The organism is Telluria sp. ZB4P34 (assembly GCF_059686055.1).
Genome location: NZ_JCASIF010000004.1, coordinates 227087 through 284757 on the forward strand (window position 1 = coordinate 227087; position 57671 = coordinate 284757).

The 57671-nt window shown below is 66.9% G+C and carries 47 protein-coding genes and 3 tRNA genes (2 of these 50 running past the window's edge); 24 read left to right on the forward strand and 26 right to left on the reverse strand.

The features are described 5' to 3' along the window. From AC56KL_RS10040 to AC56KL_RS10055, 4 genes are all read left to right on the forward strand, one after another. Positions 1-194: the final stretch of a peptidylprolyl isomerase gene (locus AC56KL_RS10040; RefSeq protein ID WP_497180009.1), read on the forward strand. The gene continues 586 nt to the left of window position 1, outside the view; 194 of the gene's 780 nt are visible here — the last part of the coding sequence; its start codon lies off the left edge, out of view; the stop codon is at positions 192-194. Positions 195-275: 81 nt separating this feature from the next. Then, complete coding sequence (locus AC56KL_RS10045) at positions 276-1067, forward strand: peptidylprolyl isomerase (protein ID WP_497180010.1); 792 nt, start codon at positions 276-278, stop codon at positions 1065-1067. A 203-nt stretch (positions 1068-1270) separates the two neighbouring features. Further along, positions 1271-1726: a hypothetical protein gene (locus tag AC56KL_RS10050; protein ID WP_497180011.1), complete on the forward strand. Its 456-nt coding sequence runs from the start codon at positions 1271-1273 to the stop codon at positions 1724-1726. A 146-nt stretch (positions 1727-1872) separates the two neighbouring features. Continuing rightward, positions 1873-2121: a hypothetical protein gene (locus AC56KL_RS10055; RefSeq protein WP_497180012.1), complete on the forward strand. Its 249-nt coding sequence runs from the start codon at positions 1873-1875 to the stop codon at positions 2119-2121. A 60-nt stretch (positions 2122-2181) separates the two neighbouring features. On the opposite strand, the gene purL is transcribed toward AC56KL_RS10055, so the two are convergent. Continuing rightward, positions 2182-6231: a phosphoribosylformylglycinamidine synthase gene (gene purL, locus AC56KL_RS10060; protein WP_497180013.1), complete on the reverse strand. Its 4050-nt coding sequence runs from the start codon at positions 6229-6231 to the stop codon at positions 2182-2184. A gap of 183 nt (positions 6232-6414) precedes the next feature. Here purL and AC56KL_RS10065 point away from each other — a divergent pair, with 183 nt between their 5' ends. After that, positions 6415-8043, forward strand: coding sequence for a tetratricopeptide repeat protein (locus tag AC56KL_RS10065; RefSeq protein ID WP_497180014.1), 1629 nt, complete (start codon positions 6415-6417; stop codon positions 8041-8043). 174 nt (positions 8044-8217) lie between these two features. Here AC56KL_RS10065 and AC56KL_RS10070 read toward each other — a convergent pair whose 3' ends face one another. Beyond that, positions 8218-11817: a hydantoinase B/oxoprolinase family protein gene (locus AC56KL_RS10070; RefSeq protein WP_497180015.1), complete on the reverse strand. Its 3600-nt coding sequence runs from the start codon at positions 11815-11817 to the stop codon at positions 8218-8220. A gap of 84 nt (positions 11818-11901) precedes the next feature. Between AC56KL_RS10070 and AC56KL_RS10075 the strand changes: the two genes are divergently transcribed. After that, positions 11902-13452, forward strand: a complete 1551-nt coding sequence (locus tag AC56KL_RS10075) for an NAD(P)H-hydrate dehydratase (RefSeq protein WP_497180016.1) — start codon at positions 11902-11904, stop codon at positions 13450-13452. 63 nt (positions 13453-13515) lie between these two features. On the opposite strand, the gene AC56KL_RS10080 is transcribed toward AC56KL_RS10075, so the two are convergent. Further along, a complete protein-coding gene (locus AC56KL_RS10080) occupies positions 13516-14241 on the reverse strand; it encodes an ABC transporter ATP-binding protein (protein WP_497180017.1) in 726 nt (241 codons plus the stop codon). Between AC56KL_RS10080 and AC56KL_RS10085 the strand changes: the two genes are divergently transcribed. Together AC56KL_RS10085 and mnmH are read left to right on the forward strand one after the other, a co-directional pair. Continuing rightward, positions 14240-14881 carry an arylesterase gene (locus AC56KL_RS10085; RefSeq protein ID WP_497180018.1) on the forward strand — a complete coding sequence of 214 codons (642 nt, stop codon included), beginning with the start codon at positions 14240-14242 and terminating at the stop codon, positions 14879-14881. The two genes, AC56KL_RS10080 and AC56KL_RS10085, sit on opposite strands and share 2 nt — an antisense overlap. Further along, positions 14878-15933, forward strand: coding sequence for a tRNA 2-selenouridine(34) synthase MnmH (gene mnmH, locus AC56KL_RS10090; RefSeq protein ID WP_497180019.1), 1056 nt, complete (start codon positions 14878-14880; stop codon positions 15931-15933). The genes AC56KL_RS10085 and mnmH overlap by 4 nt, the downstream gene beginning before the upstream one ends. A gap of 119 nt (positions 15934-16052) precedes the next feature. Here mnmH and AC56KL_RS10095 read toward each other — a convergent pair whose 3' ends face one another. The 11 genes from AC56KL_RS10095 to AC56KL_RS10145 all read right to left on the reverse strand — a co-directional run bounded on the left by AC56KL_RS10095 (position 16053) and on the right by AC56KL_RS10145 (position 29883). Next, positions 16053-17975: a SurA N-terminal domain-containing protein gene (locus AC56KL_RS10095; protein WP_497180020.1), complete on the reverse strand. Its 1923-nt coding sequence runs from the start codon at positions 17973-17975 to the stop codon at positions 16053-16055. Positions 17976-18207: 232 nt separating this feature from the next. Beyond that, a tRNA-Asp gene (locus tag AC56KL_RS10100) sits at positions 18208-18284 on the reverse strand. Positions 18285-18303: 19 nt separating this feature from the next. Then, a tRNA-Asp gene (locus AC56KL_RS10105) sits at positions 18304-18380 on the reverse strand. A gap of 67 nt (positions 18381-18447) precedes the next feature. Further along, on the reverse strand, positions 18448-18765 hold the full coding sequence (locus AC56KL_RS10110) for an HU family DNA-binding protein (protein ID WP_497180021.1): 318 nt from the start codon (positions 18763-18765) through the stop codon (positions 18448-18450). Positions 18766-18960: 195 nt separating this feature from the next. Then, on the reverse strand, positions 18961-21369 hold the full coding sequence (gene lon / locus AC56KL_RS10115; RefSeq protein ID WP_497180022.1) for an endopeptidase La: 2409 nt from the start codon (positions 21367-21369) through the stop codon (positions 18961-18963). A 268-nt stretch (positions 21370-21637) separates the two neighbouring features. Next, a complete protein-coding gene (gene clpX / locus AC56KL_RS10120) occupies positions 21638-22906 on the reverse strand; it encodes an ATP-dependent Clp protease ATP-binding subunit ClpX (RefSeq protein WP_497180023.1) in 1269 nt (422 codons plus the stop codon). 169 nt (positions 22907-23075) lie between these two features. Next, positions 23076-23693, reverse strand: coding sequence for an ATP-dependent Clp endopeptidase proteolytic subunit ClpP (gene clpP / locus AC56KL_RS10125; protein WP_497180024.1), 618 nt, complete (start codon positions 23691-23693; stop codon positions 23076-23078). Between the two features lie 217 nt (positions 23694-23910). Beyond that, positions 23911-25251: a trigger factor gene (gene tig, locus AC56KL_RS10130; RefSeq protein ID WP_497180025.1), complete on the reverse strand. Its 1341-nt coding sequence runs from the start codon at positions 25249-25251 to the stop codon at positions 23911-23913. Between the two features lie 31 nt (positions 25252-25282). Next, a tRNA-Leu gene (locus AC56KL_RS10135) sits at positions 25283-25369 on the reverse strand. 240 nt (positions 25370-25609) lie between these two features. Then, a complete protein-coding gene (locus AC56KL_RS10140; RefSeq protein ID WP_497180026.1) occupies positions 25610-28732 on the reverse strand; it encodes an efflux RND transporter permease subunit in 3123 nt (1040 codons plus the stop codon). Further along, the gene (locus tag AC56KL_RS10145) at positions 28729-29883 is read right to left on the reverse strand and encodes an efflux RND transporter periplasmic adaptor subunit (protein ID WP_497180146.1); all 1155 of its coding nucleotides are present in this window, start codon (positions 29881-29883) and stop codon (positions 28729-28731) included. The genes AC56KL_RS10140 and AC56KL_RS10145 overlap by 4 nt, the downstream gene beginning before the upstream one ends. A gap of 115 nt (positions 29884-29998) precedes the next feature. Here AC56KL_RS10145 and hpnC point away from each other — a divergent pair, with 115 nt between their 5' ends. The 6 genes from hpnC (at position 29999) to AC56KL_RS10175 (ending at position 35064) form a co-directional block, all read left to right on the forward strand. Then, positions 29999-30808, forward strand: a complete 810-nt coding sequence (hpnC, locus tag AC56KL_RS10150) for a squalene synthase HpnC (protein ID WP_497180027.1) — start codon at positions 29999-30001, stop codon at positions 30806-30808. A 211-nt stretch (positions 30809-31019) separates the two neighbouring features. Next, the gene (gene hpnD, locus AC56KL_RS10155; RefSeq protein WP_497180028.1) at positions 31020-31853 is read left to right on the forward strand and encodes a presqualene diphosphate synthase HpnD; all 834 of its coding nucleotides are present in this window, start codon (positions 31020-31022) and stop codon (positions 31851-31853) included. Beyond that, on the forward strand, positions 31840-33255 hold the full coding sequence (gene hpnE / locus AC56KL_RS10160) for a hydroxysqualene dehydroxylase HpnE (protein ID WP_497180029.1): 1416 nt from the start codon (positions 31840-31842) through the stop codon (positions 33253-33255). The genes hpnD and hpnE overlap by 14 nt, the downstream gene beginning before the upstream one ends. Positions 33256-33288: 33 nt before the next feature. Next, complete coding sequence (locus AC56KL_RS10165; protein ID WP_497180030.1) at positions 33289-33441, forward strand: hypothetical protein; 153 nt, start codon at positions 33289-33291, stop codon at positions 33439-33441. Between the two features lie 19 nt (positions 33442-33460). Continuing rightward, the gene (locus tag AC56KL_RS10170) at positions 33461-34255 is read left to right on the forward strand and encodes a DUF1700 domain-containing protein (protein WP_497180031.1); all 795 of its coding nucleotides are present in this window, start codon (positions 33461-33463) and stop codon (positions 34253-34255) included. A 2-nt stretch (positions 34256-34257) separates the two neighbouring features. After that, positions 34258-35064, forward strand: a complete 807-nt coding sequence (locus AC56KL_RS10175; protein ID WP_497180032.1) for a head GIN domain-containing protein — start codon at positions 34258-34260, stop codon at positions 35062-35064. On the opposite strand, the gene AC56KL_RS10180 is transcribed toward AC56KL_RS10175, so the two are convergent. Then, a complete protein-coding gene (locus AC56KL_RS10180; protein WP_497180147.1) occupies positions 35048-36304 on the reverse strand; it encodes a TIGR03862 family flavoprotein in 1257 nt (418 codons plus the stop codon). The genes AC56KL_RS10175 and AC56KL_RS10180 overlap by 17 nt on opposite strands. Positions 36305-36456: 152 nt before the next feature. Here AC56KL_RS10180 and AC56KL_RS10185 point away from each other — a divergent pair, with 152 nt between their 5' ends. The 4 genes from AC56KL_RS10185 to AC56KL_RS10200 are packed head-to-tail and all read left to right on the forward strand — an operon-like array spanning position 36457 to position 38275. Continuing rightward, a complete protein-coding gene (locus AC56KL_RS10185; protein WP_497180033.1) occupies positions 36457-36843 on the forward strand; it encodes a hypothetical protein in 387 nt (128 codons plus the stop codon). Next, positions 36840-37043, forward strand: coding sequence for a helix-turn-helix transcriptional regulator (locus tag AC56KL_RS10190; RefSeq protein WP_497180034.1), 204 nt, complete (start codon positions 36840-36842; stop codon positions 37041-37043). Before AC56KL_RS10185 ends, AC56KL_RS10190 begins: the two co-directional genes overlap by 4 nt. Then, entirely contained in the window at positions 37040-38023 is a 984-nt protein-coding gene (locus tag AC56KL_RS10195; protein WP_497180035.1) for an alpha/beta fold hydrolase, read from the forward strand. Before AC56KL_RS10190 ends, AC56KL_RS10195 begins: the two co-directional genes overlap by 4 nt. Positions 38024-38038: 15 nt before the next feature. Then, complete coding sequence (locus tag AC56KL_RS10200; protein ID WP_497180036.1) at positions 38039-38275, forward strand: hypothetical protein; 237 nt, start codon at positions 38039-38041, stop codon at positions 38273-38275. A 91-nt stretch (positions 38276-38366) separates the two neighbouring features. Here the strand turns inward: AC56KL_RS10200 and AC56KL_RS10205 are convergent, their stop codons facing one another. Beyond that, positions 38367-39335, reverse strand: a complete 969-nt coding sequence (locus AC56KL_RS10205) for an IS1595 family transposase (protein WP_497180037.1) — start codon at positions 39333-39335, stop codon at positions 38367-38369. Between the two features lie 257 nt (positions 39336-39592). On the opposite strand from AC56KL_RS10205, the gene dctP reads away from it, so the two are divergent. Beyond that, positions 39593-40609 (forward strand): TRAP transporter substrate-binding protein DctP, encoded by a 1017-nt coding sequence (gene dctP, locus AC56KL_RS10210; protein WP_497180038.1) that lies wholly within the window; start codon positions 39593-39595, stop codon positions 40607-40609. 51 nt (positions 40610-40660) lie between these two features. Here dctP and AC56KL_RS10215 read toward each other — a convergent pair whose 3' ends face one another. The 6 genes from AC56KL_RS10215 to AC56KL_RS10240 form a co-directional block, all read right to left on the reverse strand. Further along, positions 40661-40918 carry a MoaD/ThiS family protein gene (locus AC56KL_RS10215; RefSeq protein ID WP_497180039.1) on the reverse strand — a complete coding sequence of 86 codons (258 nt, stop codon included), beginning with the start codon at positions 40916-40918 and terminating at the stop codon, positions 40661-40663. 20 nt (positions 40919-40938) lie between these two features. Next, the gene (locus AC56KL_RS10220) at positions 40939-42159 is read right to left on the reverse strand and encodes a molybdopterin molybdotransferase MoeA (RefSeq protein WP_497180040.1); all 1221 of its coding nucleotides are present in this window, start codon (positions 42157-42159) and stop codon (positions 40939-40941) included. 1 nt (position 42160) lies between these two features. Then, positions 42161-43636, reverse strand: coding sequence for a threonine synthase (thrC, locus tag AC56KL_RS10225; protein ID WP_497180041.1), 1476 nt, complete (start codon positions 43634-43636; stop codon positions 42161-42163). 135 nt (positions 43637-43771) lie between these two features. Next, positions 43772-45160, reverse strand: coding sequence for an L-serine ammonia-lyase (locus AC56KL_RS10230; protein ID WP_497180042.1), 1389 nt, complete (start codon positions 45158-45160; stop codon positions 43772-43774). A 67-nt stretch (positions 45161-45227) separates the two neighbouring features. Next, entirely contained in the window at positions 45228-46184 is a 957-nt protein-coding gene (locus AC56KL_RS10235) for an NAD-dependent epimerase/dehydratase family protein (RefSeq protein ID WP_497180043.1), read from the reverse strand. A 37-nt stretch (positions 46185-46221) separates the two neighbouring features. Beyond that, positions 46222-47430, reverse strand: a complete 1209-nt coding sequence (locus tag AC56KL_RS10240; RefSeq protein ID WP_497180044.1) for a glycine C-acetyltransferase — start codon at positions 47428-47430, stop codon at positions 46222-46224. Between the two features lie 156 nt (positions 47431-47586). On the opposite strand from AC56KL_RS10240, the gene AC56KL_RS10245 reads away from it, so the two are divergent. Then, entirely contained in the window at positions 47587-48162 is a 576-nt protein-coding gene (locus AC56KL_RS10245) for a helix-turn-helix domain-containing protein (protein WP_497180045.1), read from the forward strand. Positions 48163-48370: 208 nt separating this feature from the next. On the opposite strand, the gene AC56KL_RS10250 is transcribed toward AC56KL_RS10245, so the two are convergent. From AC56KL_RS10250 to AC56KL_RS10265, 4 genes are all read right to left on the reverse strand, one after another. Further along, positions 48371-50545 carry a prolyl oligopeptidase family serine peptidase gene (locus AC56KL_RS10250; protein ID WP_497180046.1) on the reverse strand — a complete coding sequence of 725 codons (2175 nt, stop codon included), beginning with the start codon at positions 50543-50545 and terminating at the stop codon, positions 48371-48373. A gap of 114 nt (positions 50546-50659) precedes the next feature. Further along, a complete protein-coding gene (locus AC56KL_RS10255; RefSeq protein ID WP_497180047.1) occupies positions 50660-52090 on the reverse strand; it encodes a tetratricopeptide repeat protein in 1431 nt (476 codons plus the stop codon). Between the two features lie 192 nt (positions 52091-52282). After that, the gene (locus AC56KL_RS10260) at positions 52283-52933 is read right to left on the reverse strand and encodes a 3'-5' exonuclease (RefSeq protein WP_497180048.1); all 651 of its coding nucleotides are present in this window, start codon (positions 52931-52933) and stop codon (positions 52283-52285) included. Positions 52934-52966: 33 nt separating this feature from the next. After that, entirely contained in the window at positions 52967-54244 is a 1278-nt protein-coding gene (locus AC56KL_RS10265) for an Hsp70 family protein (protein ID WP_497180049.1), read from the reverse strand. Between the two features lie 140 nt (positions 54245-54384). On the opposite strand from AC56KL_RS10265, the gene AC56KL_RS10270 reads away from it, so the two are divergent. The 4 genes from AC56KL_RS10270 to cphA all read left to right on the forward strand — a co-directional run. Beyond that, positions 54385-54888 (forward strand): DUF2244 domain-containing protein, encoded by a 504-nt coding sequence (locus AC56KL_RS10270; protein ID WP_497180050.1) that lies wholly within the window; start codon positions 54385-54387, stop codon positions 54886-54888. 131 nt (positions 54889-55019) lie between these two features. Continuing rightward, the gene (locus tag AC56KL_RS10275) at positions 55020-55931 is read left to right on the forward strand and encodes an isoaspartyl peptidase/L-asparaginase (RefSeq protein ID WP_497180051.1); all 912 of its coding nucleotides are present in this window, start codon (positions 55020-55022) and stop codon (positions 55929-55931) included. Further along, positions 55928-56800, forward strand: coding sequence for a cyanophycinase (locus AC56KL_RS10280; RefSeq protein WP_497180052.1), 873 nt, complete (start codon positions 55928-55930; stop codon positions 56798-56800). Before AC56KL_RS10275 ends, AC56KL_RS10280 begins: the two co-directional genes overlap by 4 nt. Next, positions 56797-57671, forward strand: partial view of a cyanophycin synthetase gene (gene cphA, locus AC56KL_RS10285; protein ID WP_497180053.1) — the start only. 1768 nt of this gene lie beyond the right edge of the window; 875 of the gene's 2643 nt are visible here — the first part of the coding sequence; its start codon is at positions 56797-56799; its stop codon lies off the right edge, out of view. Before AC56KL_RS10280 ends, cphA begins: the two co-directional genes overlap by 4 nt.

Here is a 57671-nt window from a genome sequence, read left to right on the forward strand (position 1 = left end):
GCCTGCAGAAAGGCGCCGTCACCGAAAACCCGGTGAAGACCGCCAACGGCTTCCACGTCATCAAGCTGGACGACACCCGCGCGGCCAAGCTGCCGTCGCTGGAAGAACTCAAGCCGCAGATCACCGATGCCCTGGCCCAGAAAAAGCTGACCGAGTACCGCGACCAAATGGTCAAAAAGGCAAAGGTGCAGTAAGATGTACTACCGCCGGTGCCGAGCGGCACCGGTTCTTGCCGCCCGCGGCGAACTTTTTCGTGTTTAGATAGGACCTTAACAATGATTTTGAAGCCAGCCCGCCTGTCCTTGGCACTCAGCTTGGCCACGGCCGCGATGGTTGCCGCACCTGCATTCGCGCAGAACGTCGCCACCGTCAACGGCAAGCCCATCCCGGCGGCAAAGGTTGACCAGATGGTCAAGCAACTGGTGGCCCAGGGCCGCGCCACCGATTCGCAGCAACTGCGCGAAGCGATCAAGAAAGACCTGGTCGGCCGCGAAGTCCTGATCCAGGAAGCCGACAAGGCAGGCATCGGCGCGCGCGCCGACGTCAAGGCCGCGATCGACAACGCCCGCCAGAGCATCATCATCAACGCGATGCTGGCCGACTACGTCAAGAAGAACCCGATCAAGGATGCCGAGATCAAGGCCGAATACGACCGCTACAAGGCAACCGTGGGCGACAAGGAATACAACGCCCGCCACATCCTGGTCCCGACCGAAGACGAAGCCAAGTCGATCATCACCAAGCTGAAGGGCGGCGCCAAGTTCGAAGACCTGGCCAAGCAGCACTCGAAGGACGGCTCGGCGGCCAACGGCGGCGACCTGGACTGGGCAAGTCCGGCCAACTACGTGCCGGAATTCTCGAAGGCCATGACCGCCCTGCAAAAAGGCGCCATCACCGACACCCCGGTCAAGAGCCAGTTCGGCTTCCACGTCATCAAGCTGGAAGACGTGCGCCAGGCCAAGATCCCGACCCTGGACGAAGTCAAGCAGCAGGTCGCGGAATCGCTGCAGCAGCGCCAGCTGGCGCAGTATCGCGAAAGCCTGGTCAAGAAGGCCAAGATCCAGTAAGCACCGTCTTGCGAAACAAGAAAGCGCTCCCGCGGGAGCGCTTTTTTATTGCTCATGGCATTCCTGGCAACGGCTTATGTGCAGCATCCACCCCCCCCCTGCGCTTTCGGACCTCTCCTACGCCGGCAGGGAATGTGCGCCTATGCAGTCTCCCGACCAGTTGACTAAGATCCTGATCAAGGAAACCACAACAGGAGGCGACCATGAACACGAAACCAGGCAGCAAACGTGGACCAGCACCCGACGGCGGCCGCAAGGGCCCGGGCGGCGACAGCGCCCTGCCCGGCGCTGCCGGTGGGCCGGCAGGCGGCGGCACCCCTGGCGTGGACCAGTCGGCCGAGCCTGTGTGGCGTTACGAGGTGCCGCCCCCCGGCAGCGGGGCGGGGGCGCAACAGTCGAATGCCGGACACTACACGCCGAATGCGGCGGGCCATGGCGGCGGGATCGTGGACGCGCCGGCCGAGAGCAATGTCAACGCACCCGGCCGCCCCTCGAGCGGCGCCGGCAGTGCAAGCGAGCCGGCCGGCGGCACCATCGGCGGCATCGAGGCGAGCAAGCAAGCGCAGGAATCGGGCGGTCCGTCCGGCGCCGATCTCGACGCCTCCGCCGGCACGGCGGACGGCAACCTGAGCGGTTCCGCAGGTACGGATCGTTCCTGACCCGGCAACGTGGAACGGGTGCTTTCCGGAGCGCCCGTTCCACGTGCCTGCACCCTCTCCTACGCACGCCTGCGCGCGCGTCCTATCGAGCGCCGCGCCCAGGCGGTTACCATCTCTCCAGAGTAAGACATTCACAGGAGGACAGCATGAGCAAGGATCAGGCGAAAAGCGCCAGCCAGGACACCGGTGGAAGCCAGGACCGGGACGCCCCCAAGGGCGGCGGAGCCGGGACCCAGGGCGGGAAGGCTCCGGGCGCCGGTGGCGGATCCCCCGACATGGCGGGAGACGAAGCCGGTCAGCCGGGAAACGGAGGGCAGGACGCGGCTGGCGCCGGCGGCGGCCAGCCCGCACCGGTCGGCAACGGCACGCCCGACGACCCCGTCTGGGCCACCTGATTCCGGCGCCCCATGAAAAAAGCGCCTCCGAGAAGGCGCTTTTCGTCGTGGCTCAACCGCCTAGCCGACCCACTTGCGCGCATTGCGGAACATGCGCATCCATGGCGACTCGTCCGGCCAGTCGGCAGGGGCCCACGAATGCACGGCGGTGCGGAACACGCGCTCGGCGTGCGGCATCATCGCGGTGAAGCGGCCGTCCTCGGTGGTGACGGCAGTGAGGCCGCCCGGCGAACCGTTCGGGTTGAACGGATAGGATTCGGTCGCCTGGCCGCGGTTGTCGACGTAGCGCAGCGATTTCACCGCGGCATCGAGGTCGCCGGTCAGGGAGAAGTCGGCAAAGCCTTCGCCGTGCGCGATCGCCAGCGGCGCGTGGGTGCCGGCCATTCCTTCGAAGAAGATCGACGGCGAATCCAGCACCTCGACCATGCCGAAGCGCGCTTCGAACTGCTCCGACTTGTTGCGGGTGAATTTCGGCCACGCATGGGCGCCGGGGATGATCGACTTCAGGTTGCTCAGCATCTGGCAGCCATTGCACACGCCAAGGCCGAAGGTATCCTTGCGCGCGAAGAAGGCAGCGAACTGGTCGAGCAGCTGCGGATTGAACAGGATGGTCTTGGCCCAGCCCTCGCCCGCGCCCAGCACGTCGCCGTAGGAGAAGCCGCCGACGGCGATCACGCCGTGGAAGTCCGCCAGGCTGGCCCGGCCAGCGATCAGGTCGCTCATGTGCACGTCGATGGCGGCAAATCCGGCCTGGTGCATCACCCACGCCGTCTCGATGTGGGAGTTGACGCCCTGTTCGCGCAGGATCGCCACGCGCGGGCGCACGCCCGTCGCGATGAAGGGCGCCGCAACGTCCTCGCGCAGGTCGAACGTGAGCTTGGGCGACAGGCCCGGCTCGCTCTCGTCCAGCAGGCGATCGTATTCCTGGTCGGCGCAGTCCGGATTGTCGCGCAAACGCGCGATGCGCCAGCTGGTTTCGCTCCACAGGCGGTGCAGAACGCTCCGCTTTTCGCTGTAGACCAGCTTGGCGTCGCGGGTGAACTCGATCACGCCGCGGTCGTTCAGCTTGCCGATGATGTGGCTGCAGGCGCCCAGGCCCAGCTCGCGCAGGACCGCCATCACGGCCTGTTTTTCCTCGCTACGCACCTGCAGGACCGCGCCCAGCTCTTCGCTGAACAGTGCGCGCAGGGTCATCTCGTTGCGGCGCTCGCCCACCTGCGTGGTCCAGTTCTTGGCGTCGCCCCAGTCGGAGGCGTGCTCGCCTTCCATCGTGAGGATGTCGAGGTTGACCGACAGGCCGGTGCGGCCGGCGAAGGCCATCTCGCACAGCGTCGCGAACAGGCCGCCGTCCGAACGGTCGTGGTAGGCCAGCAGCTTGCCCTCGTCGTTCAGGCGTTGGACGGCCTTGAAGAATGCCTTCAGGTCTTCCGGCGCGTCGACGTCGGGAGCGCAGTCGCCGATCTGCTGGAACACCTGCGCCAGCGCGGATGCGCCGAGGCGGTTCTTGCCGCGGCCCAGGTCGACCAGCACCAGCGCGGTGTCGCCCAGGTCGGTGCGCAGCTGGGGCGTCAGCGAACGGCGCACGTCGTGGACGGGCGCGAAGCTCGAGACGATCAGCGACACCGGCGAAATCACCGACTTGCCGGCGCCATCCTCGTTCCAGGTGGTGCGCATCGACAGCGAATCCTTGCCGACCGGGATCGACACGCCCAGCGCCGGGCACAGTTCCATGCCGACCGCTTTCACGGTGTCGAACAGCGCGGCGTCCTGGCCCGGCTGGCCGCAGGCCGCCATCCAATTGGCCGACAGCTTGATGTCGGAGATATCCTTGATCGGGGCGGCGGCGATGTTGGTGATCGCCTCGCCCACGGCCATGCGCCCGGATGCGGCGGCGTCGATCACGGCCAGCGGGGTGCGCTCGCCCATCGCCATCGCTTCGCCCAGGAAGCCCTCGTAGGACATGGCGGTGACGGCGCAGTCGGCGACCGGGACCTGCCATGGCCCCACCATCTGGTCGCGCACGGTCATGCCGCCGACAGTGCGGTCGCCGATGGTGATCAGGAAGGACTTGTCGGCCACCGTCGGCAGCAGCAGCACGCGGCGCGCCGCTTCCGCCAGCTCGATGCCGGTGAGGTCGATGGCCGGGAACTCATACTTGACGTGCGCGACGTCGCGCAGCATCTTGGGTGGCTTGCCCAGCAGGACCTCCATCGGCATGTCGACCGGATAGGCATTTTCACCCTCAGCGGCCGCCGGGTCGATCACGCGCAATTGACGCTCTTGGGTGGCGGTACCGACCACCGCATACGGGCAGCGCTCGCGCTCGCACAGCGATGCAAACTTGTCGAGATCCATCGGCGAGATCGCCAGCACGTAGCGCTCCTGCGATTCATTCGACCAGATCTCCTTCGGCGCCATGCCGCTCTCTTCGAGCGGCACCTTGCGCAGGTCGAACAGCGCGCCGCGCTTGGCGTCGTTGACGATTTCCGGGAAGGCGTTCGACAGGCCGCCAGCGCCGACGTCGTGGATCGAGATGATCGGGTTGTCCGCGCCCATCTGCCAGCAGCCGTTGATGACTTCCTGGGCGCGGCGCTCCATCTCCGGGTTGCCGCGTTGGACCGAGTCGAAGTCCAGGTCGGCGGTGTTGGTGCCGGTCGCCATCGAGGACGCGGCCGAGCCGCCCATGCCGATGCGCATGCCCGGGCCGCCCAGCTGGACCAGCAGGCTGCCGACCGGGATCTCGTCCTTGTGGGTATGCTCGGCGGAGATGTTGCCGATGCCGCCGGCGATCATGATCGGCTTGTGGTAGCCGTACACGTTGCCGGCGGCGCCGACGTTCTGTTCGTAGGTACGGAAGTAGCCGCCCAGGACCGGGCGGCCGAACTCGTTGCTGAAGGCGGCGCCGCCGAGCGGGCCGTCGATCATGATTTGCAGCGGCGACGCGATGCGTTCCGGCTTGCCGTACACGCCGTCCACGCGGCCGGCCTGGCCTGCGGTGACGTCGGAGGCGTTCTCCCACGGACGCCGGGCCTCTGGCAGCGCCAGGTTCGACACGGTGAAGCCGGTCAGGCCCGCCTTCGGCTTGGCGCCGCGGCCGGTCGCACCCTCGTCGCGGATCTCGCCGCCGGCGCCGGTGGAGGCGCCCGGGAACGGGGAGATCGCGGTCGGGTGGTTGTGGGTCTCGACCTTCATCAGGATGTGGGTCAGCTCGATGGACGGCGCGTATTCCTGCTTGTCGGCGCCGACCTGGCGCGGGAAGAAGCGCGTCACGCTGGCGCCTTCGATGATCGAAGAGTTGTCGCTGTAGGCGACCACGGTGCCGCGCGGGTTCAGCTGGTGGGTGTTCTTGATCATGCCGAACAGCGACTTGTCCTGCTTGACGCCGTCGATGATCCAGTCGGCATTGAAGATCTTGTGGCGGCAGTGCTCCGAATTCGCCTGCGCGAACATCATCAGCTCGACGTCGGTCGGGTTGCGCTGGGCGCGGGTGAAGGCCTCGTGCAGGTAGTCGATCTCGTCGACCGACATCGCCAGGCCCAGCTCCGTATTGGCGCGCACCAGCGCCTCGCGGCCCTGCTTGACCACGTCCACGGTTTCCAGCGAACGGCCTGCGAGTTCGTCGAACAGGCGCTGCGCTTCGTCGGCGCTGCGCAGCACGGTCTCGGTCATGCGGTCGTGCAGCAGCGCGGCCACGGCCTGCGCTTCCCCCTCGCCCAGCTTTTTAGGAGCGCCGATGCCGGTGCCGAGAATGCCGCCTTTCAGCACCACGGTATAGCCGACGCCGCGCTCGATGCGGTGCACGTGCGCCATGCCGCAGTTGTGCGCGATGTCGGTGGCCTTCGAGGCCCACGGCGAGATCGTGCCCAGGCGCGGGATCACGAAGAATTCCTCGGTCACGCCTTCGTACACCGTTTCTGGTGCAGGCTCGCCATAGGTGAGCATGGCGGTGAGGCGCTCGGTATCGTCAGTACTCAGCGCTGCGCTGCTGTCGATGAAGTGGAAGAAGCGTGCCTGGACTGCCGCGATCGATGGTGCGACGGCTTGGAGTTGCGACAGGAGGCGTTGGCTACGGAAGGCGGACAGGGCGTTGGAACCCGGCAGAATCAACATGGCTGAGAAGTTGGTTGATGCAGCGTCGCTGCTTGGGTGGAAGATAGCCCGTTATTATACAGCGTTGCATTCCTATCAGTGCCGGGCTTGTAGAACGGACATTTCTTGATCCTGCAGGAACTTATCGGTATTGTAAGGGCTACATAATTACAAAAGGTGCGCGGGCACCGCACAGGACGGATGATGCAAGAAAACGCCAATCTCACGGTACTAATCGTCGATCCCAGCCAGGGCATGCGCGGCAGCCTGCAGAACATGCTGAACCAGGCCGGCATCACCAAGGTCGAATCGGCCGTGAATGCCAGCACCGCGATCAAGCAGCTGGGCAAGCGCAGCTACGACATCATCCTGTGCGAGTACGACCTGGGCGGCGCGACGGGCGACGGCCAGGACGGCCAGCAGCTGCTCGAAGACCTGCGCCACCACCGCCTGATCACGGCGTCGACCATCTTCATCATGATCACCTCCGAGGGCGTGTACGACAAGGTGGTCAGCGCGGCCGAGCTGACCCCGACCGACTACGTGCTCAAGCCCTTCACCGTCGAGCTGCTGAGCGTGCGCATCAAGCGCGCGCTGGAGCGCCGCACCGCCCTGCTCCCGGTCTGGCAGCTGGCCGCGCAGGGCAAGCCGGTCGATGCGATCCGTGCCTGCGCCACCGCCGCCATCGCCAGCCCGCGCTATGCGCTCGACTTCCTGCGCCTGAAGGCGGAACTGCACGTGTCGGTCGGCGAACATACGCAGGCCGGCGCCATCTACCGCGACGTGCTGGCCGAGCGCCCGCTGGGCTGGGCCGGGCTGGGCCTGGCGCGCACCATGCTCGCGCAAGGCCAGCCGGACGACGCGCGCGCCACGCTGGAGCAGCTGGTGCAGGCCAATCCGCGCCTGATGGCCGCCTACGACCTGCTGGCGCGCTGCCACGAGCAGCTGGGCGCGACGGGCGATGCCCAGAAAGTGCTCGAAGAAGCCGTGTCGATCTCGCCGCACATGGTGCGCCGCCTGCGCAAGCTGGGCGAAGTGGCGCTGGAGAACGGCGACGCCGAAGCGGCGGAAAAGTCGTTCAAGCAGGTCGTGACCAAGGCGCGCTATTCGGAATTCCGCAACCCCGAAGACCACGTCAATCTGGTCAAGGCCTTGGTCACGCGCGGCGACGTGGCGGGGGCCGGCGGCGTAATCCGCGACATGGAACGCTCGCTGCGCGGCAGCGCCAACGTGGATGCCTGCCGCGCCTATTCGAACGCCCTGCTGCAGGAAAAGATGGGCAATGTCGGCGCCGCCGTGTCCGAGCTCTCGCAAGCCGTGAGCGCGGCGCGCACCAGCAGCGGCCTGTCGCCGAACCTGAAGATCGGCCTGGCCCAGGCCTGCCTGGAACACCAGCTGGACGAGCAGGCGTCCAACGTCATGCTGAGCGTGATGGGCGACACCGCGAACCAGGTCACGGTGGACCAGGCCATGGGCGTGTTCGTGCGCGCCGGCCGCCCCGACCTGGCCGACGGCATGGGCGAGCAGTTGCGCGCCCATGCCCAGATCCTGCTCGGCGTGGCCGACGAGAAGCGCAACATGGGCGACGTCCGCGGCGCCGTTCAGACCCTGATGGAAGCCTTGCACATGGCGCCGGGGAACGTACAGGTGATGGTGGCGGTGGCCGGCGGCATCCTGCGCCAGGTGAACGAGCTCGGGTGGGACCACGCGCTCGGCGAGGTGGCGGCGGAACAGATCGAGCGGCTGCGCGCCATGGATGCAAGTCACCCGCGCCTGGCGGCGCTGCTGGAGGAACTGCAGCAGGCCAAGCGCAAGTACGGCATCTCGACCTGAACGCACGCGTGCCGATTGCAGCCATGCAATCGGCGCTTGCGTTTCAACTCATTTCCATTGCGTCGGTGCAAACGTGGGCTGCCTGCTCGTCGTGCCTCGCTCGTGCTCTGGCTGCGCGGAGAAGGCGCGTAGCGCCTGCGCCGCAGCCGCCGGTTCGTGCCGGGCGCGTGATCGTCAAGGCGCGCCGTAGCCGCCTCCGCCCGGCGTCTCGATGACGAACAGGTCGCCGGGCCCCATGCCCACCTTGCCGATGTGCCCCAGGGCCTCCACCGTCCCGTCGGCGCGCAGCACCGTGTTGCGCCCCCGCTCGCCCGGCTCGCCGCCGGCCATGCCGAAGGGCGCGTGGATGCGGTTGTTCGACAGGATCGCCGCCGTCATCGGCTCCAGGAAGCGCACTTTACGTATGCCGCCGTTGCCGCCGCGCCAGCGCCCTGCACCGCCGGAGCCGTGTCGGATCTCGTAGCTCTCCAGCCGCACCGGGAAGCGGAACTCGAGGATTTCCGGATCGGTCAGGCGCGAGTTGGTCATGTTGGTCTGGACCACGTCGGTGCCGTCGAAGCCTTCGCCCGCGCCCGAGCCGCCGGAAATCGTCTCGTAGTACTGGTAGCGCGCATTGCCGAAGGTGAAGTTGTTCATCGTGCCCTGGCTGGCCGCCATCACGCCCAGCGCGCCGTACAGCGCGTTCGTGATGCAGGTCGAGGTCTCGACGTTGCCCGACACCACTGAGGCCGGATAGTGCGGGTTCAGCATCGAGCCCGGCGGGATGATCACCTTCAGCGGCTTGAGGCAGCCGGCGTTCAGGGGAATCTCATCGTCGACCAGGGTGCGGAACACGTACAGCACCGCCGCCATGCAGACGCTCGACGGCGCGTTGAAATTGTTGGGCAGCTGCTCCGAGGTGCCGGTGAAATCGATCTCCGCGCTGCGCGCCTCCCGGTCGACGCGGATCGCCACTTCGATGCGGGCGCCGTTGTCGAGCTCGTAGCTGTAGCGGCCATCCTTCAGCGCCGAGATCACCCGGCGCACCGCTTCCTCGGCGTTGTCCTGCACGTGCCCCATGTAGGCGCGCACCACGTCCAGGCCATAGCAGGCCACCATCTTGTGCAGTTCCTCGACGCCTTTCTGGTTCGCCGCCACCTGGGCGCGCAGGTCGGCCATGTTCTGGTCCGGATTGCGGGCCGGGTAGCGCGCCCCCGTCAGGAGCGCGCGCGCTTCCCCTTCGCGCAGCACCCCGTTTGCGCCGTCGACCAGCTTGAAGTTGTCGATCAGGACGCCCTCCTGCTCGATGTGCTGCGAATCCGGCGGCATCGAGCCGGGCGTGGTGCCGCCGATGTCCGCATGGTGGCCGCGCGAGCCGACGTAGAACAGGATGTCCTTGCCGGCTTCGTCGAACACCGGCGAGATCACGGTCACGTCGGGCAGGTGCGTGCCGCCGTTGTAAGGGTCGTTCAGCATGTAGACGTCGCCCGCCTTCATCCGTCCAAGGTTCTTGCGCATCACCGACTTGATGCTCTCGCCCATCGAGCCCAGGTGCACCGGCATGTGCGGCGCATTCGCCACCAGCCTGCCGTCGGCATCGAAGATCGCGCAGCTGAAGTCGAGGCGCTCCTTGATGTTCACCGAGTAGGCCGTGTTCTGCAGGCGCAGGCCCATCTGCTCGGCGATGGACATGAACAGGTTGTTGAAGATCTCCAGCATCACCGGATCGGCCGTGGTGCCGATTGCGCGCCGTGCGGGCAGCGCCTCCACGCGCAGCAGGACGAGGTGATTGTGCGGCGTGACCTGGGCCTGCCAGCCCGGTTCGACGACCGTGGTCGCATTCGCTTCGGCGATGACGGCAGGGCCGCGCACGATGTCGCCCGCCTGCAGCGCCTCGCGCAGGAACACGCCCGTCTCGCGCCAGGCGCCGCCGCTGAACATGCGCACCCGTTCCCCGGGCGCCGGCTGCGCACCCTGCATTCCTGCCTGCACGCCCGCCTCCGGCGGCGCATCGGAGCGGCCGATCGCTTCCACCGACACGGCTTCGACCACCAGGCCGCGCGACGGCATCAGGAATGAATAGCGGCGCTTGTAGGCCGACTCGAACGCGGCCTCCATTGCGTCGATCTCGCCGAAGGGCACGACGATGGCCGAATCGGTCCCCTCGTAGCGCAGGTGCACGCGCTGCACCAGCTCGATGCGCTCCGGCGCCACGCCCTGTCCCAGCAGCTGCTCGCGCGCGCTGTTTCCGAGCGCGGCCAGGCGCACCGCCAGCGCGTCGCTGCCGGCGTCCTCCAGGCGCAGCTCCACTGCCTGCTCGCGCATGGCGGTCTGGTCGGCCAGGCCCATTCCGTAGGCCGACAGCACGCCGGCCAGCGAATGGATGAACACCGTTTTCATGCCCAGGGCGTCGGCCACCAGGCAGGCGTGCTGGCCGCCGGCGCCGCCGAAGCTGGTCAGCGCATATTCCGTCACGTCGTGGCCGCGCTGCACCGAGATCTGCTTGATGGCGTTGGCCATGTTGCCGACCGCAATCTGGATGAAACCTTCGGCCACCGCCTCCGGCGCGGGCCGGCTGCCGGTGGCCGCGCCGATCCGGTCGGCCATGGCGTCGAAACCGGCGCGCACGGCCTCCAGGTCGAGCGCTTCCTTGCCGCTGCTGCCAAACAGGCGCGGGAAGTGTTGCGGCTGGATCTTGCCGAGCATGACATTGCAGTCGGTGACCGCCAGCGGGCCGCCGCGGCGGTAGCTGGCCGGTCCCGGATTGGCGCCGGCGCTGTCGGGGCCGACCCGGTAGCGGGCGCCGTCGAAATGCAGGATCGAGCCGCCGCCCGCCGCCACCGTATGGATGCTCATCATCGGCGCGCGCATGCGTACGCCCGCCACCTGGGTCTCGAACACTCTCTCGAACTCGCCGGAGAAGTGCGAAACGTCGGTCGAGGTGCCGCCCATGTCGAAGCCGATCACACGTTCGAAGCCGGCCAGCCGGCTGGCGCGCACCATGCCGACGATGCCGCCGGCGGGGCCGGACAGGATGCTGTCCTTGCCCTGGAAGGCGCGGGCGTCGGTCAGGCCGCCGCTCGACTGCATGAACTGCAGGTTCACGCCCGGCAGTTCGCCCGCCACCTGGTCGACGTAGCGGCGCAGGATCGGCGACAGGTAGGCGTCGACCACCGTGGTGTCGCCGCGCGCCACCAGTTTTATCAGGGGACTGACCCCGTGCGAGGTGGAGATCTGCGTGTAGCCGATCTCGCGCGCGATGCGCGCCGTGGCGGCTTCGTGCTCCGTGTAGCGGTAGCCGTGCATGAACACGATGGCGATCGAGCGCAGGCCGCGGTCGTAGGCCTGCTGCAAGGCCGCGCGCGCGGCGGCTTCGTCCAGCGGCAGCACCACCTCGCCGTGCGCGCCGATGCGTTCGTCGATCTCGGCCACCTCCGCGTACAGCAGTTCGGGTAGCACGATGTGGCGGTCGAACAGGCGCGGACGGTTCTGGTAGGCGATGCGCAGCGCATCGCGAAAGCCCCGGGTGATCGCCAGCAGGGTCGCCTCGCCCTTGCGTTCGAGCAGCGCATTGGTGGCGACCGTGGTTCCCATCTTGACCGCCTCCACCTGCCCCACCGGGATCGGCTCGCCGCCAGCTACGCCCAGCAGGTGCCGGATGCCGGCCACGGCGGCGTCGCGGTACTGTTCGGGATTCTCGGACAGCAGCTTGTGCGTGAGCAGCTGCCCATCGGGCCTGCGCGCCACGATGTCGGTGAAGGTGCCGCCGCGGTCGATCCAGAACTGCCAGTCCATGCCCTCTCCTGCTTTCCAGTGCCGAAGCGCCTATTGTAGTCCGGACGCGCGACCGCCCAGCGCAAAATGCATGACAATACGAGCATGGATACGAATACCGGACATGCCCTCTATACGGTCGGGCAGCTGCGCGCCATCGAACGCTCGGCCTATGCGGAACTGCCGCCCGGCGCCCTCATGCGGCGCGCCGGCGAAGCGGCGGCCAGGTTTGCGCTCGAACTGCTGGGCGCCAGGCGCGACCTGCCGGTACTGCTGCTGGCCGGACCAGGCAACAACGGCGGCGACGCCCTCGAGATGGCGGCGATCCTGGCGGACGGCGGCATCGACGCCACCGTGCTGCACCTGCCCGGCCAGCGCGAAACCTCCGAGGAAGCGGCAAGCGCCCACGAGCGCGCCCGCGCCGGCACGGTCGGGTTCATCGACATGCTGCCGCCCGATGGAGAATGGGGCCTGGTGGTGGATGGCCTGTTCGGCATCGGCTTGCGCCGCCCGATCGAGGGCGAGTACCGGGAGCTGGTGGCCTCGCTCGACAGCCTGCGCTGCCCGGTGCTGGCGCTCGACGTGCCGAGCGGGCTGGACGCCGACACCGGCGCCGTGATCGGGCCGGACGGCATTGCCGTGCGGGCGACCCATACCATCACCTTCCTCGGCAACAAGCCGGGCCTGCACACGGCGGAGGGGCGGGACTACGCCGGCCAGGTACGGGTCGACATGCTCGGCGTCGGGGCGGCGCACCTGCCCGCGCCCGCGGCGCGCCTCGGCTCGGCGGACCTGTTCGCAGCGCGCCTGGGCGCGCGCCGGCACAACACGCACAAGGGCAGCTTCGGCGACGTTGCCGTGATCGGCGGCGCACACGGCATGGCGGGGGCGCCGGTGCTGGCGGCGCGCGGCGCGCTGTATGCGGGCGCCGGACGCTGCTTCGTCGCCATGATCGACCCCGGTCCCGGCTACGACAGCGTCCAGCCGGAGATCATGTTCCGCTCGGCCGACGAATTCGAGCTGGCCGGGCGCACCCTGGTGATCGGCCCCGGCATGGGGGGCTCGGCCGCGGCCATGCGCCTGCTGGCGAAGGCGCTCGACAGCGACAGCCCGCTGGTGCTCGACGCCGACGCCCTTACCCTGGTCGGCGCCAGCCCGGACCTGCTGGCGCGCCTGGCGCAGCGCGGCGCCCCGGCCGTGCTGACCCCGCATCCGCTCGAGGCGGCGCGCCTGCTCGGCATGACGGCGGCGGCGATCCAGGCGGACCGGCTGGCGGCGGCGCGCGAGCTGGCCAGGCGTGCGAATGCCACGGTGATCCTCAAGGGCTCGGGCTCGGTGATTGCGCGCCCCGACGGCGCCGTGCTGGTCAACCCGACCGGCAACGCGGGGCTGGCGACGGCCGGCAGCGGCGACGTGCTGGCCGGGATCTGCGGCGCTCTGCTGGCGCAGGGCTGGCCGGCGTGGGAAGCGGCAGCGGCCAGCGCCTGGATCCACGGCGGCGCCGCCGACCGCCTGGTGGCGCACGGCGTCGGCCCGATCGGGATGACCGCAGGAGAATTGCCGGCCGCGGCGCGGGCCGTGCTGAACCTGCTGGTTGCCGAGAACGCCGTCTTACGTAGGGTGGTCGGCTTGCCGACCGCGCGTTCAGCCGGATGACGCATCGCGGCAACGCATCCCTCAGTTGGACGCGCGGTCGGCGGAGCCGACCACCCTACAAATTCAGGCCAGGCGCCCTGCCGCGATGGTGATGGTGCGCCCACATCGGGCCGCCATCGCCGGGTCGTGCGTCACCAGCACCAGGGTCGAACCGCGCTCGCGGTTCAGTTCGAACATGAGCTGGATAATGGACTCGCCGGTGGCGGCGTCGAGGCTGCCGGTCGGCTCGTCGGCGAACAGCAGCGGCGGCTCGGTCACGAAGGCGCGCGCCAGGGCCACGCGCTGCTGCTCGCCGCCGGACAGGTACTTCGGATAGTGGCGCAGGCGGCTCGACAGTCCGACCCGTCCCAGCATGGACTCGGCTTTCGCGCGCGCATCGCCGTCGCCGCGCAGCTCCAGCGGCAGCATGACGTTTTCGAGTGCATTCAGGTGGGCCAGCAACTGGAAGGACTGGAACACGAAGCCCAGCTTGGCCTTTCGGAAGGCCGCGCGGCCGTCTTCGTCGAGCGCGAAGATGTCGGTGCCGTCGAGCAGGACCGTGCCGCTCGAGGGGGTATCCAGGCCGGCTAGCAGGCCCAGCAATGTGGACTTGCCCGAGCCGGAAGCGCCGACGAGCGCGAGCGTCTCGGCCGGTTGCACGGTAAAATCGATGTTTTGCAGGATGGTGAGCTCGCCGCTGGCGTCCGCCACCCGCTTCGACAGGCCCTGGACCGCGATTGCCGCCGGCCTGCCCGCCGCTGCGGCATCCGGCACACCACCATTCTTGAACACCTCGGGATTATCACGCATGCTCGCCATTCTCAAAAAGTTGTCACTGCTACCGCTCATCGCCACGCTCATCACGCTGGCCGCATCGGCCAGCGCCTATTCTGCACCAAAAACCGTCCTCGTGGTGGGTGACAGCCTGTCGGCGGAGTACGGCATCACGCGCGGGACCGGCTGGGTGCCGCTGCTGGAACAGAAGCTCAAGGCCGAGAAGATTCCCGCCCGGGTGGTCAACGCCAGCATCAGCGGCGAAACCACCATCGGCGGCCGTACCCGCCTGCCGGCCCTGCTCGCACAGCACAAGCCGGACATCGTCGTGCTCGAGCTGGGCGCCAACGACGGCCTGCGCGGCCTGCCGGTGGCCTCGGCCGAGGGCAACCTGCGCGCGATGGTGAACATGGCGCAGGAAAAGAAGGCCGCGGTGCTGCTGGTCGGCATGCGCATGCCGCCGAACTACGGCCGCGCCTATACCGACAGCTTCTTCGACATGTTCAGGCGCCTGTCGCTCGAGACCAGGTCGCCGCTGGTGCCGTTCATGCTCGAGGGCGTGGCCGACAAGCCGGCCCTGTTCCAGGCCGACCGCCTGCATCCGACCTCGAAGGCCCAGCCCATCATCCTGAACAACATCTGGCCGCAACTGGCGTCCCTGCTGAAAAAACAATGAAATACCCTGCCGTCCTTAGCTTCGCCGACATCTTCCCGGAGCTCGATCGCTTCGACACCATCATCGACGCGCGCAGCGAGTCGGAGTATGCCCTCGACCGGATTCCCGGCGCGATCAACGCCCCGGTGCTGGATGATGCCCAGCGCGTGCGCGTCGGAACCCTGTACAAGCAGGTCGGCTCGTTCGAGGCCAAGCGGATCGGCGCGCCGCTGGTGGCCGCGAACATCGCGCGCCACATCGAGACCCTGTGGGCTGACAAGCCGCGCGACTGGAAGCCGCTGGTGTACTGCTGGCGCGGCGGCAACCGCAGCGGCTCGATGGCGCACATCCTGGCCAGGATCGGCTGGCCGGCAGTGCAGCTCGACGGCGGCTACAAGGCCTACAGGGCGCACGTGGCCACGGCGCTCGAGAATCCGCCGGCGCTCGACTTTCGGGTGGTGTGCGGCACGACCGGCAGCGGCAAGAGCAGGCTGCTGGAAACGCTCGACCGCATCGGCGCCCAGGTGCTCGACCTGGAGAAGCTGGCGGCGCACCGCGGTTCGGTGCTGGGAAACCTGCCCGACGAAGCGCAGCCGACACAGAAGATGTTCGAAAGCCGGATCTGGCACAAGCTGCGCTACTTCGATCCGGGCAAGCCGGTGTTCGTGGAGTCCGAAAGCAAGAAGGTCGGCAACCTGCGCGTACCGGACGCCGTGATGGCGCTGATGCGCGCCTCGCCCTGCATCTCCTTGTCGCTGTCGCGCGAGAACCGGGTGCGGCTGCTGATGGAAGACTACGAGCATTTCTGCAAGGACCCGGATGCACTCACCGGCCAGCTCGCCCACCTGGTGCAGCTGCACGGCAAGGACAAGATCGACGCCTGGCGCGACATGGCCAATGGCGGGGCGATGCCGGCGCTGGTGGACCAGTTGCTGCAGGAGCATTACGACCCGGCCTACCTGCGCTCGATCGACCGGAATTTCGTGCAGTTTCAGAAGGCGGAGCTGATGGAGTTGAAGGACATTGCCGTGGATGATTTCGAAGCGGCGGCGCGGCGTCTGCACACGGCGTGAACTGCGCCTGCACCGTGACCGAGCCGGTATTCGTCGAGAAGTGCCTGAACAAATAAACAAAAAGCCCGGCTGCTCACACAGCCGGGCTTTTTCATGCGTCAAGCACGCCTAGTCGCCGATCACTCGCCTTCCGGCTTGGCGCCCAGCTGCGACGCGCTCACGTTGATCTTGGCCTTGGCCTTGGCCTTGAGCGCCTCGACGTAGTTGTACAGCTCCGCCTGGCCGACCAGGCCCGAGATCTGCTGCGCTTCCTGCTTGCGGCGGTTCGCGTCCACCTGGGCCGGCTGCGACACCTTGCCGATGCGGTACACGCCATAGCCCTGGCCCGGCACTTCCACGCCCACGTAGGCCGGCAGCTTGCTGACGTCTGCCTTCAGCACCGCGATCGCGGCGGTGGTGTTGATGGCCGGCTCCTTGGTGCGCGACACCAGCTTCGGCTCGCCGAAGCCGGTGGCGTCGCCCGAGGCCTTGGCGGCGGCCAGCTTCTGCTCGCCGGCGGCGCGCGCCAGGCGGGCCGCTTCTTCCAGCGTCACGCGCTGGCGGATCAGGGCGTCGACCTCACTCAGCGGACGCTTGGTGGACGGGCGGAACTCGAGCACGCGGCCCGACACCAGCACGCCCGGCGCCACTTCGACGGCTTCGGTATTGCGCTTGTTCTTGATCGCGTCCACGCCGAACAGCGCAGCCAGGAATTTCTCGTTGTTGAACGGCGCCTCGCCGAACTGCGGGTTCGCCTTGCGGGTCAGGCCGTCGACCGTCTCGATCTTCAGGCCCAGCTTGTCGGCCGCGGGCTTGAGGCTCTCCGACTGCTCGTACACCAGGTTGGTGAAGGACTCGGCCATTTCCGAGTAGCGCTTCGACATCTTCTGCTTCTTCAGGTCCGCGGCAATATCGTCCTTGGCGGCGTCCAGCGGCTTCTGCGCCGCCGGCTGCAGGGCGGTAAGCTTGATGATGTGGTAGCCGAATTCCGACTGCACCACGCCGCTCACTTCACCTGCCTTGAGCGCGTAGATCGCGTCCTCGACAGGCTTGACGAAAGCGCCCTTCTCGACCACGCCGAGGTCGCCGCCGGCCTGGGCCGAACCGGTGTCCTGCGACTGCGCCTTGGCGATCTCGGCGAAGTTCGCGGGATTCTTGCGTACTTCGGCCAATACGGCCTCCGCCCTGGCCTTTGCGGCGGCCTGGTCGGCGGGCTTGGCGTCGCGCGCCACGTTGATCAGGATGTGGCTTGCGGTGCGCTGTTCGGGCGTCGTGTAGGCCTTGAGGTTCTTGTTGTAGTAGTCGGTGATCTCGGCGTCGGTCACCTGCACCTGGCTCGCGACGGCGTCGGTATTCAGGACGACGTACTCGGCCTTCACCTGTTCCGGCACCGTGAACAGGGCGGCGTTCTTGTCGTAATACGCCTTGACCATCGCGTCGGTGACTTTGACCTGCGGCAGGTACTGGGCAACCGGGAACAGTATTTCCTGGACCTCGCGTTCCTGGTCGTTGATGCTCGAGAGGCGCTCGCTCACCGAACGCGGCGCGAAGGCGGTCGACTGGATCGAGCCGACCAGCTGCTGCACGGTCAGGTCGCGGCGCAGGCGCTGGTCGAACATGGCCGGCGTCATGCCCTGCGCTGCCAGGGCCGCCTTGTACTGCTCCATGTCGAAGCTGCCGTCCGGCTTGCGGAAGGACTGCTCCTGCGCGATGGTCTTGGCCAGCACGGCGTCGCCCACGGTCATGTGGGTGCGTGCGATCTCCGCGTTGATGGCGCGCTCGGCCACCAGGTTGTTCAGGATGGCCTGCTTGGCTTCCGGCGTCTCGAACATCTTCTGATCGAACTGCGGACCCATCATCTGGCGCGCCTGGTCGATCTGGCGGCGCTGGGCTTCTTCCCATTCCTGCTGGGTGACCTTCTGGCCGGCAACGGTCGCCACGCTGGCGCCGGCGTCACCGCCGTCCCCGTAGCTCTCGAGGCCGACTAACACGAACGACGGCACGATCAGCACGAGCAGCAGCCCCTGCATCACGCGCTTGTTGTTACGGACAAAATCAAACATGGTCAGCCTAGATTGATAATGCTTTGACAGCACAAGTTAAAAAAAAAGGCGAACTCGCGTTCGCCTCTTCTTGTTCTCCCGGCCTGGCCTGGGGCCGTCCGGGTACGACTGAATTCTGGCGGAGCGGACGGGGCTCGCCCACATTCCGCGGGCCGCGGATTGCCTTGCAAGTCAATCCCTTCTCGCCCAAGCCGTGCTCCCCGCAGGGGGAGCACTACTTTCCTGTATGTTCTGGCGGAGCGGACGGGGCTCGAACCCGCGACCCCCGGCGTGACAGGCCGGTATTCTAACCAACTGAACTACCGCTCCAGAATAATGTGGTGGGCGTTGGCGGAGCGGACGGGGCTCGAACCCGCGACCCCCGGCGTGACAGGCCGGTATTCTAACCAACTGAACTACCGCTCCAACAAACTACACGACATCGCATTACCTTTGCAGGTAGTGCCCTCTGCATGTCACTGCAGAGAAGGCATTAGTTTACAGCATCTTTCAGCGCTTTACCAGCCTTAAATTTCGGAACCTTGGCCGCCTTGATCTTGATCGGTTCCTTGGTGCGCGGGTCGCGGCCGGTGCGGGCGGCGCGCTCGCCCACGGTGAAGGTGCCAAAGCCCACCAGCGTGACGCTGTCGTTCTTCTTCAGCGACTCGGTCACGGCGATGATCATGGCGTCGAGAGCACGCGTCGCCGAGGCCTTGGTAATGTCCGCGGACTTCGCGATTTCTTCGATCAGTTCTGTCTTGTTCACTCTAACCCTCGTGTGTACGTTGGACGCCGCGGCGCCTTGCTGCAAAAGTGCAAGCGCGTATTAAACAAGGGCAACATTGGTCTGTCAAGCAACATCCGTGGGGGATGGGGGCGGCTGTGTTCGGATCGCACAGTCGAGCTCGCTTCTAGCACGTGCCAGCGTGCGCGCACCCCTGCGAGACGGCACCAAACCAAAAAAAACAGGCGCCGAAGCGCCTGTGTTCATCGATCGCGGAAGCGATCAGTGCTTGACCACCTCTGTCGAGCCTTCCGCAGCCGCGGCCGGCGTGACGGACACCGGCGCCGCTACTTCCACTATCGGCGTCGGCTGGCGTTCCAGGGCGATCTCCAGCACCTTCTCGATCCAGCGCACCGGCACGATCTCGAGCTTGTTCTTGACGTTGTCCGGAATCTCGGCCAGGTCCTTCACGTTCTGCTCGGGGATCAGGACCGTCTTGATGCCGCCGCGATGCGCCGCCAGCAGCTTCTCCTTCAGGCCGCCGATCGGCAGGACTTCACCGCGCAGCGTGATCTCGCCCGTCATCGCCACGTCGGCACGCACCGGGATGCCGGTAAAGGCCGACACCAGCGCCGTCGTCATGCCGATACCGGCGGACGGACCGTCCTTCGGCGTCGCGCCTTCCGGCACGTGGATGTGGATGTCGGTCTTCTCGAACACCTCGGCCTTGATCCCCAGGCGCGCGGCGCGCGAACGCACCACGGTGCGGGCCGCCTCGATCGATTCCTTCATCACGTCGCCCAGGGTGCCGGTACGGATCACTGCGCCCTTGCCCGGCACGTTCACGGCTTCGATGGTGAGCAGGTCGCCGCCCACCTCGGTCCAGGCCAGGCCGACCACCTGGCCGATCTGGTTATCCTTCTCGGCCATGCCGAAGTCATAGCGGCGCACGCCCAGGAACTTGTCCAGGTTCTTGGCGCCGACCGTGACCTTTTTCTCGGTCTTGGTCAACAGCAGCATCTTGACCACCTTGCGGCAGATCTTCGAGATTTCACGCTCGAGCGAACGCACACCGGCTTCACGGGTGTAGTAACGGATGATGTCGCGGATCGCCGATTCCTCGACCTTGATTTCGCCTTCCTTCAGGCCGTTGTTCTTGATCTGCTTGGGCAGCAGGTAGCGCTGTGCAATGCTGGTCTTCTCGTCCTCGGTGTAACCCGACAGCCGGATCACTTCCATCCGGTCCAGCAGCGCTGGCGGGATGTTGAACGAGTTCGAGGTCGCCACGAACATCACGTCCGACAGGTCGAAGTCGACTTCGACATAGTGGTCGCTGAAGGTATGGTTCTGCGCCGGGTCCAGCACTTCCAGCAGGGCCGAGGACGGATCGCCGCGGAAGTCCGCGCCCATCTTGTCGATCTCGTCGAGCAGGAACAGCGGATTGCGCACGCCGACTTTTGAGAGCGACTGCAGCACCTTGCCCGGCATCGAGCCGATGTAGGTACGGCGGTGGCCGCGGATCTCGGCCTCGTCGCGCACGCCGCCGAGCGCCATGCGCACGTACTTGCGGTTGGTGGCGCGGGCGATCGACTCGCCCAGCGAGGTTTTACCCACGCCCGGAGGACCGACGAAGCACAGGATCGGGGCCTTCAGCTTGTCGACACGCTGCTGCACCGCGAGGTACTCGAGGATGCGTTCCTTGATCTTGTCGAGGCCGTAGTGATCCGATTCGAGCACCTGCTGGGCTTTTTCCAGGTCGATGGTGACCTTCGACTTCTTCTTCCACGGCAGACCGACCAGGGTGTCGATATAGTTGCGCACCACGGTGGCTTCGGCCGACATGGGCGACATCATCTTGAGCTTCTTGATCTCGCCCATCGCCTTGTCGAGCGCCTCCTTCGGCATCTTGGCGGCGATCACCTTCTTCTCGAGTTCCTCGATGTCGGCGCCGTCTTCGCCTTCGCCCAGTTCCTTCTGGATGGCCTTGACCTGCTCGTTCAGGTAGTACTCGCGCTGCGATTTCTCCATCTGGCGCTTGACGCGGCCACGGATGCGCTTCTCGACCTGCAGGATGTCCAGTTCGCCTTCCAGCTGGCCGAGCAGGTGCTCGAGGCGCTTGGCGACGTTGAAGATCTCCAGGATGACCTGCTTCTGCTCGAGCTTGAGCGGCAGGTGGGCGGCGACGGTGTCGGCCAGGCGACCGGCGTCGTCGATGCCTGCCAGCGAGGCCAGGATCTCGGGCGGGATTTTCTTGTTGAGTTTGACGTACTGGTCGAACTGCTGGACGATGGCGCGGCGCATGGCCTCGACTTCGGAATCGTCGCCGATTTCCGATTCGACCGGGGTCAGCTCGGCGGTAAAGTGGGTGGCGCCATCGGTGATCTGGTCGATGCGCGCGCGCTGGGCGCCCTCGACCAGCACCTTCACGGTACCATCGGGCAGCTTCAGCATCTGCAGAATATTGGCCACGCAGCCGATCTCGTAGATGTCTGCGGCAGAGGGTTCGTCCTTGGCAGCGGCCTTTTGGGCGGCCAGCATGATGCTCTTGCCCTGCTCCATCGCGGCTTCCAGGGCCTTGATGGATTTCGGACGGCCGACGAACAGAGGTATCACCATATGCGGAAACACGACCACATCGCGCAGCGGTAACAGTGGCAGCGTCGTTTGCTCGGTTAATTTCGAAGTTGTCATGGCATACCTTATAGAAACGTGTTGCTGAACTTGGGCGCTCGCAGCGTAAAACTCAAGACCGCCGCGAATATATTTTCTGCCAGTAAAAAAATACCATTAAGCGAAAATATAGCCGTTCCGATAAAAAACGCGTTTTCAAATGAAAAAGCCACTGCGCAGGAGCTCCCGCGAGTGGCTTTTCGATTGAAGCCCGGTTTCTTATTAAGACCTAGTGTACCTTCAAGAATCCGTACGGCAAGACTTTTGTGGCAAAAGTGCGCGCCTTTTTTTAGTTTTCGCCGGAAGCTTTTGGCGATTCGCTGTAAATCAGCAAAGGTTTCGCGGCGTTCGTGATCGTATTTTCATCGATCACGACTTTCACGACGTTCTGCTGGCTTGGCAGTTCGTACATCACATCCAGCAGCGCGTGCTCGAGGATCGAACGCAGGCCGCGGGCGCCGGTCTTGCGCGCCAGGGCCTTGCGCGCGATCGCGTGCAGTGCCGCAGGACGTATTTCGAGTTCGGCGCCTTCCATTTCAAGCAGCTTCGAATACTGTTTGATCAAGGCATTCTTCGGCTCGATCAGGATCTGGATCAGCGCTTCTTCGGTGAGCTCGTTCAGGGTGGCAACCACCGGCAGGCGGCCGACCAGTTCGGGAATCAGGCCGAACTTGATCAGGTCTTCCGGCTCGGCGTCCATCATGATCTCGCTGGCCGCGCGCTGGGTCTGGCTCTTGACCGTGGCCGCGAAGCCGATGCCGCTCTTTTCCGAACGATTCTGGATGATCTTGGCCAGGCCGTCGAATGCGCCGCCGCAGATGAACATGATGTTTGTCGTGTCGATCTGGACGAAGTCCTGGTTCGGATGCTTGCGGCCGCCCTGCGGCGGCACCGATGCCATGGTGCCTTCGATCAGCTTCAGCAATGCCTGCTGCACGCCCTCGCCCGAGACGTCGCGGGTGATCGAGGGGTTGTCGGACTTGCGCGAAATCTTGTCAATCTCGTCGATGTAGACGATGCCGCGCTGGGCCTTCTCGACTTCGTAGTTGCAGCTTTGCAGCAGCTTCTGGATGATGTTCTCGACGTCTTCACCGACATAGCCGGCTTCGGTCAGCGTGGTCGCGTCGGCGATCACGAAGGGGACGTTGAGCATGCGCGCCAGGGTCTGGGCCAGCAGGGTCTTGCCGGAGCCGGTCGGGCCGACGAGCAGGATGTTGCTCTTGGCCAGTTCGACGTCGTCCTTCTTGCCCAGGTGCTTGAGGCGCTTATAGTGGTTGTAAACAGCAACAGACAGGATGCGCTTGGCTGTTTGCTGGCCGATCACGTACTGGTCGAGCAGCTCGGTGATTTCGTGAGGCGTCGGCAGATCGGACTTGGCGCCCGCCACCGTTTCGACGTTCGAGGTCTCGTCGCGGATGATGTCGTTGCACAGGTCGATGCATTCATCGCAGATGAACACCGACGGTCCCGCGATCAGCTTCTTGACTTCGTGCTGGCTCTTTCCGCAGAACGAGCAGTACAGAAGTTTTTCGCCGCTGGAGGATTTTTTGTCAGACATGGGGCAGGATAATTGAAAGTGACTCGCTAATAAGTTGCTTGAATATAACGCTAATACGAGCACGCAACAAGTGCGCACACGAACATGCTACCCGAAATAAAAACGAAACGCCCGAACGACTGTCGCCCGGGCGTTTTTTGGCAACACCTTGGTTGCGTCGCGACGAGGCTTAGGCGCGGTTGGTCAGCACGCGGTCGATCATGCCGTATTCCACGGCCTCTTCCGCCGACATGAAGCGGTCGCGGTCGGTGTCGCGGTGAATCTGCTCGATGCTCTGGCCCGTGTTCTCGGACATGATGCGGGCCAGGCGCTCGCGCAGGTACAGGATTTCCTTAGCCTGGATCTCGATGTCCGAGGCCATGCCCTGCGAACCGCCGGATGGCTGGTGGATCATCACGCGCGAGTTCGGCAGCGAGAAACGCTTGCCCTTGGCGCCGGCAGCCAGCAGGAAGGCGCCCATCGAGGCGGCCAGGCCGGTACACAGGGTGGAGACGTCCGGCTTGATGAAGTTCATCGTGTCAAAGATCGCCAGGCCCGCCGAGACGGAACCGCCCGGCGAGTTGATGTACAGCGAAATATCCTTGTCCGGATTCTCGCTCTCCAGGAACAGCATCTGGGCCACGATGAGGTTGGCCATCTGGTCGTTGACAGGGCCGACCAGGAAAATCACACGTTCCTTGAGGAGGCGCGAATAGATGTCATAGGCGCGCTCGCCGCGGCCACTCTGCTCGACCACCATCGGCACGAGGCCGAGGGCTTGGGTATCCAATGCCGGATTACGAATCATACCTGTCTCGTTCCTTGTAAAAAGGGGTTCAGAAAGCCCATCTTAGCAAAACTGCGTGGTTTTCACAGACACGTAGGGTGGGCAGCTTCGCTGCCCACGCGGTGATCGCTGTCGGCTCCGTCATCGCGCACGATGATCATGCTGCCAACTATCGCCGCGTGGGCGGGAAACCCGCCCACCCTACGAACAACCAACACCCTTGCGGATCGGGTTGCTGTTAACCCTGCGGGTTCGCACCCATCAGTTCATCGAAAGCGATCGTCTTGGTGCTGACCTTCGCCTTGCCGAGGACATAGTTAACGACGTTTTCTTCCAAAACAAGTGCTTCCACTTCGGCCAGGCGGCGGCGGTCGCTGTAATAGTACTTCAGGACTTCTTTCGGATCTTCGTAACTTTGCGAGAAGTCTTCGATCTGGGCTTTGACCTGTTCCTGGGTTGCCTGCAAATTATTATCCGAAACCAATTGCGACAGGATCAGACCCAGGCGCACGCGGCGCTCGGCCTTGTCGGCGAACATCTCGGACGGGAAAGGCATCGCCTTGACGTCCATGCCACGCTGCATCATGTCCTGGCGGGTCATTTCGGCCAGGCGCTCCGAATCCTGCTGAATCATGGCCTTCGGCACTTCCAGGTCGGTGGCCTTGACCAGGGCGTCCATCACGGCTTCCTTGTTGCGGGCCTTGATGCGGGCGTTGACTTCACGCTCCAGGTTGGTCTTGATGTCGGCGCGCATCTTCTCGACCGAGCCGTCTTCGATGCCCAGCGAACGCGCGAACTCGGCGTCGACTTCCGGCATGTGGGCCCATTCGAGCTTGTTCAGGGTGATGGTGAACTCGGCGGTCTTGCCGGCCACATCCTTGCCGTGGTAATCCTCGGGGAAGGCCAGCGGGAAGCTCTTGCTCTCGCCAACTTTCAGGCCGACGGTGGCGGCCTCGAATTCCGGCAGCATGCGGCCTTCGCCCAGCACGAAGGCGTAGTTCTCGGCCTTGCCGCCAGCGAACTCTTCACCGTCGATCTTGCCGACGAAGTCGACGGTCACGCGGTCGCCGTTGGCGGCCACGGCTTCGCCGCCGCTGCCGTGCTCGCCCTCTTCACCCTTGGTGTGGTAGTGCACGCGCTGCTTGCGCAGGATGTCGATGGTCTTGTCGATCTCGGCGTCGCTCACGTCGGCGCCGACGGTTTCGATTTCCACGCCAGCCAGGTCGCCGAGCACGACGTCCGGATAGACTTCGAAAGTCGCGTCGAAAGCCAGCATGCCTTCCGGCGCGTCTTGTTTCGGTTCGATTTTCGGGAAGCCGGCAACACGCAGCTGGTTCTCGTTGGCGGCGTCGTTGAACGCGCGGCCGACTCGGTCGTTCAGCACGTCCGATTCGATCTGGTAGCCGTATTGCGCTGCGACCATCTTGAGCGGCACCTTGCCCGGGCGGAAGCCCGGGGCCTTTGCCGTCTTGGCCTGCTTCTTGAGGCGCTTTTCGACCTCGCTACGGACGTCAGCTACCGGAAAAGTGATCGTCAAGCGACGCTCGAGTTTACCCAGGGTTTCGACTGCAGTTGCCATTATAAAAATCGTCCAAAAAAATAATTATTCGTGGTGCGAGGAGGGGGACTCGAACCCCCACACCATTGCTGGCGTCAGGACCTAAACCTGGTGCGTCTACCAATTTCGCCATCCTCGCGGAAGGATTGCATTTTTGCCACAAAAACAAAGGGCGCCCGACAGTGAAACCGGCCGCCCTGCACTCCTCTGTTTAGGGGCTACAACTTCAATCGAATATTTTACTGGATTTTCTGTCACTATTGGGCGTTTTTTGCTAGGCGTGCGGGGGTTGGAGCTCATCTATATAGGACGACGTGAGCTCAGCCATATCCAAAAGTCGGCTGGGTGCGCGGTCGGCAAAGCCGACCGCGCGTTCCAATCACGTCAGCGGCGACGCGCCTTTTTCGCCCACAGGCTTTTTTACCCGGAACCACGCCGCATACAGTGCTGGCAGGAACAGCAGCGTGAGCGCCGTCGCCACCAGCAGGCCGCCCATGATCGCCACGGCCATGGGGCCCCAGAACACGGAGCGCGACAGCGGGATCATTGCCAGCGCCGCGGCGGCCGCCGTCAGCAGGATCGGCCGGCAGCGCCGCACCGCCGCTTCGACGATCGCATCCCAGGGCTCGGCACCGGCAGAGATGTCCTGCTCGATCTGGTCGACCAGGATCACCGAATTGCGGATGATCATGCCGAACAGCGCGATCACGCCCAGGTTGGCCACGAAGCCGAACGGGCGGTCGAACACGAGCAAGGCCATCGCCGCGCCGGCGATCCCGAGCGGACCGGTGAGGAAGACCAGCAGCGAACGCGAGAAGCTGTGCAGTTGCAGCATCAGGAGCGTGAAGACGATGAACAGCACCAGGGGCACGTTGGCCATGATCGAGGCTTCCGCATCGGAACTGTCGGCCGCCGCGCCTTCCACGCTCACCTGGTAGCCGGCCGGCAGCTCCGCGCGGATGCCGGCAAGCTTCGCGTCGACCTGCGCGGTGACGGTCGGCCCCTGGATGCCGGCCACCACGTCGGACTGCACCATGATCGCCCACTCGCGCCCCTCGCGCCATACCACGCCCGGCTCCCACACGAAGCCGATACGCGCCACCTGCCCGATCGGCACCGCACGGCCGCCCGCGGTCGGCACCAGCGCCTCCGACAGGCGCGTGATGGTCGCGCGCTCCTCCAGGGGCTGGCGCACCACGATGTCGATCAGGCGGTTGGTCTCGCGGAACTGGCCGATCGGCGTACCGGTCAGGGTCGTATTGACGACGCGGCGCACCGCCTGCGAGCTCACGCCGAGCGCGCGCAGCTTGTCCTGGTCGAGGTCGAGGCGCAGCACCTTCACCGCTTCGTTCCAGTTGTCGTTGACGCCCACGGTGTTCGGGTTGGCGCGCATGATCTCCTTGACCCGGTCGGCCACGCCGCGCACGATGCCGATGTCGGGCCCCACCACCTGGAACTGCACGGGGTACGCCACCGGCGGCCCATTCGGCAGCAATTTCACGCGTCCGCGCACCTCGGGAAAGCCGGTGCGGAAGGCCTCTTCGATTGTCAGGCGCAGGCGTTCGCGCGCCGCGGCGTCCGCGGGCAGCACGACCAGCTGCGCCACGTTCGACTGCGGGAAGATCTGGTCGAGCGGCAGGTAGAAGCGCGGGCTGCCGGTGCCGACGTAGCTGGTCACGCTCTGCACGCCCGGCTGCCGGTCCAGGAAGGCCTCGAAGCGCTCCACCACGGCTTCGTTGGCCGCGAAGCTGGTGCCTTCCGGCGACCACATCTCGATCATCAGCTCGGGACGGCTCGAATCGGGAAAGAACTGCTTCTCGATGAACTTGAAGCCGAATACGCCGAGTGCGAACACGCCCAGGCTCAAGGCGATGGTGGTCTTGCGCCACGTCACGCACCAGTGCACCACGCGGCGAAAGCGTTCGTAGGCCGGACTGTCGAACACGTCGTGCGAGGATTCGCCCTGGGCATGCGGCTTCACCCTCAAGAGCACGTAGCCGATATAGGGGGTGAACACCACCGCCGCCACCCACGAAATCAGGAGCGCCAGCGCATTCACCGAGAACATCGTGAAGGTGTATTCGCCGGCCGCCGACTTGGCCAGGCCGATCGGCAGGAAGCCCGCCGCCGTGATCAGGGTGCCGGTCAGCATCGGCATCGCCGTGGAGGTGTAGGCGAAGGTAGCCGCCTCGAAGCGCGACATTCCTTCTTCCATCTTGCGCACCATCATCTCGACCGCAATGATGGCGTCGTCCACCAGCAGGCCGAGCGCGATGATCAGGGCGCCGAGCGAGATCTTGTGCAGCGAAATGTCGAGCAGCCGCATGAACAGGAAGGTAATCGCCAGCACCAGCGGAATCGTCAGGGCCACCACCAGTCCGGGGCGCACGTCGATGCGCAGCTTCGGCTTGGTGTGCAGGCCGAGCGCGATGAAGGACACCGCCAGCACGATGATCACGGCTTCGACCAGCACCTTGATGAATTCGTCGACCGAAGCGGTGACGGCGGCAGGCTGGTTGCTCACGCGTTCCAGTTCGATCCCGACCGGCAGCTGCGCGCGGATGCGCGTCACGGTCTCGTCCAGGCCCTCGCCCAGCCGGATGATGTTCCCGCCCTTTTCCATCGACACGCCCAGGCCGATCACCTCCTTGCCGTTGAAGCGCATCTTGTCCTTGGGCGGGTCCTGGTAGCCGCGCTTGACTTGCGCGAAGTCGCCCAGCCGGAAGGTGGTGGCGCCGGCGCGCAGCTGGAGGTTCTCCAGCTGCTCGGGAGTCTTGATCGCGCCGCTGACCCGCACCTGCAGGTTGTCCAGCGGCGTCACCAGCACGCCGCTGGCTTCCACCCCGTTCTGGGTGGCGATCTGGCTGACGATCTGCTCGAAGGGCACGCCCAGCTGGGCGAACTGCTTGCTCGAGAACTCGATGTAGAGCTTTTCCTGCTGTACGCCGAACTGCTCGACCTTGGCAACCAGCGGCACCTTCAGGAGCTGCTGGCGCACGAAGTCGGCGTAGTCGCGCACCTCGGCCTGGGTGAAGCCGTCGCCCGAGAGCGCGAAGATGGAGCCGTAGGTGTCGCCGAACTCGTCGTTGAAGAAGGGGCCGATCACGCCCTGCGGCAAGCTCGCCGCCATGTCGCCGATTTTCTTGCGCACCTGGTACCAGGCCGGCGCGGTATCATGTGGCGGAGTCGATTCGCGCAGCTCGAGGATGATGGTGGTCTCGCCCGGCTTGGAAAAGCTGCGGATGCGGTCGATATAGGGAGTTTCCTGGAGCTTCCGCTCGAGCGGGTCGGCCACCTGCTCGGCCATCTGCACGGCGGTGGCGCCCGGCCACACGGCGCTGACCACCATGGCGCGGAAGGTGAAGGGCGGATCTTCATCCTGGCCCAGCTGCTGGTAGCTCAGGATGCCACCGATCAGCAGCGCCGCGATCAGGTAGCGCGTGAGCGGAATGTGTTCCAGCGCCCAGCGCGAGAGGTTGAAACTGCGATTGAAACCCTTCATGGGCGCGCTCCCTGCGCTGCGCCGCCCACTGCGGCGGCCTCGGTATCGCCGCGGCGCGCCACGTCGGCCGCCAGGATGCGCACCTTCTGGCCGGGTTTCAGCAGGTGCACGCCGGCCGTGACGACGGCCTGCCCGGCCTGCACGCCGCCGCCGAGCAGGATGTCGTTACCCGCTTGTCCCGCCACCTGCACGCGGCGCAGCTGCACCGCGCCGTTTTCCACGACCCAGACGCTGGTCGCGCCCTTGTCCTGCACCAGGGCGCTGAGCGGCACCCGCAAGGCCGCCGCATGCGCGCGGCCGGTCGCCATCTCCACGGTCGCCGTCATGCCCAGGCGGACCTCGGGGCGGGCCGGAATCGCGATCTTGACCATGTAGGTGCGCGTGGCCGGATCGGCCACGGGGGAAATCTCGCGGATCTTGCCCGGGAACGCTTCACCGGGATTGGCCCACAGGCGCACGCGCACCTCTCCGCCCTGGCGCAGCTGCCCGACCCGGTCTTCGGGAATGCCGATCACCACCTCCTTCTGGTCGGTGCGCGCCACCCGCACCACCGGGGCGCCGGCCGCCACCACCTGGCCGACCTCGGCATCGACCGCCGTCACCACGCCGTCGGTGTCGGAGGCCAGGTTCGCATAGCCGGCCTGGTTCGCCTGCCCGCGCAGGGCCGCGCGCGCCGCGTCGACCCGGGCCTGGGCCGCCCGCAGGGCCGCCTGCCTGGCATCGAGCACCGCCTGGCTGACGAAGCTGCGGGCGCGCAGCTCCTGGTGGCGCTTGAAGTCCGCCTCCGCCAGGTCGCGCTCGGTTTCGGCGGCGCGCAGGCTGGCGCGCGACCCGGCTTCGGCCAGGCGCAGGTCTTGCGGGTCGAGGCGCATCAGCACCTGGCCGTCGCTCACCAGCGCGCCGACGTCCACCCTGCGCTCGACGATCTTGCCGCCCACGCGAAAGCCCAGGCGCGATTCGTAGCGCGGCCGCACGTCGCCGGAAAACTCGACGCGCTCGGCACCGCCGCCAGCGGCGAGCTGGATCACGCGCACCGGGCGCACGTCCTCCACCTTGGGGGCGGGCTGGTCGCAGCCGGCCAGGACGAGAAACACCAGCGGAACGAGCAGCGACGCCAGCGCGTCGGGGCGGAAGGGGCGGAGCGGGAACATGGCGGACACGTGGAATCCTCGTGGTGAATAGCCCTGAAGGCCTAGACGTTAGGGCATTTGTAATTGAGCAATTATAATCAGGGAAACAGCCTAGATTTAGAGTCAACAGTCAACTATGCCCGTCGAGCATTACGAGAACTTTCCGGTAGCCTCCTTTCTGCTGCCGCGCCGCCTGGTCCCGGCCGTCGAAGCCATCTACGCCTTTGCGCGCAGCGCCGACGACATCGCCGACGAAGGCGATGCCGCCCCGCCCGAGCGCCTGGCGGAACTGGCGCGCTACGGGCGCGAGCTGGAGCTGATCGAGCGCGGCGGCGTTCCGGCCGACCCGCTGTTCGCGCGCCTGGCCGGCGTCGTCCAGGAGTTTCGGCTGCCGGTCGCGCCCATGCACGACCTGCTGTCGGCCTTTCGCCAGGACGTGTCGACCCACCGCTACGCCGATTACACCCTACTGCTCGACTATTGCAGGCGCTCGGCCAACCCGGTCGGGCGCCTGATGCTGGAACTGTACGACGCCGTGGACGAGCGCAACCTGCGCGATTCGGACGCGATCTGCACGTCGCTGCAGCTCATCAACTTCTGGCAGGACGTGGCGATCGACCTGGCCAAGGGCCGGATCTACCTGCCGCTGGAAGACCTGGAGCGCCACGGCGTGAGCGAAGCCGACCTGGCCGGCAGCCCGTCGAGTCCCAACTGGCGCACACTGATGCGCTTCGAGGTCGAGCGCGCGCGCGCCTTGATGCTCAGTGGCGCGCCGCTGGTGCGGCGCCTGCCGGGCCGGATCGGCTGGGAACTGCGCTTGATGGTACAGGGCGGCCTGCGCATCCTGGAAGCCATCGAGCGCGCCGACTACGACGTGTTCCGCCGCCGCCCGACCCTGGCGCCGGCCGACTGGATCGTGGTCGGATGGCGCGCGCTGCGCATGTGAGACCTACCCACGCTGCGTAATCCGTAGGGTGGTCGGCTATGCCGACAGCGCGTGCAACTGGCAGGTGAGCTGCGACGGTGCATGCCGGAGTCGAACGCGCGGTCGGCCAAGCCGACCACCCTACGACAGCAGGACTCCTCGCCTCCCTGCCCCCGCATCGGCTAAGATAGCGGATTCGCACCGCATAACAACAGCAAACAGCAATCAATACATGTCCCCCGACGAATACTGCCAGCAAAAGACGGTCCAGAGCGGCTCCAGCTTCTACTACAGCTTCCTGTTCCTGCCGCCCGAGCGGCGGCGCGCGATCACCGCCCTGTACGCCTTCTGCCGCGAGGTGGACGACACCGTTGACGAGACCTCGGACACTTCCGTGGCGCGCATCAAGCTGGCCTGGTGGCGCACCGAGGTGTCGACCATGTACAAGGGCGCGCCGACCCACCCGGTGACCCAGGCGCTGCAGCCGCATGTCGCCGCCTACAAGCTGGAAGAACAGCACCTGCAGGCGATCATCGACGGCATGGAGATGGACCTGGACCAGAGCCGCTACCTGGACTATGCCGGCCTGCAGAAATACTGCTGGCGGGTGGCCGGCGTGGTCGGCATCCTGTCGGCCAGCATTTTCGGCTATACGCGTCCGGAGACCCTGGCCTATGCCGAAAAGCTCGGCCTGGCCTTCCAGCTCACCAACATCATCCGCGACGTCGGCGACGATGCGCGCAAGGGCCGCATCTACATCCCGGTGAACGAGCTGCAGCAGTTCAACGTGACGGCAAGCGACATCCTCAACTTCCGCCACAGCGAGAAGTTCGAGGCACTGATGGCGTTCCAGAACGAGCGCGCCCAGCGCGCCTACGACGAGGCCCTCGGCCTGCTGCCGAAGGAAGACCGGCGCGCCCAGCGTCCCGGCCTGATGATGGCGGCCATCTACCGCACCCTGCTCGACGAAATCGCCCGCGACAAATTCCAGGTGCTGAACCAGCGCATCTCGCTCACGCCGCTGCGCAAGCTGTGGCTGGCCTGGAAGACCTATGTCCGCACCTAGCGGCGGCCTGAACGTCGCCGTGGTCGGCGGCGGCTGGGCCGGCTGCGCCGCCGCCGTGGAACTTGCCAGGGAAGGCGCCCGCGTCACACTGATGGAGGCCGCACGCAGCCTCGGCGGCCGTGCACGCGGCGTAGAAGTCCAGGGCCGGATGCTCGACAATGGCCAGCACATCCTGCTGGGCGCCTACCGGGAAACCCTGCGGCAGATGGCGTTGGTCGGCGTCGACCCGGAGCAGGCCCTGCTGCGCCTGCCGGTGCAGATGCGCTACCCGGATGCGCCTGCCGACGGCAGCGGCGGCATGGATTTCGTGGCTCCGCGCTGGCCGGCGCCGCTGCACCTGGCCGGCGCGCTGGTGCGCGCCAGGGGACTTGCGCGCGCGGACAAGCTGGCGCTGACCCGCTTCACCACCGCCGCGCGCTGGATGGGCTGGATCCTGTACCAGGACTGCACGGTGGACGAACTGCTCGAACGCTTCGACCAGACGCCGCGCCTGAAGCGCCTGCTCTGGCACCCGCTGTGCATCGCCGCCCTCAACACCCCACCCTCGCGCGCCTCGGCCAAGGTGTTCCTGGCCGTGCTGCGCGACAGCCTCGGTGCCAGCCGGCGCGCCGCCTCCGACATGCTGCTGCCCCGGGTCGACATGGGCGCCCTGTTCCCGCAGGCGGCCGGCCGTTTCCTCGAGCAGCACGGCGGGGCGGTGCGCACCGCGGCCAGGGTGTCCGCAGTCTCTCCCTGCGCGGATGGCTGGCAGCTCACCCTGGACGGACGCACGGAAGCCTTCGATGCGGTGGTGCTGGCCACGCCGGCCGCGCAGGCGGGCGCCCTGCTCGCCCCGCACGCGCCGGAACTGGCGCAGCAGCTCTCCGCCCTCACCTACGAGCCGATCGCCACCTGCTACCTGCAATACGAGCCGTCCGTGCGGCTCGCCCTGCCCTTCTACGCCCTGCTGGACGAACCGGCCCGGGGCCGCTGGGGCCAGTTCGCCTTCGACCGCGGCCGGCTCGATGCGGCCCAGCCGGGTTTGCTGGCCGTGGTGGTCAGCGCCGCCGGCGACGCTGCAGGGCTCGACCAGGACGCGCTGGCGCAATCCATCGCGGCCCAGCTGGCGCAGGACCTGCGGCGCCCGGAGCTGGCCGCGCCCCATTGGTCGCGCGTGATCACCGAGAAACGCGCCACCTTCTCCTGCATCCCGGATTTGCTGCGGCCAGGCAATGAAACAGGGCTGCAGGACCTGGTGCTGGCCGGCGACTACACCGCCAGCGACTATCCGGCCACGCTGGAGACGGCCGTGCGTAGCGGTGTTTCCGCTGCGATGCTTATCCGTGCCTACAGCACCCTGCCCCGCGAAAAGCGCAGCCTGTCGCACGGCGATGGCCCGGGGGCGCCGGCCTCCGTAAGCTAGCATCATCGAAACACGTCTAGCGGAAACGCCACTATGAACAAGTTCCAACTCGGATTGCGTACCCTTGCCCTGCTGGCCCTGGTGGCCGCGAGCACGGCCGTGCTGGTGCAGCCCGAACTCATCGGCGGCTCGTCGCCCCTTACCGCGCTGGCGATCGGTTCGATCCCGGTCGTCGGCCACCCCTGAACGAAGGATCCATCAGCTCATGGGCAAACTGGAATATCTCGACGCGCTCAAGCGGGCCATGGCGGGCCTGCCGCCGGAGACGCAGGCCAGGACCCTGGCCTGGTACGAGCAGCGCTTCGTCGACGGCGTGGCGCTCGGCCGCAGCGAGGAAAGCATCGCCGACGAACTGGGCGACCCGCGCAAGGTGGCCGTCACGCTGCGCGCCAGCGCCCACATGGAGGCCTTCAAGGAAAAGAAGACCCCGGCCAACGCGCTGCGCATGGTGGTGGCCGGCGCCGGACTGCTGGTGTTCAACCTGTTCATGGCGATCCCGGCCGCCGTGTATGCCTCGCTGCTGGTCGCGATCTACGGCGCGGCGCTGGGCTTCTACGTGTCGGGCATCGCGATCACTGCCAGCGGCCTGGCCGGCGCCAATGAACTGGTGCTGAACAATCCGCTGCACCGTATCGAAGTCATGGAAAACGGCGGGCGCCGCGAAACCCGGGTCGACAAGCGCACCCGCGTCTCGATCGGCGAGCACGGCATCCACGTGTATGACGACGAGGCGCCCGGGCCGGACGCTTCCGAAGCCGGGCCCGACGAGGAAGGCAAGTCGGCCGCCGTCGTGCGCCGCGCCGAGGAGGTGGCCGGCAGCGGCATCCAGATCAGCACCGACATGGATGGCGATTCGCGCACCACCCAGACTTTCCTGGGCCTGGCGATGGTGCTGGGCGGGATCCTGCTGTTCCTGCTGTCGCTGGTCATCACCAAGTACACGTTCATCGGCCTGAGGCGCTATATCAGGATGAACCTGTCGCTCTTGAAAGGGGCCTGAGCATGCGCGGATTGCTCAAAGTCGGATTCAGCCTGCTGATGCTGGCCTTCGTGCTGATCGGCCTGAGTTACGGCATGCTGCGCGCCAATGGCGTGGCGACGGCCGCCGAAGGGCGCCAGGTGACGAGCGAGACCCGCCCGATCCAGGCCGGTGTCAAGGCCGTGGACCTGGAAGGCCCGATCGACCTGCGGGTGCGCTACGGCGCCACGCCGTCGCTGCAGGTGCGCGGCGAATCGCGCCTGCTCGCCAACGTCGACGTGAGCCAGGACGGCGAGGTCCTGCACATCGGCATTCGCGGCATGGTGCTGCGCCACCGCCATCCGATCGAGGTCGACCTGGTGCTCCCGGCCCTGGACAGCGTCACGATCAACGGGCGCGGCGACAGCAGCATCAACGGTTTCTCGGGCGAGCGCATCGAAGTGCGCATGGAAGGTTCGGGCAGCCTGCGCTTCAACGGGCGCTTCCGCCAGGTGGACGCGGCCCTGAGCGGCAGCGGTGAACTCGACCTCAACCCGGGCGGCGAGATCGAACGCTGCGACGCGGCGCTGACCGGCTCGGGCGACCTGACCATCGTCGGCGGCGCCCGGGAGCTGCATGCCAGCGCCAGCGGCTCCGGGCGGCTCGATGCGCAGCACCTGCGGGCCGAGACGGTGCAGGTGAGCCAGTCCGGTTCCGGCAAGAGCACGGTGCATGCAAGCCGGCGCGTCGACGCCTCGATCTCGGGCAGCGGCAACATCGAGGTAGTTGGCAACCCGGCCGAGCGCAGCGTGAGCCGCACCGGCAGCGGCGCGGTTACGTTCTCGGACTAGACCGCGCGAGCCAGTCCAGCGCGTCGCGGCCCGCGGCGCGGCCGCTGCCGAAGCAGGCGGTGAGCAGGTAGCCGCCGGTCGGCGCTTCCCAATCGACCATTTCCCCCGCCACGAACACCCCGGGCAGTGCGCGCAGCATCGCGCTGCCCGGCGCCAGGGCCTCGAAGCGCACCCCGCCGGCGCTGCTGATCGCCTCGATGATCGGGCGCGTGCGCCGCAGCACGACGGGCAGCGCCTTGAGCGCCGCCGCCAACCGGTCCGGGTCGGCATGGACCTCCTTCGACAGGCATTCGTGCAGCAGGCCCGCCTTGACGCCCTTGATTCCCAGCCGGCCCTGCAGGTGGCTCGACATCGAACGCGAGCCGCGCGGTCGCGCCACCTCCTGCGAAACGCGCGCCGCGTCCAGGTCCGGCAGCAGGTCGAGCCAGATGGTGGCGCTGCCATCTGCGAGCAGCTGGTCGCGCACGGGCGCGGACAGCGCATACACCAGGCTGCCCTCGATGCCGGTCGCGGTGACGACGAACTGGCCCTGGCGCCTGTGCATGGCGCCATCGCTGCCGCGCCAGCCGATCGCCACGGTGGTAAGCGGCGCGCCCGCATACTTCTCACTGAAAAACGGGCTCCAGTCGACGTCGAAGCCGCAGTTCGCGGGCTTGAGCGGCGCCACCTCGACCCCGCGCCCGGCCAGCAGCGCCGCCCAGGCGCCGTCCGAGCCGAGCCGCGGCCAGCTGGCGCCGCCCAGGGCCAGCACGGTGGCCTGCGCGCCAGCCAGCACCTCGCCCTCCGGCGTCGCGAAGCGCAAGCGGCCGTCCTGCCAGCCGGTCCAGCGGTGCCGCATGTGGAAGCGCACGCCCGCGTCGCGCAGGCGGTGCAGCCAGGCGCGCAGCAGCGGGGCGGCCTTCATGTCGGCCGGGAACACCCGGCCCGAGCTGCCCACGAAGCTGTCGATGCCGAGTCCGTGGATCCAGGCGCGCACCTCCTGCGGACCGAAGCCGGCCAGCCAGGGCGCCACCTGTTCCCTGCGGCTGCCGTAGCGGCCCGCGAAGTCGTCGATCGGCTCGGAATGGGTGATGTTCATGCCGCCCTTCCCGGCCAGCAGGAACTTGCGCGCCACCGAGGGCATGGCATCGTAGACGTACACCTCGGCCCCGCCCGCGGCGAGGGTTTCGGCCGCCATCAGGCCGGCGGGGCCGCCGCCGATCACGGCGACGCGGTGTGGGTTGCTGGACGGGACGGTCATCGGGAGTTCTGGCACGCTGCGGACGGGAGGAGCGAGATTGTAGTCGAGATTGTCCCCCTGTTGGCGAGCGCCGGTCGACATGTAAAGGAAGCTTGACATCACCTCCCGTCTCGCCTACGATGTAAAGCATACTTTACTTTACGGAGGGTGTCATGCACGAAAAACGGGTCGGCAGGAAGTACCTTCGCGAGCTGATGGCCTCGCTGGCGCTGTACGCTGTGCTGCTGATCGCCGCCATCCGCTGGGGCCGGCCGATGGACGACGGCCTGGCGCGCACCCTGGTGCTGCTGTCGCCCATGATCGGCTTTTTCGCGGCCCTGTGGGTGATCGCGCGCCACGTCGGCCGCATCGACGAATACCTGCGCCTGCGCCTGCTGGAGAACGTCGCACTGGCCGCCGCCATCACGGCCGGCCTCACCTTCAGCTACGGTTTCCTCGAGACCGCCGGCTATCCGAAGCTGTCGATGTTCATCGTCTGGTGCGTGCTGTGCGGCGCCACCATCGTCGTGCAAGTGCTGCGCAAGCTGCTCGACCGATGAACAACCGCATCAAAGCCCTGCGCGCCGAGCGCGGATGGAGCCAGGCCGAGCTGGCCGACATGCTCGACGTGTCGCGCCAGAGCGTGAACGCGATCGAGACCGGCCGCTACGACCCGAGCCTGCCGCTGGCCTTCTCCATCGCCCGGCTGTTCGGGCTCCCCATCGAATCCATCTTCACCCCAGACCAGGAGTCAGCATGAAAGCATCCCCCTTGTTCGCCGCCCTGCTCGGTGTCGCCTGCGCCACCTTTGCCCCCACCTTCGCCGCGGCCTTCGAGGACGCGGTCACCACGGGCGCCGTCCAGACCTCGCAAGCGGCGGCGCCGCCCAACCGCTTCGCCGCCAGCGCGGCCCCGGCCGAGCGCTTCGAGATCAGGGGCATGCTGGTCGAGCGCCACGGCGGCGGCCCGCGCCCGCTGATCCTGGTGCCGGGCCTGGCGACAGGCGGCTGGGTATGGCAGCAGATGGTGCGCGATTTCGCGCCCCGCCACACGGTCTACGTCGTGACCATGCCCGGCTTCGACGGCCGTCCAGCGGTGCCGGGTGACCCGTTCGAGGCCGGTCGCGCGGCGCTGGCCGAACTGGTCGCGGCGCGCAAGCTGGTCAAGCCGGTCGTCATCGGCCACAGCCTGGGCGGCGCCCTGGCCATCGCGCTGGCGCAGGACCTGAAGGACCGGATCGGCGGCGTGGTCAGCATCGACGGCCTGCCGGTCATGCCGCGCACCGAGGACACGCCGCCCGAGGCACGCGCCGCGATGGCCGAGGCCATGCGCCAGCGGATGGCCGCCACGGACGCGCCGGCCTTCGCCGCCCAGCAGCGGCAATACATGCGCGGCATCGGCATGGTGGACATGGGCAAGGCGGACGACGCCGCACTGCTTACCGCGCGCAGCGACCCGACGGCGGTGGCGGCCTGGGTGGGCGCCGTGCTGGCGCGCGACCTGCGACCTGGCCTGTCCGGCATCCGCGCCCCGGTGCTGGTGCTCGCGCCCTACTACGCGCCCGACGCCATGTTCCAGAACAACGTGAGCGCGCAAGACAAGCTGGCGTATTATCGGGAGCTGATGGCCGGCACCCCGCGCCTGGAGGTCGAAGCCATCGACAAGGCGCGCCACTTCGCGATGATCGACCAGCCTGAAGCCGTGGCCGACGCCGTGCGCCGTTTCCTCACCCGCTTGTAAACTCGGGAGCCTGCAATGACAAAGCTGATCTATTGGACCGGACAGTACCTGCTGGCGGCGAGCTCGATGTTCGCCCTGCTGGTGTCCGTCGACGTGTTCCTGCGCGGCGAGGCCTTCGGCACCGGCTGGCGCGAATCGCTGGCCTGGTCGGTGGTGGCGGCCGCGATCTTCATCGGCTCGCGCTATTACCGCGCCGAGCGCGGCGCCCGATGCGCGATGTGCAGCCATCCAAACTCGACGCCGAAGCGCTGATTTTCCCCATCTTCCAGGTGCATCGAGGCGGTCCGGGGCCGGCGCCGTCATCCTGCCGCCTCGCCAGGTGTATGTATTGGCTCTGTTAGCGTTAACTATTGATGATCCCGATCGCAATACGCAGCAATTGCTTTGCGGTACTCACCCGGCTGCCATCGAGCGCGCGGCGCCAGCCCAGGTAGTTGGGCAAGTAACGCGAGGCCACGCCCCGAAACCGGCTCAGCCATTGCCGGAAGCGATGGTGATAGCTGTTCACGTTCTGTACGTGGATGGCAGCAGCAGCGCCCCGGCGCACCCGCACGCCGGCGCGCAGGTTGACGGCCTCATGCGCGATGCCATGCTTGCGGGCGAAGCTGCGGTACGCCGCATGCGCGTCGCTGACCAGGAGCACTTGCCGATCCAGCCTGGGCAGCAGGTGGCGTTCCAGCTGCAGCGCCGTCAGTGCGCCGCGGCCCGTTACAGCGTCGACGGTCTGTCCGCTACGGTCTCTTGCCACCAATATGCAGTCGAGCTCGCGTGAAATACCGCGCCTGCCCGCCTTGCCGCCGCGTTTGCGCGCTGGCCGGTCCAGCTTGCGCGAACCCTTCTGCGATTCCAGCAAGAACATTTCATCGGCCTCGACGATGCCGTTGAGCTGCCGGGGCTGGTCGTCCCGGGGCCGCTGCAGGAAGCGATGGCGCCAGCGAAAGGCGGTGTTGGGGTGCACGCCGACCTGGCGGGCGCTTGCCCGCACCGACTTCGATTCGAGCATGGCGCCCAGGTAATCCAGCCATTTATCGCGCAGCCGCAGCCGCGCCAGCGGTGTACCGCTCAGGTCGTTGAACGTGCGGCCGCAGGCGCGGCAGCGGTAGCGCTGCAGGCCGTTGGCCTGGCCATGCCGGTGGTATCGGTCACAGGCGCAACTTGGACAGCGCCGGGCGGTGGCGCCGATCTCGGTGATGAGCGAGATCACCTGATCGAGCCTGGCGGCCGGTTGCAGGGCCGCGAGCGTCTTGAGGCGCTGGGGGACATTCAGCGCAGGGAGTTTGGCAAACCACTTCGTGAACTGAGGCGATCGCATGCTCGTTTCCCGTCTTTCGTGACTGGGGTTCGACAGCGGATTGGCTCAGCAGTTCACTTCTCGTCCATACATAAAGTTGACAGCGCCTATGTATTTGCAATATCTATAAGATTCCGCTTGACAATAGATATGGCAGGAATATTCTTGTACCCGCTATCGGGAACGATGGCTGCCCGCTCGACGAGGCGGCCACGATTCCCATGGCGTCCGTTTCAACATCTTGGAGGATGTGTATGTCGGTAATGAACAGGGCAGCGATGTCCCGTAGAACAATGCTGGGCGCGATCGCGTCCAGTCCACTCTGGATGCAGTCCGCATGGGCGCAGCCGAACAATCTAAAGATTTCCCATCAGTTCCCAAGCGGCAGCATTGCCGAAGGCGATTTCCGTGACCGCTTGTGCCGCATGTTCGCGGCCGACGTCGAACGGCGCACCCGCGGCGGCCTCAAGTTCTCGATCTATCCTGCCTCGCGCCTGATGGCCCCGAACGCCCAGTTCGCCGGACTGCGCAGCGGCGCGCTGGACATGGCCCTGGTGCCGCTGTCCTATGCCGGCGCCGAAGCGCCGGAAGCGAACATCGGCCTGATGCCCGGCCTGGTCACCTCCTACGAGCAGGGCTATGGGTGGAAGAATGCGCCGGTGGGACGCGAGTTGACCCGCATCCTGAACGAACAGGGGATGGTGATCGTGAGCTGGATCTGGCAGGCCGGCGGAGTCGCCTCGCGCGGCAAGCCGATCCTGCATCCCGAGGACGTGGCGGGAATGAAGGTGCGCGGCGGCTCGCATGAAATGGACCGCCTCCTGACGGATGCCGGCGCCACGGTGGTCAGCATGCCGTCCAACGAGATCCAGGCCGCGATGCGCGCCGGGACGCTCGACGCCGCGCTGACTTCGTCGACTTCCCTGATTTCCTTCCGCCTGCAGGAATCGGCGCGCGCCCTCACCACGGCGCGCGGCGGCGCCTACTGGTTCATGTTCGAGCCCCTGATGATGTCGCGCACCGTGTTCGACCGCCTCAGCAAGCCGCAGCAGGCCGCCGTGATGGCGGTCGGCGCAAGCCTGGAAAGCTTCGCGCTGAAGGCCGCGCGCACCGACGACGCCAGGGTGGCCGCCCTGTACCGCTCATCGGGCGCGAACGTGGTGGACATGAATGCGGAAGCGCTGCGCAAGTGGCAGGCGGTGGCGCGTACCAACGCCTGGCGCGAATTCGGCGAACGCAACGCCAATTGCGCGAAGCTGCTGGAACTGGCCGAGCAGTCGATCGCGATGACCTGATCGAATGGCTACGCTCATGCGGGCCGGCTGCCCGCATGAGCGCCGGACGTATCAGCCGCCCGTCACCGGTGGAAAGAAAGCCACTTCGGCGCCGTCGGCGACCGGGGTTTGCGGGCCGCACATCACCTGGCCGCAGGCCATGCGCACCGGGCGCTCCAGGCCCAGGGCCTCGGCCCAGGCGCCGCCACGCGCCACCAGCGCCGCACGCACGTCGCCCACGGTCGCGGCGTCCTGCGCCAGCTCGATGCTGTCCTGTCCCATGCCCACCGCTTCGCGCACCGAAGCGAAATACCGCAATATGATTTTCACTCTGCTGTTCCTTCTGTCGTTCAATGCTGCAGTTCGGCGAAGGGAATGAAGCGCACCAGGTCGCCCTGGGCGATCGGCTGGCCAGGCGGATTGTCCACCAGCCCGTCTCCCCACACGGTCGAGGTCAGCACGCCGGACCCCTGGTTCGGGAACAGGTCGAGCCCGCCCGCCGCATTCACCCGCACGCGCAGGAACTCGTTGCGGCGGTCAGCCTTCGGCAAGGTGAAGTCGGCGCGCATCGCATAGCCGCGCGGCTCCACCGGCCCGCTCACGCCTTGCAGGCGCAGCAGGAAGGGCCGCACGAACAGCAGGAAGGTAATGAAGCTGGATACCGGATTGCCGGGCAGGCCGATGAAGTACGCTGCGCCGCCCTCGCGCCGCACCTCGCCGAACGCCAGGGGCTTGCCCGGCTTGACCGCGATCTGCCACATGCCAAGCCGCCCCTCGTGTTCCACCGCCGGCTTGACGTGGTCTTCCTCGCCCACCGACACGCCGCCCGAGGTGATGATCAGGTCATGGTCACGGGCTGCCTCGCGCAGGGTCGCGCGGGTGGCGTCCAGCGAATCCGGCACGATGCCGAAGTCGCTGATCGCGCAGCCGAAGTTTTCCAGCAGGCCGCGCAAGGTGAAGCGGTTCGAATTGTAGATGGCGCCGGGCCCCAGCGGCTCGCCCGGCATGGCCAGCTCGTCGCCGGTAAAGAAGACGGCGACCCGTACCCGGCGCAGCACCGACAATTCGGCCAGACCGACCGATGCGGCCAGGCCCAGTTCCTGGCTGCGCAGGCGCGTGCCCGCGGGCAGGATCACGGCGCCGGCGGCGACGTCCTCGCCGGTGCGGCGGATCCATTCGCCGGCGCGCGGCGCATGGCGCACGGTGACGCTGTCGCCCACCGCTTCGCACTGCTCCTGCATCACGACCGCGTCGGCGCCGGGCGGAATCAGGGCGCCGGTGAAGATGCGGGCCGCGGTGCCCGGCTCGAGCGGCGCTCCGACGCTGCCGGCGGGGATGCGCTGGCTTACCGCCAGGGTCGCGCTGCCGCTCGCGCAATCGAGCGCGCGCACGGCGTAGCCGTCCATCTGCGTATTATCGGCCGAGGGCACGTCGATGCTGGCGTGCTGGTCTTCGGCCAGCACGCGGCCGTTCGCGCCCAGGGTCGGCACGGTCTCGGTTCCCGAGACCGGACGCGCGGCGTCGAGCAGGGAGGAAAGCGCCTCGCGCACGGACAGCATGGGCGGCTTCATCCTACAGCCCCGTGTGCTGGGCGATGGTGGCCTTCATGGCGTCCACGTCCGGGCGCATGACGACGAAGCGCTGCGGCAGCGCTTCGATATCCTCGAAACCGGCAGGCCGCTCGGCGTCCGTGCCCAGTGCTTCCAGGATGGTTTCGTTGAACTTGGCCGCCAGCGCCGTTTCCAGCACGATCATGGGAACACCGGGCTGCAGGTGTTCGCGCGCTACCTTGATGCCGTCCGCCGTATGGGTGTCGATGGTGATGCCGTAGTCGTCCGCCACGTCGCGGATCGTCGCCAGCCGGTCATGGTGGGTCGACTTGCCGGATGCGAAGCCGTACTGTCCCACCAGTTTCCATTCGTCGCCGTCGCTGCCCGGTGCGCCGGACAGGTCGAAGCCGCCGTGGGTATCGACCTTGCGGAACAGCGCATGGGTGCGCTCGGCATCACGGCCCACGAGTTCGTAGACGAAGCGCTCGAAGTTCGAGGCCTTCGAGATGTCCATCGACGGGCTGCTGGTGTGATAGGTCTCGGAAGGCTTGCGCACGCGGTAGCGTCCGCTGCGGAAGAACTCGTCGAGCACGTCGTTCTCGTTAGTGGCGGCGACCAGCCTGTCGATCGGCAGGCCCATCATGCGGGCGATATGGCCGGCGCAGATGTTGCCGAAGTTCCCGGACGGGACGGTGAACGAGACCTTCTGGTCGTTCGCCGTGGTGGCCGCGAGGTAGCCGCGGAAGTAGTACACGACCTGGGCCACCACGCGCGCCCAGTTGATCGAGTTGACCGTGCCGATCTTGTGGCGCGCCTTGAAGGACAGGTCGTTCGACACGGCCTTGACCATGTCCTGGCAGTCGTCGAACACGCCCTCCACCGCGATGTTGAAGATGTTCGGGTCCTGCAGGCTGAACATCTGCGCGGTCTGGAAGGCGCTCATCTTGCCGTGCGGGGACAGCATGAACACGCGCACGCCGCGCTTGCCGCGCATCGCGTATTCCGCAGCGCTGCCGGTGTCGCCCGAGGTGGCCCCGAAGATGTTCAGTTCGTCGTTGTTCCTGGCCAGCGCATACTCGAACAGGTTGCCCAGCAGTTGCATCGCCATGTCCTTGAAGGCCAGGGTCGGGCCGTTCGACAGGGCCTGCAGCACCAGCTTGCCGCCAGGGCCGTCTTCCAGCACCCGCAGCGGCGTGATGTCGGCGCTCGACTCGCCGGCGCGCGCGTTGCGGTACACCTCCGCCGTGTAGGTCTTCGCGCACAGCGCGCGCAGGTCGTGTTCGGGAATATCGGTGGCAAACTTGCGCAGGATTTCGTAGGCCAGGTCGGCATACGACAGCTTGCGCCAGGCGTCGAGTTCCTCGCCCGTGACCTGCGGGTAGTCGGCCGGCAGGTACAGGCCGCCGTCCGGGGCCAGGCCCGCTAGCAGGATGTCGGAAAAACGCTGGGGATTGCGTGCTGCGGACGCGCTGGTCGCGCGGGTGGAGACGTAATGCATACGGTAGGAGATCCGGTTGGGGCCAAAGTTGAACTTTTATTATAGCGCCCGGAACGGTCGTATGCTGTGGTGCAAAAAATTTGGTGACCTGCGAAAAGAAATTGGGTCCCGGCGCAGGCCGGGACCCAAGTCTACTTAGCAAGCCGCGTGGTTGACCGTCACCACGTGCACCGCCAAGCCACCCAGCGACGTCTCCTTGTACTTCACCTGCATGTCGGCCCCCGTCTGGCGCATGGTCTCGATCACGTTGTCCAGGCTGACGAAGTGGGTGCCGTCGCCCTTGATGGCCAGCGATGCCGCCGTAATCGCCTTGATCGCGCCCATGCCGTTGCGTTCGATGCAGGGAATCTGCACCAGGCCGCCGATCGGGTCGCAGGTCATGCCCAGGTGGTGCTCGATGCCGATTTCGGCCGCATTCTCGATGCGCTCGTTGGAGCCGCCGAGCGCCGCCACCAGTCCGGCCGCCGCCATGGCGCAGGCCACACCCACTTCGCCCTGGCAGCCGACTTCGGCGCCCGAGATCGAGGCGTTCTTCTTGCACAGCATGCCGATCGCGGCGGAGCTGAGCAGGAAGTCGCGGATGCCCCTGGCCGGGTCGCTCGGGCAGCAGTCTTCGGCGTAGTAGCGCAGCACCGCCGGGATGATGCCGGCCGCGCCGTTGGTCGGCGCCGTGACGACACGGCCCCCGGCCGCGTTTTCTTCGTTCACGGCCATCGCGTACAGGGTCACGTGGTGGGTCGCGTCGTGCGGCAACTCGTTGACGCGCTTGCCCTCGGTGCAGTGCGCCTGCTTCCACAGCTTGGCCGCCCGCCGCTTGACGTTCAGCCCGCCCGGCAGCTGGCCCTCGGTGACGAGGCCGTGGGCGATGCAGTCGCGCATGGTTTCCCAGATGCGGTCCAGGCCGGCGTCGAGCTCGGCCTCGCTCATGCGCGCCAGTTCGTTCGCACGCAGCATGTGCGGGATCGACAGGCCGTGCTCGGCGCCCTGCGCCAGCAGTTCGCCCATGGTACTGAAGGGGAAAGGCACCGCCGACGCACCGGCGTCGAGCGCGCGGTTCTGGCTTTCGCCGGCCGCGGTGATGAAGCCGCCGCCCACCGAGTAGTAGATGCGCTCGATGTGGCTGCCGTCGGCGAGCCTGAGGATGAACTTCATGCCGTTCGGGTGCTCGGGCAGGGTCGACTGCTTGTGCCACACGAGTCCGGTCCGGTACTGGAACGGCACTTCCTTGTCGCCCAGCAGCCTGAGCTTGCCGTCCATCTCGGCTTCGGCCAGCTTGTCCTCGACGCTGTCCGGATCCACGCCCTGGGGCGTCTCGCCCATCAGGCCGAGGATCACAGCCTTGTCGGTCGCGTGGCCGACACCCGTCAGCGCCAGCGAACCGTACAGGTGCGCCTCGACGCCGACCGCGTTACTGAGCGAACCGCACTCCAGCAGAAAGCGGCGCGCCGCCACCATCGGGCCCACCGTATGGGAGCTCGACGGTCCGATACCGATCTTGAACAGATCAAACACACTCATGTCCATCGTTGTCTCGATTTTTCAGTTTTTTATTATTGTGTTGATTGGAAACGCAGGGGATCTGCTGATGCGCTTATGCGGTCACGCCGACGTCGACGTTCTTCAGCATGTCGGCCACCATCTCTTCCACACCGATGCGCGCCTTCCAGCCCCAGTCGCTCGTCGCGCGGCTGTCGTCCAGGCTCTTCGGCCAGGAATCCGCGATCTGCTGGCGGCTGTCCGGCTTGTAGGCCATCTCGAACTCCGGCAGCGCCGCCTGGATGGCGGCGGCCAGCTCGCGCGGGTTGAAGGACACGCCGGCCACGTTGTACGAGGAACGGATGGCGACCTTGTCCGCGGGTGCCTCCATCAGTTCGATGGTAGCGCGGATCGCGTCCGGCATGTAGATCATCGGCAGCGTGGTTTCCGGGCCGAGGAAGCACTCGTAGGTCTCGCCCTTGAGGGCGGCATGGAAGATGGCGATCGCGTAGTCGGTGGTGCCGCCGCCCGGGGGCGACTTGAAGCTGATGATGCCCGGATAGCGGATCGAGCGCACGTCCACGCCGTACCTGGCGTGGTAATACTCGCACAGGCGCTCGCCGGCCAGCTTGCTGATGCCGTAGATCGAGGTCGGGTCCATCACCGCGTACTGGGGGGTGTTCTCGGCCGGGGTATTGGGGCCGAAGGCGGCGATCGACGAAGGCCAGAACACCTTCAGCGGCCTGCCTGCCTCGCCTCGCTCGCGCGCGACTTCCAGGATGTTCAGCAGGCCGTCCATGTTCAGCGTCCAGGCCTTGAGCGGCGCCTTTTCGCCGGTGGCCGACAGCAGCGCGGCCAGCTGGTAGACCTGCGTGATGCCTTCGCCGTCGATCAGCCGGGCCAGGCGGTCCTTGTCCAGCACGTCGAGCTGGGTGTAGCGCGCCGCGCCATAGACGTTGTCGACGCCGATGTCCGAGGCGATCACGTTACCCGCGCCGTGCTGCCCGGCCAGGGCGGTGACCAGTTCGCTGCCGATCTGGCCGTTGGCGCCGATGATGAGGATGCGTTCCATGTGTGTTCCGTTCGTATTCTTGATGTTGTTGTGACGATTACTGGGCGTACTTCAGGATGCCCAGCTCGCGCCCGGCCTGCTCGAAGGCCTTCAGGACGGTGTCGAGCTGCTCGCGGGTGTGCGCCGCCGACAGCTGCACGCGCACGCGCGCCTGGCCCATCGGCACCACCGGGTAGAAGAAGCCCGACAGCAGCACGCCCAGTTCGAACATGCGGGCGGCAAATTTCTGGGCGACCGGCGCCTCGAACAGCATGACCGGCACCACCGGATGCGTGCCCGGTTTGATGGTGAAGCCGATCCGTTCGATCTCCTTGCGGAAGTATGCGGTGTTCTCGTGCAGGCGGTCGCGCAGTTCGGTCGAGGTCGAGATGCGGTCCAGCACCGAGATCGAGGCGCCGGCGATCATCGGGGCCAGGGTGTTCGAGAACAGGTAGGGGCGCGATTTCTGGCGCAGGGTTTCGATGACTTCCTTGCGGCCCGAGGTGAAGCCGCCCATCGCGCCGCCCAGGGCCTTGCCCAGGGTGCCGGTGATGATGTCGATCTTGCCGATGACGCCGCAGTGCTCGTGGGTGCCGCGGCCAGTCTTGCCCATGAAGCCGGACGCGTGCGACTCGTCGATCATGGTCAGGGCGCCGTACTTCTCGGCCAGCGCGACGATCCTGTCCAGCTGGGCGATGGTGCCGTCCATCGAGAACACGCCGTCGGTGACGATGATCTTGTGGCGCTTGCCCGCTTCCGTGGCGGCCTGCAGCTGCTTTTCCAGGTCGGCCATGTCGTTGTTGGCATAGCGGTAGCGCGCCGCCTTGCACAGGCGCACGCCATCGATGATCGAGGCGTGGTTCAGGGCATCCGAGATGATGGCGTCGTTCTCGTCGAACAGCGGCTCGAACACGCCGCCGTTGGCATCAAAAGCTGCCGCGTACAGGATGGTGTCTTCGGTGCCGAGGAATTCGGACAGCTTGCGCTCCAGTTCCTTGTGCACGGTCTGGGTGCCGCAGATGAAGCGCACCGAGGACAGGCCGTAGCCGTATTTTTCCAGCGCGGCGGCGGCGGCCTTCGCGGTCTCTTCGTCGCCGGACAGGCCCAGGTAGTTGTTGGCGCACATATTGATGAGCGTGCGGCCATCCTGGGATACCACCTCCGCCCCCTGGCGCGAGGCGATCACGCGCTCCGGCTTGAACAGGCCGTCGCTGCGCAGCGTCTCGAGTTTCGATTGCAGGCCGCTATAGAATGCTTGATCGCTCATGGTGTTCCCACTCCAGGTTGTTCCGGCTTGACCGGCAGTTGGCGAATGTCGTATCGTTGGACTCGTTCGATTCGCAGAACCGAGTTCTGTATGTCGAACAAAAATTCAATATATTGAATCTTACCCCCAGCTAATGAACTTGGCAAGCCGAAGGCAATGACAAAGACTCTAACAAATAATGCCCCGCCAGAAGTTGGCGCCACGCTACAGCGCCTGCGCCTGGCGCGCGGCCTGACCCTGGAAGACCTGTCGCGCATCGCGGGGGTGTCCAAGTCGATGCTGTCGCAGATCGAGCGCGAAAAGGCCAATCCGACCATCGCCATTACCTGGCGCCTGGCCAATGCCCTGGGGGTGGAGATCGGCGAACTGCTGTCGTCCGAAGTGCGCGCGGTGGACCTGATCCGCGTGGTGGACGCCCACGAGACCCCTACCCTGCCCGGCGCCCACGCCGGCTATTCGCTGCGCATCCTGGGGCCGATGGACCTGGCGGGCAAGTACGAATGGTACGAGCTGACCCTGGCGCCCGGCGGCGCCATGGCCTCGCAGGCGCACGATCCGGGCACCAAGGAGCACCTGACCGTGATTACCGGGACCATCGAGCTGGAGGTGGGGGCGGAGAAGAAGAAGATCAAGCATGGGGGGACGGCGCGCTATCCGGCGGATCATGACCATGTGATTCGCAATGCGGGCAAGACGGAGGCGAAAGCGCTCCTGGTTGTCGTGCAGCGGTAGGGCGGTCCGGGGCGCGTAGCCGGCTTCGCCGACCGCGCGTTCAAACCAGGCTTGAATAGCAGGCGCGCGCCATATCACCCGACAGCCGAACGCGCGGTCGGCAGAGCGTGGTCCAGTCCACTGGACTGGACCACCCCTACGAAAAACAACGGCCACTCGCTTTGAGTGGCCGTTTTCACATCATGCTGTCAGCTCAGTTGCTGCGAGCTTACTTGCTGCCGCCAACTGCCGCCGGAGCGCCCTCGCCCATCTTCAGCTCGCGCGCCAGGAAACCCCAGCGGTCCGCCACTTCCTCGATCTGCTTGGTGGTCGGCTTGCCCGCGCCATGCCCCGCCTTGGTCTCGATGCGGATCAGGATCGGCGCCGCGCCGGCCTGGGCGGCCTGGGCGGCCGCGGCGTACTTGAAGCTGTGCGCCGGCACCACGCGGTCGTCGTGGTCGGCCGTGGTCACCATGGTGGCCGGGTAGCAGCCGCCGGCTTTCAGGTTATGCAGCGGCGAGTACTTGACCAGTGCCTTGAACTCGTCCGGGTTCTCCGACGAGCCGTAGTCCGAGGTCCAGGCCCAGCCGATGGTGAACTTGTGGAAGCGCAGCATGTCCATCACGCCCACGGCCGGGATCGCGGCGCCGAACAGGTCCGGACGCTGGGTCATGGCCGCGCCCACCAGCAGGCCGCCGTTCGAGCCGCCGCCGATGGCGAGCTTGGCGGGCGAGGTCACCTTGTTGGCGACCAGCCATTCGGCCGCGCCGATGAAGTCGTCGAACACGTTCTGCTTCTGCAGCTTGGTGCCGGCCTGGTGCCAGGCTTCGCCGTATTCACCGCCGCCGCGCAGGTTGGCCACCACGTAGACGCCGCCCATCTCCATCCAGGCCAGGTTGGCCGGCGAGAAGCCCGGGGTCATCGAGATGTTGAAGCCGCCGTAGCCGTACAGGTAGGTCGGGTTCTGGCCGTCCAGCTTCAGGCCCTTCTTCGACACGATGAACATCGGGACCTTGGTCCCGTCCTTGCTGGTGAAGAACTGCTGGCGGGTTTCATAGTCGGCCGGATTGAAGTCGACCTTCGGCTGGCGGAACACGGTGCTCTGGCCGGTCTTCAGGTTCAGGCGGTAGATCGTGGTCGGCGTGGTGAAGCCGGCGAAGGAGTAGAAGGTCTCGGTTTCATTGCGCTTGCCCGACAGGCCGCCCACGGTGCCGATGCCCGGCAGCTTGATCTCGCGCACCGGCTTGCCCTTGAGGTCGTGCACGCGCACGACGCTGCGCGCATCCTTCAGGTACTCGAGCACGAGCTGGTTGTTGATGATGTCGGCGCCGGCCAGGGTATCGCGGCTCTCGGCGACGATCTCCTTCCAGTTCGATTCCGCCGGATTGTTCACGTCGATCGCGACGATGCGCTTGCGCGGGGCCTTGCGGTCGGTGCTGAAGTAGAACACGCTGCCGACGTTGTCGATGAAATCGTAACCCGCGTCGAAGTTGTCGATCAGGTCGACCACTTTCGAGTCCGGCTTGCTCAGGTCCTTGTACGATATCCGGTATTTCGGCGCGGTGCCCTTGGTGGTGACGATGATCAGGTAACGGCCGTCGTCCGTGGTCTGGCCGCCGAAGCCCCATTCCTTCTGGTCCGGGCGGTCGTAGACAAGGGTGTCCGCGCTTTGCGGCGTGCCGATGCGGTGGAAATACAGCTTCTGGAAGTAGTTGACGTCGGCCAGCTTGGTGGCTTCCTTCGGTTCGTCGTAGCGGCTGTAGAAGAAGCCCTTGCCGTCCTTGGTCCAGGCGGTGCTCGAGAACTTGACCCACTTGACGTGGTCTTCCAGGTCCTTGCCGGTGTCGATGTCGCGCACGCGGATCTCGTTCCAGTCCGAACCCGAGGCGGCGGTGCTGTAGGCGGCCAGCTTGCCGTCCGGGCTCACGGCCAGGCCGGCCAGGGCGACGGTGCCGTCGGCCGACATGGTATTCGGGTCGAGCAGCACGCGCGGGCTGTCCGCGAGGCTCTTCTGGGTGTACAGGACCGACTGGTTCTGCAGGCCGTCGTTGCGGGAGTAGAAATAACGGCCGCCTTCCTTGCCCGGCACGCTGTAGCGCTCGTAGTTCCACAATGTCGTCAGGCGCTCGCGGATCGCCGCACGCTGCGGGATCTGCGCCAGGTAGGCCTGGGTCAGCTTGTTCTGCGCGGTCACCCATTCCTTGGTTTCAGCGCTGTTCGCGTCTTCGAGCCAGCGGTAGGGGTCCGCCACCGTGGTGCCGTGGTAGTTGTCGGTATGGTCGACCTTCTTCGAGACCGGGTAGGTCAGGGAGGGTCCATTCGCGGGGCAGCTTTGTGCCAGCGCCGTATTGGCGCCGAAGGCCGCGGCCAGCAGTGCGACGAGCGTTGCGTGTCTCAGGGTCATGTCGTTGTCATCCGAGTTAATCGTGGGGTCGGCTTGCGCCGACGGCCATCATAACGCGAATTGCCGGGCTCGGATATGCACTGCCGGCCTGTCAATACCGGGGGTCGGGCGCCCTCAGGAGGCCTTGCGAGGGGGCGCGCCGCGCCGCGCGGCGCGTACGCGGGTGGCCAGGGCCCCCGCCCATGGCCCGCCGTTCGCCACAGGCCGCCCGACGACGGCCCCGTGTGCGCGGCGCTCTTCCGCGGCACCGCCACGAAGGCCTTCCTGCCCGCTGCGGCGGCCCGCTTGCCCGCCACTGGCGGCCAAGAGCATCCACATATACGCGCGCAGCGGGTCGCGTTCGGCGCCGCGGCCGCTGTTGACCATGCCGCCCAGGTTGTACTGGGCCAGCGCATGGCCCTGCTCGGCCGCCTGGCGGTACCAGTAGGTGGCGAGGGTATCGTCGTGCGGCACGCCCTCGCCATTGGCATACAGGACGCCGAGGTTGTTCTGGGCGCTGGGGTCGCCCTGGCGCGCCGCGCGCCGGTACCATTCGGCGGCGCGGGCCTCGTCGCGCGGCACGCCGTCGCCCTTGGCATACATGACGCCGAGGCTGAACTGGGCATTGGCCGCACCCTGCTCGGCGGCGCGCAGGGTGCATTCGAGCGCGCGCGCCGGGTCGCGCCGGGCGCCGCGGCCGGCGCCGTACATGACCCCGGCGCAGTAGTGCGCCTGCACGTGGCCGCATGCCGCGGCGCGCAGGAAGCACTCGAGCGCGCGCTCGTCGTCGCCGGAACCGTGGCCGGCCGCCAGCAGCGTGCCGAGCGCATACAGGGCTTCGGCATCGTGCTGGGCGCCGGCGCGCTCGAGCCAGGCGATGGCGCGCCCCGGATCGGTGCGCACGCCCAGCCCGCTGGCGTAGGCCAGGCCGAGGAAGCGCTGCGCGGCCGCGATGCCCTGGGCCGCCGCCTCGCGGAACCAGCACACGGCCTGGGATTCGTCGGCCTCGACGCCGTCGCCGCGCCGGTACATCAGCGCGAGGTGCAGCTGGGCCGGGCCATGGCCCTGGCGCGCGGCCTTGCGGAACCAGGCCATGGCGAGCGGGTGGCTGACCGGCGCGCCCAGGCCCTGCAGGTAGCATTCGCCGAGCAGGGTCTGGGCGCTGGCCAGCCCCTGCTCGGCCGCGCGGTAGAACCAGCCGAAGGCGACTTCGTCGGACCGGGGCACGCCGCGCCCCTTGCGGTAGAGCTGGCCGAGGTTCTGCTGGGCGGCGGGATCGCCCTGGGCGGCGGCGCGGCCGAACCAGCGCGCCGCCAGTTCGTCGCTGCGGGGAGCGCCGCGTCCGTTGCAGTACATGGCGCCGAGGTGGTTCTGGGCCGCCGCCAGCCCCTTGCGGGCGGCGCGCTGCATCCATTCGAAGGCGCGCACGTCGTCGCGCTCGACGGCCTCGCCGTGCTTGTACAGGAGGCCGAGGTTGAACTGGGCATAGGGATCGCCGCGCTCGGCAGCGGGCAGGAACCACTGGAAGACTTCGACCCCGTCACGGGCAGCATTCTGGCGATTCATCCCACCCCCTTTGAAGCCTTCGGCAAGCGTCGACAAGGCGGGACGCAGGATCGTCCGCCCTTGTTAAAATTTTAAGGAGTGCGACCCGCGCATGGTTTGCGTCCGCACAATCGTCGGGACACCGTGCGCATACGAAGTCGTGATATGGGGGTGCGCCAGGGGGTACGGGGACCGGGCCGGCGCCCCGGCGGCTCAGCCGGCCGTGCGGCGCTCGCGCTCGAGCAGCGCGTACTTGTCAAGGAAGACCGTCACCTTGGCCGCGGCCAGCTTGTTGACCGACACCAGCAGGTCCGGCGCCACCTGCTGCAGGCCATGGGTGCTGCCAAGGTGGCGCGCCGCGTGCAGCAGCACTTCGGCCGCGACTTCGGCGTCGGCCTCGGCACGGTGGGCGGCGCCGCGGAAAGCGATGCCGAGCCGGCTGGAGAGGTTGCCGAGCTTGTAGCTGGGCAGGCCCGGGAACAGGCGGCGCGACAGCTTGAGCGAGCACACCAGGCCGCAGTGCGCGGTCGGGCGGCCGATGCGCCAGCCTTCGGCCTTCAGGAACTTCTCGTCGAAGCTCGCATTGTGGGCCGACAGCGTGTCGGTGCCGATGAAGTCGAGCAATTCGGCCACCACCTTCTGGCTCGGCGGCGCGCTGTCGACCATGTCCTGGGTGATGCCCGTCAGCTGCGTGATGAAGGACGGGATGCGCACCCCGCAGTTCACCAGCGACACGTAGCGCTCGCGGATCTCGCCGCCGACGATGCGCAGCGCCGCCACTTCGGTGATGCGGTCGCCCATCTCGGGCGACAGGCCGGTGGTCTCGAAGTCGAGCATCACGATCGGGCGTTCATACACACTCATGCTGGTTTCCTTGTCTTGTGCCGTCTTGAGGAATCATCCGAACTTGCGCAGCGCGTCGAGCGCCAGCCCGGCGCCGATGCTGCCGAACAGGTCGCCCTCGACCTTGCGGGCCTGCGGCACCAGCGCCGCGATGCGCTCGCGCAGCAGCGACACGCCGCTCGATCCGCCCGTGAAGAAGACCGTATCCACCGCGTCCGGTTCCACCCCCGCGTCAAGAAACAGCTGCAGCACGGTGGCGCCTACGCTGTCCACCAGCTGGCCGATCGCGGCTTCGAAAGCGGCGCGCGTCACCGGCAGCGACTCGGCCGGGTCCAGCCGGTCGAGCTCCATGATCGCCGTAGGGCTGGCCGACAGGCCGATCTTGGCCGCCTCGACCTGCATCGCCAGCCAGTGCCCCGCCCGGTCGTCGATCAGGCGCTGCAGCCGCTGCAGCTTGTGCGGTTCGGCCGCGTCGCGCACCAGGTCGGCCAGCTGGGCGACGCTCTTGCGGGTATAGGCCTGGTTGATGGTATGCCAGGTGGCCAGGTTGAAGTAGTAGCTCGACGGGATGGCCGCGCCCGACAGCAGCGTGCTGCCGTAGCCGAGCAGCGGCATCACGCTGGCCAGGCTCAGGTACTTGTCGAAGTCGGTGCCGCCGATGTGCACGCCGCCGTTGGCGAGGATGTCGTCGCGCCGCTCGACCCGCTCCTTGCGCTGCGGGCCGAGGCGCACCAGCGAGAAGTCCGAAGTGCCGCCGCCGATGTCGGCGATCAGGACCAGTTCCTCGCGCTCGATGCGCGACTCGTAGTCGAAGGCGGCGGCGATCGGTTCGTACTGGAAGGAGATGTGCCGGAAGCCGCTCGATCTTGCCACTTCTTCCAGCGTGTCCTGGGCGCGGCGGTCGGCCTCGGGATCCTCGTCGATGAAGAACACCGGACGGCCGAACACGGCGCTGTCGAAGCCGCGCCCGGCCTGGCGTTCCGCACGACGCTTGACCTCGCCGATGAACTGGCCCAGCAGCGCCTTGAAAGGGAGCGCGCGGCCGGCGACTTCGGTCTGGCCCTCGATCAGGCTGGTGCCGAGCAGGCTTTTCAGGGAACGCATCAAGCGGCCCTCGTAGCCTTCCAGGTAGTCGGCCAGTGCCGCGCGACCATAGCTCACCTGCTCGTCGTCGGCATTGAAGAACACGACCGAGGGCAAAGTTGCCTTGCCGTCTTCCAGTGCGAGCAGGCTGGCGGCGCCGGACGGCTGGCCGGTTGCCGCCCTGCCGCCCGGGAGCCAGCCGACGGTGGAATTGGAGGTGCCGAAATCAAGGCCGCAAGCGAGCGCCATAGGAAGCTTATCGATGAAGGGGGCGGTATGGTAACAGATTACGAGCGGCATGAAACGCCCGGGTGCCGCCTTTTTCCCGCTTGTGGCAAACTGGTACACACCCGTATTGACAAGCTTATTGTCAACCTTATTGACACACGATGACCGAGACGATGGCGACCACCGCTGCCCCTGCGGCCGAGTGGCTGATGAAGCGCAACTGCTCGCTCACGCCACGCCAGGCACTGCTCGTGTACGCGCTGCTATGCGTCGGCACGCTGGGCATCGCGCTGGCGTTCACGCTGCGCGGGGCCTGGATGGTGCTCGCCTTCGCGCTGCTGGAAGCCACGGCGGTGGGCGCCGCCCTCCTGCACTACTGCCGCCATGCGCTCGACCACGAGCACGTTGTGCTGCGCGACGGCTGCCTGCTGGTCGAGCGGGCCGACGGAGCGCGCCGCACCGAGGTCCGCCTCGATCCGGCACATGCGCGCGTGAGCCTGCCCGGCAGCGGCATGCGCACCCTGGTGCTGGTGGAGGCGCGCGGCGTGCGGGTCGAGATCGGACGTTATCTGACACCTTCCGCCCGTCTCGAACTCATGCGCGCCCTGCGCAGCGCCCTGCGCGGCGCGTCCCTGCTCTATCCCGCCGGGCAGTCCTCCCTGTAAGCAACTTCTTACACAAGCACGGCAACTGTACCGATGTGGTGCACCGCTCCCCTTGCGGATAATGGCGATCTTAACTGCGTGACAACAAAAAACGTTTTCTTGCAACGCACAATGACATTCTCAAGGACCACATGAGCAACTCCCAACAGGCTGGCGCCGTCGTCGTGCACGGCGGCGCAGGCGCACCGATGGAAAACGAAGACGGCTGCGTGCTGGCGGCGCGCCGAGCACTGGCGCAGCTGGAGGGCAACGGCGACGCGCTCGACGCCGCCATCATCGCCGTCACCACGCTCGAGGATGACGGCCGTTTCAATGCAGGCAGCGGCGCGATTCTCGGCCTGGACGGCGCGACCATCGAGATGGATGCCTCGATCATGGACACCCGCGGGCGCCTGGGCGCCGTGGCCTGCGTGCGCGACGTGAACAATCCCGTCAGGCTGGCGCGCGCCATTGCCGACACCCCGCACGTGATGCTGGCTGGCGAAGGCGCGCAGCGCTTCGCGCGCTCGCTCGGCATGCCGGGCGGCGCGCCGGTCTCGGAACGCCAGCGCGCCGACCATCGCAAGCTGATGCAGGAGCTGGCCGGTTCGGTGCCGCTCATGCCGGGCGTCGACAACCGCCTGTTCGACCGTTTCTGGAACTACAAGACTCCGCTGCAGCTCCCCAAGTCGAGCGCCTGCGACACGGTGGGCGCCGTGGTGCGCGGCCCGGACGGGCATTTCGCCGTGGCCTGTTCCACCGGCGGCTCGGCCCCCAGCCTGCTGGGACGCGTCGGCGACAGCCCGATCATCGGCAGCGGCTTCTTCGCCGGTCCGCACGGCGCCGTCGCCGCCACCGGCATTGGCGAACACATCATGCGCCACCTGCTGGCGCGCACCGTCTACGGCTGGATCGAGGACGGCGTGCCGCTCGAGCAGGCCCTCAAGCGCGGCCTGGACCTGTTCGACAAGGAAGTCGCCGTCGGCCTGATCGCGGTGAGCCGCACCGAGGCCGGCGCCCTGTGCTACCACGGCATGCCCCAGGCGAGGATGACCCAGCGATGAACGGACAGGAACAGCGCGACGGCCACCTTGTCATCATCGGCGGGAGCGAGGACCGCCAGCACGACATGGAAATCCTGACCCGCTTCGTGGAACTGTCGGGCGGAAAGGATGCGCGCATCGTGGTGATCACGGCCGCCAGCAAGCTCGCCGACGAGATGTGGGAAGTGTACGACAATGCCTTCGGCGCGCTCGGCGTGGAGCAGCGCAGCCACATGCTCATCGAGAGCCGCCAGGATGCCAACAGCGAGGAATTCGTGCGCCAGGTCGACGCGGCCACCGGCATCTTCATGACCGGCGGCGACCAGAAGCGCCTGCTGGCCCTGATCGGGGGCAGCGCCCTCGACGCAGCCATGCACGTGGCCCTGAAAGTGCGCGGCGCCACCATCGGCGGCACCAGCGCCGGCGCCTCCGCCATGTCGGGCCACATGCTAGCCACCGGTCGTGTCGAACTGCATCCCGAAAAGGGTTCGGTCAGCCTGGGAGCGGGACTCGGCTTCCTGCACCGCGTGGTGGTCGACCAGCACTTCTCGGAGCGCCAGCGCCTCTCGCGCCTGCTCAGCGTGGTCGCACAAAACCCCTACCTGCAGGGCATCGGGATCGACGAGGACACCGCGCTGGTGGTCGGCATCGGCGTCGGCATCGAGGTGCTCGGCCAGGGCGCCGTGACCATCGTCGACGGCCGCACCATGATCACCAACCTGGCCGACATCAAGGATCGGGACACACCGGAACTGATCGACGTGCGCCTGCACCTGCTCCCGGCCGGCAGCAGCTACCGGCTGCCCGGCGGCGGCGCTCCCGGCAAGGGCCTGCCGCCGCCCCTGCTCGATTTTTTGGAAAACGTAACGAAACGGAACCCGATTTCATGAAGATCAAGGAAAAACGCCTGCTGCGCGGCCCCAACCTGTATGCCGGCACCCCCTGCCTGATGGCAGTCATCGAAGAGCGCGCCGATGGCGCGGGCAGCACGGGCAGGACGGGCGGCAGGCGCGCCGGCTTTGCCGCGCGCCTGTTCGCCCTGCTGCCCGGGCTGCCTGCGGATGCCGCCGCGCGCCTGGCGGACGACATGCCGGCGCTGGAAGCAATCGAGCCGGTGCTGGCCGAACTGCAGCGCCTGGCCGGCGCGCCCGGCGGCTTCGGCGCCACCCTGGCGGTCGGCGGCGCGCCGCACGCCCGCCGCATCGTGTGCGGCTACACCACCGAGCAGCTTGCCGACGCCGCGCTGCGGGTCGCCCTCGACCTGGTGCAGGCCGCCGCGCAAGACCGCCCCTTCGACCTGGACGCGGCCGTGAGCCGCCTGCGCGAGACCGCGCAGGATCATGCGGTCGGGACCAGCACCGGCGCCGTGGTGCAGGCCGCGATCCGGCGCGGCATCCCGGCGCTGCGCCTCACCGAGGAAGCCAACCTGTTCCAGCTTGGCTGGGGCAGCCGCCAAAAGCGCCTGCAGGCCACCATCACCGGCGCCACCAACTCGATCGCGGTGGGCATCGCCAGCGACAAGCAGCTGACCAAGGCCCTGCTCGAGCAGGCCGGCGTGCCGGTGCCGGGCGGCTCCACCGTGACCAGCGAAGAAGAGGCCCAGCGCGTGGCCCGCCGCCTGCATTCCATTCACAAGGCGTCGGTCACCGTCAAGCCGCTCGACGGCAACCAGGGCAAGGGTGTGACCACCGACTGCGCCACGCCCGAGGAAGTGGCGCGCGCGTTTGCCCACGCGCGCAGGCATGGCCGCCGCGTGATCGT

Bases quoted from the DNA above. Each gene is read 5' to 3' on its own strand.
- AC56KL_RS10175 (WP_497180032.1), top strand. From the start codon at position 34,258: ATGCGCGGATTGCTCAAAGTCGGATTCAGCCTGCTGATGCTGGCCTTC.
- AC56KL_RS10235 (WP_497180043.1), bottom strand. From the start codon at position 46,184: ATGGAACGCATCCTCATCATCGGCGCCAACGGCCAGATCGGCAGCGAA.
- AC56KL_RS10240 (WP_497180044.1), bottom strand. From the start codon at position 47,430: ATGAGCGATCAAGCATTCTATAGCGGCCTGCAATCGAAACTCGAGACG.
- clpP (WP_497180024.1), bottom strand. From the start codon at position 23,693: ATGATTCGTAATCCGGCATTGGATACCCAAGCCCTCGGCCTCGTGCCG.
- AC56KL_RS10255 (WP_497180047.1), bottom strand. From the start codon at position 52,090: ATGAATCGCCAGAATGCTGCCCGTGACGGGGTCGAAGTCTTCCAGTGG.
- AC56KL_RS10260 (WP_497180048.1), bottom strand. From the start codon at position 52,933: ATGAGTGTGTATGAACGCCCGATCGTGATGCTCGACTTCGAGACCACC.
- AC56KL_RS10265 (WP_497180049.1), bottom strand. From the start codon at position 54,244: ATGGCGCTCGCTTGCGGCCTTGATTTCGGCACCTCCAATTCCACCGTC.
- hpnD (WP_497180028.1), top strand. From the start codon at position 31,020: ATGTCCCCCGACGAATACTGCCAGCAAAAGACGGTCCAGAGCGGCTCC.
- AC56KL_RS10200 (WP_497180036.1), top strand. From the start codon at position 38,039: ATGACAAAGCTGATCTATTGGACCGGACAGTACCTGCTGGCGGCGAGC.
- hpnC (WP_497180027.1), top strand. From the start codon at position 29,999: ATGCCCGTCGAGCATTACGAGAACTTTCCGGTAGCCTCCTTTCTGCTG.
- AC56KL_RS10245 (WP_497180045.1), top strand. From the start codon at position 47,587: ATGACAAAGACTCTAACAAATAATGCCCCGCCAGAAGTTGGCGCCACG.
- lon (WP_497180022.1), bottom strand. From the start codon at position 21,369: ATGACAACTTCGAAATTAACCGAGCAAACGACGCTGCCACTGTTACCG.
- dctP (WP_497180038.1), top strand. From the start codon at position 39,593: ATGTCCCGTAGAACAATGCTGGGCGCGATCGCGTCCAGTCCACTCTGG.
- hpnE (WP_497180029.1), top strand. From the start codon at position 31,840: ATGTCCGCACCTAGCGGCGGCCTGAACGTCGCCGTGGTCGGCGGCGGC.
- AC56KL_RS10165 (WP_497180030.1), top strand. From the start codon at position 33,289: ATGAACAAGTTCCAACTCGGATTGCGTACCCTTGCCCTGCTGGCCCTG.
- AC56KL_RS10140 (WP_497180026.1), bottom strand. From the start codon at position 28,732: ATGAAGGGTTTCAATCGCAGTTTCAACCTCTCGCGCTGGGCGCTGGAA.
- AC56KL_RS10085 (WP_497180018.1), top strand. From the start codon at position 14,240: ATGCTCGCCATTCTCAAAAAGTTGTCACTGCTACCGCTCATCGCCACG.
- AC56KL_RS10220 (WP_497180040.1), bottom strand. From the start codon at position 42,159: ATGAAGCCGCCCATGCTGTCCGTGCGCGAGGCGCTTTCCTCCCTGCTC.
- AC56KL_RS10280 (WP_497180052.1), top strand. From the start codon at position 55,928: ATGAACGGACAGGAACAGCGCGACGGCCACCTTGTCATCATCGGCGGG.
- clpX (WP_497180023.1), bottom strand. From the start codon at position 22,906: ATGTCTGACAAAAAATCCTCCAGCGGCGAAAAACTTCTGTACTGCTCG.
- AC56KL_RS10045 (WP_497180010.1), top strand. From the start codon at position 276: ATGATTTTGAAGCCAGCCCGCCTGTCCTTGGCACTCAGCTTGGCCACG.
- mnmH (WP_497180019.1), top strand. From the start codon at position 14,878: ATGAAATACCCTGCCGTCCTTAGCTTCGCCGACATCTTCCCGGAGCTC.
- AC56KL_RS10205 (WP_497180037.1), bottom strand. From the start codon at position 39,335: ATGCGATCGCCTCAGTTCACGAAGTGGTTTGCCAAACTCCCTGCGCTG.
- AC56KL_RS10250 (WP_497180046.1), bottom strand. From the start codon at position 50,545: ATGACCCTGAGACACGCAACGCTCGTCGCACTGCTGGCCGCGGCCTTC.
- AC56KL_RS10050 (WP_497180011.1), top strand. From the start codon at position 1,271: ATGAACACGAAACCAGGCAGCAAACGTGGACCAGCACCCGACGGCGGC.
- AC56KL_RS10180 (WP_497180147.1), bottom strand. From the start codon at position 36,304: ATGACCGTCCCGTCCAGCAACCCACACCGCGTCGCCGTGATCGGCGGC.
- AC56KL_RS10065 (WP_497180014.1), top strand. From the start codon at position 6,415: ATGCAAGAAAACGCCAATCTCACGGTACTAATCGTCGATCCCAGCCAG.
- AC56KL_RS10055 (WP_497180012.1), top strand. From the start codon at position 1,873: ATGAGCAAGGATCAGGCGAAAAGCGCCAGCCAGGACACCGGTGGAAGC.
- AC56KL_RS10070 (WP_497180015.1), bottom strand. From the start codon at position 11,817: ATGGACTGGCAGTTCTGGATCGACCGCGGCGGCACCTTCACCGACATC.
- AC56KL_RS10275 (WP_497180051.1), top strand. From the start codon at position 55,020: ATGAGCAACTCCCAACAGGCTGGCGCCGTCGTCGTGCACGGCGGCGCA.
- thrC (WP_497180041.1), bottom strand. From the start codon at position 43,636: ATGCATTACGTCTCCACCCGCGCGACCAGCGCGTCCGCAGCACGCAAT.
- purL (WP_497180013.1), bottom strand. From the start codon at position 6,231: ATGTTGATTCTGCCGGGTTCCAACGCCCTGTCCGCCTTCCGTAGCCAA.
- tig (WP_497180025.1), bottom strand. From the start codon at position 25,251: ATGGCAACTGCAGTCGAAACCCTGGGTAAACTCGAGCGTCGCTTGACG.
- AC56KL_RS10270 (WP_497180050.1), top strand. From the start codon at position 54,385: ATGACCGAGACGATGGCGACCACCGCTGCCCCTGCGGCCGAGTGGCTG.
- AC56KL_RS10170 (WP_497180031.1), top strand. From the start codon at position 33,461: ATGGGCAAACTGGAATATCTCGACGCGCTCAAGCGGGCCATGGCGGGC.
- AC56KL_RS10145 (WP_497180146.1), bottom strand. From the start codon at position 29,883: ATGTTCCCGCTCCGCCCCTTCCGCCCCGACGCGCTGGCGTCGCTGCTC.
- AC56KL_RS10080 (WP_497180017.1), bottom strand. From the start codon at position 14,241: ATGCGTGATAATCCCGAGGTGTTCAAGAATGGTGGTGTGCCGGATGCC.
- AC56KL_RS10195 (WP_497180035.1), top strand. From the start codon at position 37,040: ATGAAAGCATCCCCCTTGTTCGCCGCCCTGCTCGGTGTCGCCTGCGCC.
- AC56KL_RS10095 (WP_497180020.1), bottom strand. From the start codon at position 17,975: ATGTTTGATTTTGTCCGTAACAACAAGCGCGTGATGCAGGGGCTGCTG.
- AC56KL_RS10190 (WP_497180034.1), top strand. From the start codon at position 36,840: ATGAACAACCGCATCAAAGCCCTGCGCGCCGAGCGCGGATGGAGCCAG.
- AC56KL_RS10185 (WP_497180033.1), top strand. From the start codon at position 36,457: ATGCACGAAAAACGGGTCGGCAGGAAGTACCTTCGCGAGCTGATGGCC.
- AC56KL_RS10075 (WP_497180016.1), top strand. From the start codon at position 11,902: ATGGATACGAATACCGGACATGCCCTCTATACGGTCGGGCAGCTGCGC.
- AC56KL_RS10230 (WP_497180042.1), bottom strand. From the start codon at position 45,160: ATGGACATGAGTGTGTTTGATCTGTTCAAGATCGGTATCGGACCGTCG.